The following is a 46740-nucleotide window of genomic DNA, read 5'->3' as shown; positions in this document are numbered from 1 at the left end:
GGGCGGTCGGCCGGCGGGGCGTGGGCGGGGGTGATCGGGCCCCGGGGTGGGGTGGTGGCGAGGTCGCCGGGGCGGTGGGTGGGTTGGCGGCGGGCCGGCAGGGCGGCGGGGCGGTCGGCCGGCGGGGCGTGGGCGGGGGTGATCGGGCCCCGGGGTGGGGTGGTGGCGAGGTCGCCGGGGCGGTGGGTGGGTTGGCGGCGGGCTTGTCGATCCGGTTGACTGTTCGGGTGCTGAGGGTGGGGTTGACCGGCGGGATCGGGTCAGGGAAGAGCGCGGTGGCCGCGCGGCTCGTCCAGCGGGGCGCGGTGCTGATTGACGCGGACCGGGTGGCCCGGGAGGTGGTGGCGCCGGGTACGGACGGGCTGGCCGAGATCGTCGCCGCCTTCTCCGACGCGGTGGTGGACGCCGACGGCGCACTGGATCGTGCCGCGCTGGGAGCGGTGGTGTTCGCCGACGAGACCGCCCGTCGTCGGCTGGAGGCGATCACTCACCCCCGGGTCCGGGCCCGCACCGCGGAACTGGCCGCCGCGGCGGCACCCGACGCGATCGTCGTCAACGACGTACCGCTGCTGGTCGAGGTGGGTCTCGCGCCGACGTACCACCTGGTGGTCGTGGTGCAGACGGCCGTGGCGACCCGACTGCGGCGGTTGGAACGCGACCGGGGGATGGGTCGCGCGGAGGCCGAGCGGAGGATCGCCGCCCAGGCCGACGACGCCCGCCGCCGGGCGGCGGCGGACGTGGTGCTGACCAACGACGGGAGCCTGACGGCGCTGCACGACGCCGTCGACCTGCTCTGGAAGCGGCGGTTGGTGCCGTACGAGGACAATCTGCGCCAGCGGCGGGTGGTCCCGCCCGACGAGGCCGAGTTGGCCTGGGCCGACGCGAGTTGGCCGGAGCAGTACGAGCGGCTGGCCGCCCGGATCCAGCACGCGCTCGGTGCGAGTGCCCTCCGGATCGATCACATCGGTTCGACGGCGGTGCCCGGCCTGGCCACGCAGAACGTCATCGACGTGCAGGTGGCGGTCGCCAGCCTCGCCGAGGCCGACGGGCCGTTGGTCGATCGGCTCGCGGGCGCGGGGTTCCCGCGGGTGCCGGGGCAGTGGTGGGACGATCCGCGCCCGGCCGGCCGGGGCCGCTGGGAGAAGCGGTTGCACGGTAGCGCGGACCCGGCCCGCCCCGTCCGTCTGCACGTGCGGGTGGCGGATTCGCCGGGTTGGCGGTACGCGCTGTTGATGCGCGACCACCTGCGTGCCGACCCGGATCAGCGGGCCACGTATCTGCTGCTCAAGCGGGACCTCATCGACGCGGCGCCGGTGGCGGGCGATTCCGGTACGGGCCGCAACCCGTGGTTCGACGAGGAGTATCTGCGGGCCGAGCAGTGGGCCGCGCAGACCGGCTGGCGTCCCTGAGGCGTCGGTCAGCGGGCACCGGGCCGAGGGGTCGGAGAGCGAGGGGCCGGGGGTCGAGGGTTGGCAGCCTGTCGGGGCACGACGGCGGGCTGGAGGTCCAGGTGTGCCCACGCGCCGGCGTCGGTCCGCAACTCGAGCCGGCGGAGCGACCCGTCCCGGTCGAGCCAGTAACGCAGCCGCGCGTCGGCCGGGCCCGACTCGATGACGTCCACTGTCCGTCCGGCGGTGACGTCCTCGCGTACCCGCACGGCCGCGCCGCGCTGCCCGACCGACCCGGCAGCTATCGCGGCGTCGACCAGCACACTCAGGTCGTCTCGGGCGGGTCGGGAGGCCCGCCATCCCCCGGCCGGGGGCGGTAGCGGCGGCCGGGCCGGCGCCTCCGCGGTGCCGCCCCCACCATCGGGCGCCGGCAGGTCCGCCCGGGCCAGGCCGCCGGCGTCGCGGCGCAGCAGGGTCCGGCGATCGGGTACGCCCAGGTCGGCGACCGAGAGGTAGGCGCTGCGCGCGGTCCAGCTCAACCAGCCTGCGCCTCGCAGGTTCGTGTCGGTGCCCGTGGCCGCGGTCAGCGTCACGGTGGCACCGCCGTGGGCGCGGAGCCGGGCCGGCAGTCGGTCGAGCCGACGTTGCTCGGCGTCGGTCAGCGCGCGGGGCAGACCGGGGCGACCGCCGAGTGCGTCCACCGGTCGGAGTGTCGGCCGGTCCACGCGATTGAAGATCATCGTGACCGGACCGGTGCCGGGCAGCACGGTCACCAGCTTGTGCAGTCGGGCGTCCTGATCGAGCCAGTAGCGGGTCTGTCCGTCCGGGGCGGGCGTCGCGGCGCTGGGGGTGCCGGTGCTGGCGGCTGACGCCCCGGTGGGCAGGGGTGCCTGTATGACGTCCAGCGGGCCGGCCGGAACGGCCTCGCGGGCGAGCCAGCGCGCCTCGTCGGACGGTGCCGTCCGGGTCGTGGTGTCGGGGCGGTCGGCGGCGAGATCGAGGAGCAGGTCGAGCACCGGTGCCAGGTGTGACCCCGGTGCCGGTCGGTGCAACCGCCACCGGTCCACCGGGGGCATCAGTGGTGGGGCGGCGGGAGTGGGCACCGCCGCCGGGTCGGGCCGGATCACCAGCACCGGCCCGCTCCTCTGCAACAGTCCCCGTTCGGCACCCGCTCCCGGCCCGCCCACGTCCAGGTAGAGCAGTGACCGGGACCAGTCCACCCAGCCCACCAGTTCGGTGCGGGCGGCACCGGTACCAGCCGTGACCCGTACGCCGGCGCGCAGGTCCCGCAGGTTGGTGACCCGCACGGCGGCCAGCCGTTCACCCTCCGCCAGGGTCAGCGGCCGGGCCGGCTCGGGTGGGTCGGGTGCCCAGCTCAACAGCCCGAGCACCAGCGCGGTCGCGGACGTCACCGCCGTCAGACCGAGCAACAGCAGCACCGTACGCCGACGACGGCCGGTCGGGGGCGGCCCGGCGGTGTCGGCGGCCCCGGTGGTGTCAGTGGTGTCCGGCGTGTCGCCACTGCGGGTGATCTCGCGGTTCTCCGCGAGGTTTCGCTCGGCGGCGGTCCGCCGCGGGTCCTTGGTCCTGCGGCCGGCGGTGGCTCGGCGCGCGCCACCGGCGGACCGGCCGGCTGTGGGCCCGCTCCCGGTGCCGGGGCCTCTGCCGCCGGTCGGGCTCTTGCCGCTGGCCGTGCCCTTGCCGCCGGTCGGGCTCTTGCCGCTGGCCGTGCCCTTGCCGGTGCCTGGTGCTGCCGGGGAGGGCGTGGCGGTGCGGGCGGTGTCGGGCGCCGGGGTCGCAGAGGTGTCCACGGAGATGAAACGGGCGGGGAGGCACCGGGGTGACGAGCAGGGGCGCTCGCGGCGGCCGGTCTGCGCCTCGAGCGCGACCACACGGGTGCGCACGCCGGACGAGCCGGGTGCTGCGACCGCAGTGCCGGGGGTGACCGGCCGTGATGTTGGCCTGGGCCACCGGCCCGGTCGGCCGCCGCGAGCGGCCTACATGAAGAGGGTAGTCCCGGTGACATGGGCCACACAATGGGAATATTGAAGCTGATCACGTACCTGGCGTGACGGCCGTTCCTGTCGGACCTCCGGCGTACCGTTGATGGCATGGCGCTCGACATTCCCCGGCTGGACAGCCGCTTCCAGGTCGTCAGTGACTTCCAGCCGGCCGGCGACCAACCGGCAGCCATCGATGAGCTTGAGCGTCGAGTTCGGCGCGGCGACCGCAGCACGGTGCTGCTCGGCGCGACCGGCACCGGCAAGAGCGCCACCACGGCGTGGCTGATCGAGCGGCTGCAACGCCCCACCCTGGTGCTCGCCCCGAACAAGACGCTCTGCGCGCAGCTGGCCAAGGAGTTCAGCGAGCTGCTGCCGCACAACGCGGTCGAATACTTCGTCTCGTACTACGACTACTACCAGCCCGAGGCGTACATCCCGCAGACCGACACCTACATCGAGAAGGACTCCTCGATCAACGAGGAGGTGGAGCGGCTGCGGCACTCGGCGACGATGTCGTTGCTCACCCGCCGCGACGTTGTCGTGGTGGCGACCGTCTCGGCGATCTACGGCCTGGGCACCCCGGAGGAATACCTCAACCGGGCGGTGAAGGCGCAGGTCGGGCAGGAGCTCGACCGCGACCAGTTGCTGCGCCGGCTGGTCGACATCCAGTACACCCGCAACGACATGGCCTTCCAGCGGGGCACCTTCCGGGTTCGCGGCGACACGCTGGAGATCATCCCGGCGTACGAGGAGCTGGCGATCCGGATCGAGTTGTTCGGCGACGAGGTGGAGAAGCTCTACTACCTCAACCCGTTGACCGGTGACGTGGTCCGCGAGGTCGACCAGCTGGTGATCTTCCCGGCCACCCACTACGCGGCCGGCCCGGAGCGGATGGAACGGGCGATCCGTGACATCGAGGTCGAGCTGGCCGAGCGCCTCGCCGAGCTGGAGCGGCAGGGCAAGCTGCTGGAGGCGCAGCGGCTGCGGATGCGCACCACCTACGACATCGAGATGATGCGGCAGGTGGGCTTCTGCTCCGGCATCGAGAACTACTCGATGCACATGGACGGGCGGCTGCCCGGCAGCCCGCCGCACGCCCTGCTCGACTACTTCCCCGACGACTTCCTCACTGTGGTCGACGAGTCGCACGTGACCATCCCGCAGATCGGCGGCATGTACGAGGGCGACGCGTCCCGCAAGCGGATGCTCATCGACCACGGCTTCCGGCTGCCCAGCGCGGCCGACAACCGGCCGCTGCGTTTCGACGAGTTCCTGGAGCGGGTCGGCCAGATGGTCTATCTCTCCGCAACCCCCGGCACCTGGGAGATGGAGCAGGCTCAGGGTGAGTTCGTCGAGCAGGTGATCCGACCCACCGGTCTGATCGACCCGGAGGTCGTGATCAAGCCGACCAAGGGCCAGATCGACGACCTGATGCACGAGATCAAGCTGCGGACCGACCGGGACGAGCGGGTGCTGGTCACCACGCTGACCAAGAAGATGGCCGAGGACCTGTCCGACTACCTCCTGGAGAACGGCATCCGGGTGCGCTACCTGCACTCGGAGGTCGACACGTTGCGCCGGGTGGAGCTGCTGCGCGAGCTGCGCAAGGGCGACTACGACGTGCTCGTCGGCATCAACCTGCTCCGCGAAGGTCTGGACCTGCCCGAGGTGTCGCTGGTGGCGATCCTCGACGCCGACAAGGAAGGCTTCCTGCGCAGCGGCCGATCGCTGATCCAGACCATCGGGCGGGCCGCCCGTAACGTCTCCGGCCAGGTGCACATGTACGCCGACAAGATCACCCCCTCGATGGCAGCGGCGATCGACGAGACCGATCGGCGTCGGGCCAAGCAGATCGCGCACAACGAGGCGCACGGCATCAGCCCGGAGCCACTGCGTAAGAAGATCCACGACATCCTGGACGACATCTACCGCGAGGCGGAGGACACCGAGAACTCCCGGGTCGGCGGCGCGGTGCGTCAGCTTTCCCGAGGCAAGGCGCCGGTCAAGGAGACCCGCAGTCGGAGCCGGTCCGCCGCGGGCGCCACCTCCCGGGAGGGAATGGCCCGCGCCGACCTCGCCCAGCTCATCCAGGAGCTCAACGACCAGATGCTGGCCGCCGCCCGCGAGCTCCAGTTCGAGTTGGCGGCCCGGATCCGCGACGAGGTCTCCGACCTGAAGAAGGAGCTGCGCGGCATGGACGCCGCCGGCGTGAAGTGACGGCCGGCCGGTCGGCCCCGCCCAGCGCCCCGCTCGGGCCGGGCCGGGCGGGGCACGCGAAGGGCGGGCACTGGTGACGGCGGTGGCGCCGATCGGCGAGATGGTCTTCGGGCTGCCCGGGGCCAGCCTGCGTCCGTTCGTCGACAGGTACGTCGGCTACCGGGAACGGGCGGACGTGCCACTGGTCCGTCGGGAGTCGGCGGGCGTCTTCGTGGTGCTGATACTGGGTTGGGGTGCGCCGCTGGACGTGACCGACCCGCGTTGCGCGCAGCGTGGCGTCACCGCTGTCGACTCGTTCGTGGCCGGCACCTTCGACAGTTGGTGCACCACGCGCACGGTGGGCGTGGGGGAGGGCGTCGAGCTGCTGCTCGCCCCCCTGGCCGCCCGCCGGCTTCTCGGGTTGCCCCTGGGTGAGCTGACCAATCGGGCCGTCGGCGTCGGGCAGCTCCCGGGCCGTTGGCTGGATCGGCTGCGCGGCCGGCTCGCCGAGGCCACCGGCTGGTCGGAGCGGTTCGACCTCCTCGACGCGGTGCTCGCCGCCCGGCTGGCGGCGTCCCCGCCGGTGGACCCGCGGCTCGACCGGGCGTGGCGGTGGCTGGCCGCCAGCGGTGGGCGGGGGAGCGTCGGTGCGCTCGCCGACGAGTTGGGCTGGAGCCGCCGGCACCTCGCGTCCCGGTTCCGGCAGGAGGTCGGGCTGCCGCCCAAGATGGCCGCCCGGCTGCTGCGTTTCCAGCGGGCTCGGGCCGCATCCACCCAGGCCGGCGGGGCCGGGCGGGGCGTCGACTGGGCCGCCGTGGCGGCGGGTTGCGGCTACTACGACCAGTCCCACCTGATTCGGGACTTCCACGAGTTCGCGGGGGCCACGCCGGCCGCGCTGCTCTCCGGCCGCTGACGGTCGCCGGGCCGCTGACGGTCGCCGGGCCGCCGACAGCCGCCGCGCCGCTGACGGTTGCCGGCCGCGCTGCTTCCCGGCCGCTGACGGTCGCCGGGCGACCGGAGCCGGTTCGGCGACCCGCCGAGGTCACATTCGTCCAATCCGGAGCCGCGTCAACGGCCACAGAATCGGGTCATGCGAACCATCTATCCGATCTTCCGTTATCCCGATCCCCGCACCGCGATCGACTGGCTCGGTGCCGCCTTCGGTTTCCGGGTGCACACCGTGCACGAGGCGCCGGACGGTGCGGTCGCGCACGCCGAACTGGTCCTCGACACCGGCATGATCATGCTGGGTGGTCGGGCCGACGCCCCGCCGCGACCGGCCGACGACGACTGGTCGGTCTACGTGGCCGTGCCGGACGTCGACGCCCACTGCGCCCAGGCCCGCGCGGCCGGCGCCGAGATCATTCGCGAGCCGTTCGACACCGACTACGGCTCCCGTGACTACGCGGCCCGCGATCTGGCCGGCAACGTCTGGTCCTTCGGCACCTACCGGCCCTGAGTCCAGCTACCGCCGATCGGGGATGGACGGCCCGTCTTCGCGACCTGAAAACGCACTGACCTGCGGAAACGATGTGCTCCGGCGGGCCGGTCCGGCCAGCGGCGTCGAATGCCCTGATTGCGGTGCGCGAGCACGCTATTGCACTGGGTGATCGTCCTGCGTAGTCTCCCTCGGTGGGGAGGCCGGGATGCCGCTGCCAACAAGTCCAGTCATTCGACGTGCACGTCTCGGCGCAGAGCTGCGCCAACTCCGTCGGCGCGAGTCGCTGACCCTGGAGCAGGTCTGCGACCGGCTGGGCTGGGCCTCGACGTCGAAGCTGTCCCGCATCGAGCTGGGTCAAAGTCGCCCCGACCTTGCCGACGTGCTCGACCTGCTGGACGTCTACAAGGTGCCCACGCCCGCCCGGGAGGCGCTGATCGTCATCGCCCGGGACGCGGCGACCAGTCGAGGCTGGTGGAAGACGCTCGGCGAGATGAGCGAACGGCAGCGCACCTACGCCGAGTTGGAGGCGGGTGCCGCCGACATCGTCGAGTACCAGCCGTCGGTGGTGCCGGGGCTGCTCCAGACGCCCGCGTACGCCCGGGTGTTGGTCAGCGCCGGCGCCCAGCTCTCGCCGGACGTCGATGTGGAGGCCGAGGTGCGCGCACGGGCACTGCGGCAGGAGGTGCTCCGGCGGGCCTACCCGCCGCGCTACACGGCGGTGCTCGCCGAGGCCGTCTGCGACCCGGGTGACCTGCCGGTGGCGGTCTGGCGCGAACAGCTGCGTCACCTGGTCGCCGTGACCGGCCTGTCCCACGTGACGGTGCGGCTGTTGCCCCGCGGAGCGGCCGGTGGCGGGCTGCACCCGCTCACACCGTATTCCTGCTACGCCTTTCCCGACCCGGCCGACCCGCGCACGGTCATGCTCGAGGCGTTGACCACCGACGTCCGGTTGGCCACCGTGCTCGACGTCGACCGCTACGAGCGGATGACCGCGGCGCTGCTGGCCGCGGCGCTGTCACCGGAGGAGACGGTCACCGTGCTGGCCCGCCGCGTCGGCGAGTGAGTGTTGACCGTTGCCGACGGTGACGCGCCGCGCGGCCACCGGGCCCGGCGCCCCCGAGCCCGTCGGGACCGGCGGCCGGCGCGTGCGCCCGGCAGGATAACCGCGGGGTACGACAGCTCGGCTCAGGCCGGCACGTCGAGGAAGTGCTCGACAATGGGCGGTCCCGCGAAGTGCGGCCCGATCAGCGCCCGCCACGTGTCGAACCGTTCGGTGGCCCGGAAGTTGTTCTCGTGCGCCTCGACCGAGTCCCATTCGACGAGCAGCACGAAGCGGGTCGGTGACTCGATTCCTCGGGTCATCCGCACGGACCGGCAGCCGGTCGCTCCGGCGAGCACCGGGTGACCTTCGGCGTACGCGGCGGCGAACGCGTCCTCGTGTCCGGGTAGTACGTCGATCAACGCGACCTCAAGCACCATGTCGGACAGCCTCCCACGGCGATCGGGGCGGTCGGTGTCGCGGGTCCGTGCCGGACCACTGCCTGGACTCCGCCTCGGCTCGACCGAGGGCGTTGACACGGACCCTAGGGTGGCCTCGTGATCATCGACTGGCTCACCGGCACCGCGTTTCGGGTGGCCGGCACGGGCACCACCTGGGCGGAGCTGCTGGGGTTCGCGACCGGTGTGCTCAACGTGTGGTTGGTAGCCCGGCAGAAGATCGCCAACTGGCCGATCGGCATCGCCAACGTGCTGCTGCTCATGGTGCTGTTCTGGACCGCCGGGCTGTACGCCGACGCGGGGCTCCAGGTCGTCTACGTGGCGCTCGGCTGCTACGGCTGGTGGCACTGGCTGTTCGGGGGCGAGCGGCGTACCCGGCTCACGGTCAGCCGGACGGGGCGGCGGGAGTGGCTGGGGCTGGCCGCCGCCGGGCTCCTGCTCACCGGCGCGCTCTGGGCCCTGCTGGACCGGGCCACCGACTCGACGGTGCCGCTGCCGGACGCGTTGACCACGGCGCTGTCCCTGCTGGCCACGTACGGGCAGACCCGCAAGCGGGTGGAGAGCTGGTGGCTCTGGATCGCCGCCGACCTGATCTACATCCCGCTGTACGCGTACAAGGGACTGCACCTGACGGCCATGCTCTACCTGGTCTTCCTCGTCCTGTGCGTGCTCGGGTTGCGGGCCTGGCGCGCCGATCTGCGTCGGGCCGACCGGCCGAGCACGGTCCCGCCCGGCCCGGCCCCGGTCACCGCGTGAACCCCGCGACATCTGGCGGGCCGCCGGTGCCGCGCGGGCCGGCGCGTCGCTCCGCCGCCGAGTTCGGGCACGGGATGGTGGTGGGCAAGTTCTACCCGCCGCACGCCGGGCACCATGCGGTGATCCGGGCCGCCGCCGCCCGGTGCGCCGAGGTGACCGTCGTCGTGGCGCCCTCGCGTCGGGAGTCCATTCCGCTTGCGCTGCGCCTCGACTGGCTGCGGGAGGTGCACGCGGACACGCCGTGGGTCCGTGTCGTCGGCCGGTACGACGACCACCCGGTGGACTACGCCGATCCGGCGGTCTGGGACGCGCACTGCGCGGTGTTCCGCGAGGCGGTGGGGCCGGGGTCGGTGGACGCGGTCTTCTCCTCCGAGGCGTACGGCGTCGAGTTGGCGCGCCGCTTCGACGCCGTACCCGTGTCGGTGGATCCGGACCGGCGGACCGTGCCGGTGTCAGGGACGGCCGTGCGCGCGGACCCGGCGGGTCACTGGCGGTGGCTGAGCCCGCCGGTGCGGGCGTGGTTCGTCCGGCGGGTGGTGGTGGTCGGGGCCGAGTCGACCGGGACCACGACGATGGCGGCGGCGCTGGCCGGGCATTACGGCACGTCCTGGGTGCCGGAGTACGGCCGGGAGTTGACCGCTCACAAGCTGGCCCGATTGCGGGAACGAGCGCCGGAGGCGACCGTCTTCGACGTCGCCTGGGACTCCGACGACTTCCGCGCGGTGGTGCGCGAGCAGCAGGCGGCCGAGGACGCGGCGGCCCGGACGAGCGGGCCGTTGCTGGTCTGCGACACCGACGCGCGGGCGACGGCGGTGTGGGAGGAGCGCTACCTGGGCTGCGCGTCCGAGGAGGTACGGGCGGCGGCCCGTCGGCCGGCGCTGTATCTGCTGACGGATCACCGGGGGGTGCCGTTCACCGATGACGGGCTGCGCGACGGTGAGCACCTGCGGGCCTGGATGACCGAGCGTTTCCGGGCCGAGTTGGCCGGGTGCGGGGTGCCGGTCGTGGAGTTGACCGGGTCGCACGCCGAGCGGTTGGCGGTGGCGGTGCGAGCCTGCGACGACCTGCTGGCCGCCGGCTGGTCGCTGGCCGACCCGATCGCCGCACCCGACGTGCACTAGCCTCCTAGGAAGCCCTGGCGGGTGTGCGGCCGGACGCGTCGAGCCGTGTCCGGCGCCACCGGAAGCCCGGGGTGTGATCACGGCGCGTGGTGGGCAACAATGGTCATCGAGGAGGGGAGTATTCCCCCGCGACGGAGTCGTCAGCACGGTCGATCGCCGGAACCACGGCGCCCGACCCGGCCCCGTAGGTCGTCGCCCCCAGGGGCGGCGGCGGAAGAGACCTCCGACAGTCACCAGAGTGAGCGACAGCGGCACGCCGGCTCCCGCAGGGGCGTACGGTGTGCCCGACGCCGCGTGTCTGCCGGAGGAATGAACGTTGGACGTGTCCGGATTGGTGTGGGCGGGGACGCTTGTCGCACTGAGTGCGGTCCTGCTCGTCGACCTGTTGATCATTGGTCGGCGCCCACACGAGCCGAGTGTGCGGGAGTCGAGCCTCTGGGTCGGTTTCTACGTCGGTCTCGCCCTGCTCTTCGGTGCGGGTGTCTGGCTGACCTCCGGGGCCAGCGCGGCCGGCCAGTTCTACACCGGCTGGCTCACCGAGTACAGCCTCTCGGTGGACAACCTCTTCGTCTTCGTGATCATCATGGCGCGCTTCGGGGTGCCCCGGCAGTACCAGCAGAAGGTGCTGCTCGTCGGCATCGTGCTGGCGCTGGTGATGCGCGGCGGATTCATCGCCGCGGGTGCGGCGCTGATCACGCAGTTCTCCTGGGTCTTCTACATCTTCGGCGCGTTCCTGATCTACACCGCGGTGAACCTGGCCCGGCAGGGTGAGCCGGACGAGGACGAGTTCTCCGAGAACGTGCTGATCCGGTGGAGCCGCAAGGCCCTGCCGATCTCGAAGGAGTACGACGGCGCGAAGCTGACCACCCACGTGGCCGGCAAGCGGCTGTTCACCCCGATGCTGATCGTGATGATCGCGATCGGCACCACCGATCTGATCTTCGCGTTGGACTCGATCCCAGCGATCTTCGGCATCACCCAGGAGCCGTACCTGGTCTTCACCGCGAACGTCTTCGCGCTGATGGGCCTCCGGCAGCTCTACTTCCTGCTCGGTGGCCTGCTGGACCGGCTGATCTACCTGAGCTACGGCCTGGCCGTCGTGCTCGGGTTCATCGGGGTCAAGCTGGTGCTGGAGGCGCTGGCCGACAACAACCTGCCGTTCATCAACGGTGGCGAGCACGTCGGCTGGGCGCCACACATCCCGATCTGGTTGTCGCTGCTGGTCATCATCGGCACCCTGGGTGTCGCCACTGTCGCCAGCCTGGTGAAGTCCTCCCGGGACCGGCGTCGCGAGTTGGCCGACGCCCGACGCTGACCTGACCGGTCACCGGCCGGGTGCGAACAGGCGCCCAGCCGGTGACGGACGTGCTGGCCGGCCCGTGCCGCCCCCGCTGCCTGGACTCCGACTGAGGGTCGACCGAAACTGGCCTCAGACCCGGTGTGCGCCCACCAGTGTGGCGGTCCGGTCCGCCGGCAGTGCCTCTTCGATGACCCGCCGCCGCCGGTAGCAGGCGTGCAGCATCCGGCGCTGGCCGCCGTCGCCCGGGGCGGCGGTGACGATGCCGATGTGGTGGATCTTGCGGCCCGGTCGGGCGAAGAAGTAGAGATCGCCGGGGCGTTCCGCGCCCAACGGCAGTGGGGTGGTGGCCACGGCCTGATCGTCGGCGTCGCGGGGCAGCAGCACCCCGAACCGCCGCCAGGCCAGATGCACCAGCCCCGAGCAGTCGATGCCGTGCGCGGAGAGGCCACCCCAGATGTAGACCACGTCCAGCAGGCGCTGTGCCACAGCGAGCGCGTGCGCGGCGGTCGGCGACGCGTCCGCCGACGACACCAGGTGGCCCTCGGGCAGCCAGAGCGGGGTGGCCCGACCGGGAACGTGCACCGGCCGCCAGTCGTCGAGCGCGGGGCCGGCCGGGAGGAGCCGGGTGCCGACGACGACGCCGGGCAGCACCACCGGCCCGTTCGGGGCGGCGTGCAGCCCGGTGACCGTGGCGTCGACCACCAGCGGTTGGTCGGTGGCGGTGCGGGTCGGGGCGAGAACGGCCAACTGCTCGGCGGGTAGCCAGCCCGGGTAGCCGCGCGGATCCAGCTTGGCGGCTGGTTGTTCGACGGCGACGACCCGGGCCCAGCCGTCGGGGCGTAGCTCGCTGACGAGGACCCGTTCGCCGAGCAGGAGTTGACTCAGCACGCAGTCGCCGACCTGCTGGTCGGTGTCCATCCCGGAGACCCAGGTCGGGATGTCGGCGCCGGCGGTCAGCGCCGGACGGTCGACCGGGCGGACGGCCTCGGGGGAGCTCCACAGCGTCGCCACCGCGACCCGGACGACGGCCTCGCGGCCCGGTTGCAGCTCCACGTCAACCCCCAGATCGTGTGCGGCTGTCCAGGGGAACCCTATGAAAGAAACCGACAGGCATCAACCACGGGACTGCACTTTTGCTTCAGTGAGGCCGGAGATGCCCAGGCCAGGGGCGTCCGGCAGCACCACCGTCGCCCCGTCGTAGCGAATGCCGCCCTGCACCGGTGACCAGGCCAGCCACCAGGCGGCGTCCAGGTCGGCCACCGCTGTGGTGCCGTACGCGGCGACCAGGCTCGCGGCCGCCCCGATGCCGACCTGGCTCTCCATCATCGAACCGACCACGGTGCCGAGCCCGTGCGCGCGGGCCAGGTCGAGGAGGGTGCGGGCCGGGTGCAGTCCACCGCACTTGGCCAGTTTGACGTTGACCAGGTCGGCGGCCCGGCGGCGGATCACCTCCACCAGGTCACGCACCCCGAAGACCGCCTCGTCGGCCAGGATCGGCACGGACACCCGGTCGCTGACCCAGGCCAGCCCGTCCAGGTCCCAGCGGGCCACCGGCTGCTCGACCAGTTCCACGTCGAGCCCGGCGTCCTCGATGCCGCGGATCACCCGGACCGCCTCCCGGGGCGTCCAACCCTGGTTGGCGTCCAGCCGGATCCGGGTGCCGGGGCCGACGGCCGCCCGTACCGCGCGCACCCGGTCCAGGTCACCGGCCGCGTCGGTGCCGACCTTCAACTTGAGCACGCCGAAACCGTCGGCCTGCCGCTGCCGTGCCGCGGTCGCCAGGTCCACCGCGTCGCCCGCCGCCAGCGTGACGTCCGTCGGGACCCGCAGCGTGGTGCCCCCGAGCAACCGCACCAGGGGTACGCCGAGTCGCCGCGCGGCGAGGTCGTGCAGGGCGACGTCCACCGCCGCCTTCGCGGCCTCGTTGCCGACCACGGCGCGCTGCACCTCGGCGCACCGGGTCACCAGGTCGTCCGGGTCACGGCCGATCAGCTGTGGGCCGAGCAGCTCGCGGACGCACGCCTGCGCGCCGCCGACCGACGCGCCGGTGACCTGCCAGACCTGTGGCGCCTCACCGAAGCCGGACCGGCCGTCGCTGTCGACGAGTTCGACGACCAGGGTGTCCACTGTGGTGGTGCGGCGTAGCGCGGTGACGAACGGGGTGTGTAAGGGGGCGGAAACCCGGTGGGTGCGTACCGCCGAGATCGTCATGTCAGGCACCCTATACGGAGGTTCACCTTCGGAGGGGAGACCGGATGACCGGGCAGGGCTGGGAGCTGGTGGGTGCGCCGAACGCGCGTGACCTGGGCGGGCTCGTCGGCGCGGACGGGCGGCGGGTCCGGGTCGGCCAGTTGATCCGCACGCCGGCGCTGGGTCGGCTGACCGACGAGGACCTACCGGTGCTGGCGAAGTTGGGGCCGGCGTGCGTGGTGGATCTGCGCGACGCCTCGGAGATCGCGGTCGCTCCGGAGGACCGGTTCGCCGGTGAGCCACGGGTGGTGCGCCTGCCGGTGCACGACGCGGAGCACCCGGTCTTCACGTACGTCTCGGCGGTGCTGCTCGGACACGACCTGAACGCGTACGCCGAGCTGGCCCGGCAGGGCACGGCGGGGGCGATGGCGGCGATCTACCGCTGGTTCGTCACCGGTGAGTCGGCGCGGGTCGGTTTCGCCGAGGCGGTGCGGCTGGCGTCCCGCCCGGAGAATCTGCCGCTGCTCTACCACTGCTCCGCCGGCAAGGACCGCACCGGTTGGCTGACCGTCATCCTGTTGACGGCGCTCGGGGTGGACGAGGCGGCCGTCCGCGCCGACTACCTGCGCAACAACGAGCTGACCGAGAGCCTGCGGGCGGTGATCGTCGAGGCGATGCGTCGGCGGAATCCCGAGTTGGACGTCGACGCGGTGGTGCCGGTGCTGGAGGTCCGCGCCGAGTATCTCGACGCCGGTTACGCCGAGGTGCGTCGGGTGCACGGCTCGTTCGACGCGTACCTGCGCGACGGGCTGGGGCTCACCGACGCCGACCTCACCGCGTTGCGGGCGCAGTTGCTGGAGTGACCGGCGCGTCGGTGGGTGTGCCGGCGCGGGCGGCGCAGCCGGTGACGATCAGTGCCTGGCCGGCGGCGTAGGTCGCCATGACCAGCACCGGCGCGCCGGGTGGTTGGGCCACCTCGGCCACCCCGGCGGCGATCAGCAGGTCGGAGCCGAGGAAGAGCGCGGCGCCGACACCGACCCGCCAGCCCTGGGTGGCGGCGGTGCTGGCCATGGCGGCCAGCGCGATCGCGTAGCCGGCCACCGGTACGGCCAGCCCGGCATCGGAGAGCCCCGCCCACATCCAGGTCAGCGCGGTGACGGTCAGCGCCGCGTACCCCAGGGGGACGGCGGCCAGCGGCGTGCGGCGCAGCGCGGTCGCGGCGCCGCGTCGGGTGAAGGCCGCGAGGTAGCAGAGGTGGGTGCCGAGGAAGCAGGCCATCCCGGCGAGGAACCAGCCGGTGCCGTCGATCATGAGGGCGATGTCGCCGCCGGTGGCGAAGGCCAGCGCGGCGAGCAGCAGCCGGTCCGGTCGGGCCGCGCGCTCGGCGCTGACCCGCCAGAGGTACGCGGCCAGCAGCGGCATCAGCAGCGGCTTGGTGAGCAGGAAGGCCAGGCCGCCACCGGTGGCGTTGGCCAGCAGGTTCGCGGCCGTCACGACGAGGAAGGCGATCAGCACGGTGCGACTGCGGGGCATCGGCGGCTCCGGGGTGGGGGTGCGAGCAGCGTAGCCGCAGTCGGCGGCGTTGGCCTCGCCGCCGCGGCGCTCGGGTCAGAGGTGGTGGCGGGCGGCCCAGACCTGCGCCGAGATGTGCGCGAGCAGCAGGCAGGCGTCGTCCTCCACCTGGTCGTCGCCGTCGGCCAGGTCGGTGGTGGTGCAGACGGCGATCAGGTACGGCGGGGCGTCGTCGGGCAGCACCACGCCGGCGCCGTGGCGGACGCCGCGTACCCAACCGTTCTTGTGGGCGATGCGGGTGCCCGTGGGTAGGCCGGCGGCGAGGTCCTCGCGGTGTTCCTGGGCGAGCAGGACGTCCAGCATGGTGGTGCAGGCCGCCGGTGAGGCGAGTGTGCCGGGGGTGTCGGCCCCGGTGGCCAGTGCGCCGAGCAGGGCGGCCAGGTCGGCGGCGGTGACCGTGTTGGTGATGCCGGCCTCGCGGGCGGCGAAGTCCTCGATGCCGCGGCCGGTGACGCTGTTGCGGGCACCGGCGAGCGCCCAGACCTCGGCGACCGCGGGCAGCCCGACGTGGCCGAGGACGAGGTTGGTGGCGAGGTTGCTGGAGCGCACGATCATGCGGTCGGCCAGCCACCGCAGCGTCGCGGTGCCGCCGATGCGGTCCCAGACCGCGTCGTCGTTGTCGTAGGGCTGGGCGTTGGTGAAGCGGGGTGCGCCGGGCTGGGCGGAGGCGAAGTCGTTGACGACCGGGACCGGGGCGTCCAGGTCCAGGGTGCCGGCCTCGGCGGCGCGGTGCAGCGCGGCGAGCACCGCCACCTTCATGGTGCTCGCGGCGTAGTGGCCGGCGTCGGCGTGGCGGGTCCAGGTCGGCGACGCGTCGAGGCGCCCCACGTACGCGGAGACGGTGCCGGGCACCCGGTCCAGGTGGGCGTCGAGATCATCCCAGGTCATGCCGGTGACCGTAGCGGATCAGGGGTGGCCGGGCTCGCGTACCCGGCGGGATGGAAAACGACCGGGCGCGCCGACCGCAAGCGGTCGACGCGCCCGGTGCCGGGTGCGGGGTGGGTCAGCCGGCGTGCTTGCGGCGGGCGGCGGCGCGGCCCCGCTGCTGCTGGTCGAGCACCACCTTGCGGATGCGGACGGCGGTCGGGGTGACCTCGACGCACTCGTCCTCGCGGCAGAACTCCAGGGCCTGCTCCAGGGAGAGCTTGCGCGGCGGGATCAGCTTCTCCGTCTCGTCGGAGGTCGACGCCCGCATGTTGGTGAGCTTCTTCTCCTTGGTGATGTTGACGTCCATGTCGTCGGAGCGGGAGTTCTCCCCGACGATCATGCCCTCGTACACCTCGGTGGTCGGCTCGACGAAGAGCTGGCCGCGCTCCTGAAGGTTGATCATCGCGAAGGCGGTGACCGCGCCGGACCGGTCGGCGACGAGCGAACCGTTGTTGCGGGTCCGCAGCTCACCGAACCACGGCTCGTAGGACTCGAAGACGTGGTGCAGGATGCCGGTGCCCCGGGTGTCGGTGAGGAACTCGGTGCGGAAGCCGATCAGGCCGCGCGCCGGCACCAGCCACTCCATCCGGATCCAGCCGGTGCCGTGGTTGACCAGCTGCTCCATCCGGCCCTTGCGGGTGGCGAGGAGTTGGGTGATCGCGCCCAGGTATTCCTCCGGGGCGTCGATGGTCAATCGCTCGACCGGCTCGCAGGTCTTGCCGTCGATCTCCCGGGTGACCACCTGCGGCTTGCCGACGGTCAGCTCGTAGCTCTCCCGGCGCATCTGCTCGACCAGGATGGCCAGCGCCAGCTCGCCACGGCCCTGCACCTCCCAGGCGTCCGGCCGCTCGGTCGGCAGGACCCGCAGGGACACGTTGCCGATCAGCTCCTTGTCGAGCCGGTCCTTGACCATCCGGGCGGTGACCTTGGAGCCCTTGACCCGCCCGACCAGCGGCGAGGTGTTGGTGCCGATGGTCATCGAGATGGCCGGCTCGTCGACGGTGATCAGCGGCAGCGCCACCGGGTCGTCGACGTCGGCGAGGGTCTCACCGATCATGATCTCGGGGATGCCGGCGACGGCGATGATGTCGCCGGGGCCGGCGGTCTCGGCCGGCTTACGCTCCAGGCCCTCGGTCATCAGCATCTCGGAGATGCGGACCCGCTGGGTGCTGCCGTCGGTGCGGCACCAGGCGACCGTCTGACCCTTGTTGATCGTGCCCTGGCGGACCCGGCACAGCGCCAGCCGGCCGAGGAACGGCGAGGCGTCCAGGTTGGTGACGTGCGCCTGCAACGGCGCGCCGTCCTCGAAGGCGGGTGCCGGGATGGTGTCCAGCAGGGTGCGGAACAGCGGCTCCAGGGAGGTGCTGTCGTCGGGCACCGAGCCGTCGGCGGGCTGGGTCAGCGAGGCGATGCCGTCGCGGGCGCAGGCGTAGACGATCGGGAAGTCGATCTGCTCCTCGTCGGCGTCCAGGTCGAGGAAGAGCTCGTAGGTGTCGTCCACGACCTCCTTGATCCGGGCGTCCGGACGGTCCACCTTGTTGATCACCAGGATGATCGGCATCCGGGCCCGCAGCGCCTTGCGCAGCACGAAGCGGGTCTGCGGCAGCGGGCCCTCACTGGCGTCGACGAGCAGCACCACACCGTCGACCATGGTCAGGCCGCGCTCCACCTCGCCACCGAAGTCGGCGTGGCCGGGGGTGTCGATGATGTTGATGGTGACCGGGTCGGAGCCGTCCGCCGGCAGGTACCGCACACCGGTGTTCTTGGCCAGGATCGTGATGCCCTTTTCCCGCTCCAGGTCACCGGAGTCCATCACCCGCTCGGTGTTCTCGCCGCGTGCGCCGTACGCGCCGGCCTGCCGCAACATGGCGTCGACCAGGGTGGTCTTGCCGTGGTCGACGTGAGCGATGATGGCGACGTTGCGGAGGTCGGTGCGAAGCTGCATACCCTCTATCCTTCCGCCTGCGCTCGCGCAGGCTGCGTCGGGGTCACCCCCAGGTGCCCCTGATCTATGGTGAAACCGCTGTGCCGGTGGTTCCCCGGGCTGGCATGCTGGCTCCCGTGTCCTGGGGGCCTGAGTGCACGACCTGCTGACCTGGGTGCAGGGTCTGCCCACCCTGTGGATCTACCTGGTCGCCGCGCTGATCGTGGCGGGCGAGACCGCGGTGATCTTCGGCCTGCTCGTGCCGGGTGAGGCTACCCTGCTGCTCGTCGGCTTCCTCACCTACAACGGTACCTTGCGGCTCGGGCCGGCGTTGCTCGCGATGATCGTCGCGGCGGTTCTCGGCGATGGGCTGGCCTTTCGGGCCGGACGGCGGTACGGCTCCCGGCTGCGCGCCGGGCTGGGTCACCGGGTCGGGCCGCAGCGGTGGGCCCGCGCCGACGCCATGCTCGCCCGCCTCGGCGGGCGGGGGGTGTTCGCCGCCCGATGGGTGGCTTTCGCCCGGACCCTGGTGCCCCGGCTCGCTGGCGCGGCCGGTATGCCGTACCGGCGGTTCGCCCTCTGGAACCTGGCCGGGGTGGTGACCTGGGTGGGCGGCTCGGTGCTGCTCGGTCACCTCGCCGGTGAGTCGTACGACACGGTGTCCCGGCTTCTGGGCCGGGCCACCGGGGTGGCGTTCCTGCTGCTGGCCGGCCTGGTGGGTGTGGTGCTCGTGGGTCGGTGGCTGGGCCGTAACCCCGACCCGGTGCGCGCGCTGCTGTCCCGGGCCGGCGCACTGCCCCCGGTGCGGTGGCTGACCGCCCGCTACGGGGTGCTGTTCTTCCTGGTGGCCATGCGGATCGGCCCGGCCTGGACGCTGCTGCTCAATCTGGCCGCCGGGTTGCTGCTGCTGTTCGCCGCCGGGCTCGCCATCGCCGGTCTGCTGGCGGTGGCGGTCCGCAACAGTGGGCTGGCCGCGCTGGACGGTGCCATCGCGGCGTGGTTCGCGGCTCGGCGTACCCCGGACGCCGCCGACGCCACACTGGTCGTGGTGTCGGTGGTACGTGGGTCGGTGCTGATCCTGTTGGTGGCGCTGGTGGCGGCGGTGCTGGCGTGGCGCAACCGACCCTGGCGGACGGATCTGCTCAGCGTGGTCGGCACGGCGGGCGCGTTCGTGCCACTGGTGGTGCTGGCCGTGGTGGCCGAACTGACCGGCCCGCACGGAACCGCCCCGGGCGGCGGCGAGGTGGCGGCGCTCTCCACCCAGAGCGCCGTGGTCGCGGCGAGCTTCTGCACCCTGGCGTGGCTGGTGTCGCGCAGCGCCCGCTGGCCGGTGGCGGTGGCTGCCTGGACCGCCGCCGCGGCGGGGCTGCTCGGGATCGGCGGCGCGCGGCTCTATCTCGGACTGGAAACGGCCAGCGGGACGGCCGCGGCGGTGCTGCTCGGGGTGCTCTGGACCGTGGTGTTCATGGTCGCCTGGGCAACGCGGGACCGGGCGGTGGGCAACGGTCAGCCCCCGGTGGACCAGGCCCCCCGGCGCCCCTCGCAGGGGCAACGCCGCCCGGTCGAACCTTGTTAAGGTGCGGCGACAATCACACGGGGGAGGCAACGGCATGGTTCGACGCACCGATCGGCTGGGCGCCGCAGTGCTCGCCGGGCTTCTGTTGGCGAGCGCGCTCGTGGGCTGCGCCGCCGAGGGGGAGAGCCCGCCGGGCCTGGCCGCGCCGGTCGCCATCACCGACGGGCCGACCGATACCCCGTCCGACGAGGTCGACGGGGAGCCGAGCCCGTCGCTGAGCGCCGTGGAATCGATGGGTTCCGCGCCGAGTCGCAGCGCCACCCCGAAGCCGAAGACGCCGACGAAGAAGCCGACCCGGGCGGCGCCGAAGCCGCGCCCGGTGCCGAAGCCGCCCACCGAGACCGAGGTTCCACCGGCGCCGCCGAAGCCGGCGCCGAGTTCCTGCAAGCCCACCTACAAGGGCAGTCAGGCGTCGCGTTCCGCGGTGAAGGCGGCGCTGACGAACGCGGCCAACCGCACCTACTGGCCGGTCTCGGCACCGGACATCACGATCCCGCTCGACCTGCTCAAGGCCACCGCGTGGCAGGAGAGCGGCTGGCAGTCCAACATCTACGCCTGCGACGGCGGGGTCGGGCTGTTGCAGGTGATGCCGGACACCGCGACGTGGATGAACCAGCGGTTCGAGAAGAGCTACAAGATCGACGCGTACCAGGACAACGCCTACCTCGGCGCCACCTACCTGGCCTGGGCGACGAAGTACATCGGCGACATGTACTTCGAGTCCGACTTCCGGCTCGACCCGGCACTGTGCACCAGCGAGCTGAATTCCTGCCTGCTCAACGCCGTCATCGCCGCGTACAACTTCGGGCATGGCGCGGTGGCTCAGGAGGGCGAGCCGCTGACCATTCCCAACCCGTCGTACGTGCGCAACGTGCGGGCACTGATGAACGAGTGCGTCTGCCTGGCGTACTGACCCTCGTCGGGGCCGGGGCGGGTTCGCCGCGGCCCCGACGGGCCGGTCAGTCGTGTGCGGCGACCGGCTCGGGCGAGCGCGCGGCGGCGGCCGGGTCGCGCGTGATGCGACCGGGCCACCAGAAGCGGTCGCCGAGCAGGAACGCCAGCGCCGGCACCAGGACCGTACGGACCAGCAGGGTGTCGAGCAGCACACCGATGCAGACGATGATCCCGATCTGGGTCAGGGTGATCAGCGGCAGCACACCGAGCACGGCGAAGACCGCGGCCAGCAGCACGCCGGCGCTGGTGATCACACCGCCGGTGACCCGCAGGGCGGAGAGCATCCCGGCGCGGGTGCCGGCGCTGCGGGCGTCCTCCCTGGCCCGGGTGACCAGGAAGATGTTGTAGTCCACCCCGAGCGCCACCAGGAACACGAAGGCGAGCAGCAGCACACCGCTGTCCAGCGCCGGGAAGCCCAGCACGTGGTCGAAGAGCAGCCAGGCCGCGCCGAGGCTGGCGAAGTACGAGGCGATCACGGTGAGCACCAGCAGCAGCGGCGAGAGCAGACCGCGCAGCAGCAGCACGAGCACGGCGCCGACCAGCAGCAGGATGATCGGCAGGATGAGCCGCAGGTCCCGGTCGTTGGCCTCGTCGGAGTCGTAGGTGGCGGCCACGGAGCCACCGACGATCGCCCCGGACGGGGCGTCGGCGCCGGCGGCGGCCGGCGGCGCGGAGTCGGGGACGGCGGCGACCGCTACGCGCAGCGCCTCGATCGCGCGGTCCGAGGCGGTGGTGCCGGGTTCGGCGTCGAGGACCACGTCGACCTGGGCGACGGCCGCGCCGGCGTCGCCGGGGCGCGCCGAGGCGACACCGGGTACCGCGCTGGCGGCGTCGGTGACCGCCCGCACCGCCGTCGGGGTGGTGATCACGGCGACGGGCTGGGTGCTGCCGGCGGGGAAGGCCCTGGCCAGGGTCTGCGCGCCGGTCACCGCCTCGGGTTGGGCCCGGAACTGTTCGGTCTCGGACAGGCCGGTGCGGATGCCGAGACCACCCAGCGCCAGGCCGCCGAGCAGCACCGTGGCCAGCGTGGCGACCACCACCGGGCGGCGTTGCACGGCGGCGCCGAGTCGACCCCAGAGCCGACCCTCGCGTGCCGGGCCGCCGACCCGGGGCACGAACGGCCAGAACAGGCCGCGACCGAAGAGCACCAGCACGGCGGGGAGCACGAACAGGGCCGAGAGCATGGCGAAGACCACACCGGTGGCGCAGGCCACGGCCAGCGCCCGGTTGGTCTCCTGTTCACTGAGCAGCAGGGTGAGCACGCCGAGCACGACGGTGCCGCCGCTGGCGAGGATCGGCTCCGCGGTGCGGCGCAACGCGGCGCGCATCGCCGCGAACCGGTCCTCCTCGCGGCGCAGCTCCTCCCGGTAGCGGGCGATGAGCAGCAGCGCGTAGTCGGTGGCGGCGCCGAAGACCAGCACGCTGGCGATGCCGGTGACCTGACCCTGCTGGAGGTTGATGCCGACACCCGGCACGATGACGTCCACGGCGCGCAGGGTGAGCTGCTCGGTGGCGGCGACCACGACCAGCGGCACGATCCACAGGAACGGGCTGCGGTAGGTGATCAGCAGCAGCAGCGCGACCACGGCGGCGGTCACCACCAGCAGGGTGACGTCGGCGCCGTCGAACACCGAGGAGAGGTCGGCGGTGAACGCCGGGGCGCCGGTCACCTCGGCGGTCAGCCCGTCGGGCAGGTCCGCGAGGGTGGCGCGCAGCTGGCTCACCGCGTCGGTGACGACCTCCTGCCCACCGGCGGTGTCCAGCGGCACGGCGACCAGGGCCACCGCGCCGTCCGGGGAGACCTGGGCGGGGCTGACCTGCCCACCCACCGCGAAGCGGCGCAGACCATCGGCGCGAGCGCCGATGGTCGCCCGGTCGGTTTCGCCCAGCGCGCCGCCGTCACCGCGACTGATCACCACGATGGCCGGCTGCACGTCGCTGGAGGGCAGTTGGTCCTGCAGACGTTGCACCTGGGTCGACTGCCACTGCGCGGACAGGCCGGTGGCGGAGACCGGCGCGGGGTTGTCCGGCTGAGGTGTCCCGAAGACGGCCGCGCCCACGACGATCGCGGCGGCCACGGTGAGCCAGGCGGCCAGCCGGCCACGAGCGACTCTGGTGAACACAGACATCAGGTGACCTCAAGGTCTTTCGAAAGCCGAGTATCTTGATGGCCGAGATTATCCGGGGCTGTTCTATGCTGCAACCCGGGGGATCGACGACGGGAAGAGCGGCGCGAGGTGGCGACTCACGGCATGTACCGACGGCGCGACACGCGCCGCGAGCAGCTGGTCGCGGAGATCACCAACAACCTCCGGCGGTACGCGGTGGACGCCCAGCAGGTCGGCCACGCCTTCGCCAACCTGCACGGCCTCAACCCGACCGACCTGCAGGCGTTGATCGCGGTGATGGACGCCGAGCTGCTCGGTGACCCGATCACCCCCGGTCGTCTCGGCGACCAGCTCAACCTCTCCTCCGGCTCGGTCACGGCCCTGATCGACCGGCTGGAACGGGCCGGGCACATCCGCCGCGACCGGGACACCGTCGACCGGCGCAAGGTGCTGCTGCACTACGCCGACCAGGGCGCCGCGCTGGCCATGGAGTTCTTCCGGCCGCTGGGCGCCCGTACCGACACGGTGATGGACCGCTTCAGCGAGGACGAGCTGGAGGTGGTGCACCGGTTCATGGAGGAGATGAGCGAGTCGCTGCGCGGGCACCGCGACGCGGTGCGCGCCACCCGTCCGGAGTCACCCCGCCGCCCGACGGGCTGACCGGTGCCGCACCTCGTCGCCCGCCTCGCCAGCGCCGCGCTGCGCCTACCCCCGACCCGCCCCGGCCCGGTGCGGGTCAGCCGGGACCTCGCGGTACGGGCCCGCGACGGCGTGGTGCTGCGCACCGACCACTACGCCCCGGCCGTCCACGGTGCGCCGACCGTGTTGATCCGCACCCCCTACGGGCGGGGTGGGCCGCTGCGGCTGCTCGGTCGGCTGCTCGCCGCCCGAGGTCGACACGCGGTCATCCAGTCGTGCCGGGGCACCGGCGGCTCCGGTGGAACGTTCGCCCCGCTGGTGCACGAGCGCGACGACGGCGCGGACACGCTGGACTGGCTGCGTCGCCAGCCCTGGTGGTCCGGGCAACTGGGCATGTTCGGGGTCAGCTACCAGGGCTTCGCCCAGTGGGCCCTGGCCGCCGACGCCGACGAGGAACTGCGCGCCATGGTCGCGGTGGTGACCGCCTCGGCCACCCGCGACTCGACGTACGCGGGGGAGTCCTTCGCCCTGGACACCGTGCTCACCTGGGCGGAGCTGCTGCACGCGCAGACCGTGCCGTGGCTGGCCCGGCAGTGGGAACTCAAGCGCGGGCAACCCCGCCTGGCCGCCGCGCTGGAGCACCTCCCCCTGGCCGAGGCCGACCGGGTGGCCACCGGCGTGACCATTCCGTTCTTCCAAGAGTGGCTACGCCACCACACACCGCAGGCCGCGTACTGGCGGACCCGGGTCTTCGCCGACCAGGTCGCGAAGGTGCGGGCACCGGTGGTCATGGTCACCGGCTGGCACGACATCTTCCTGCCCGCCCAGCTCGACGACCACGCCGTGCTGCGCGCCGCCGGCACACCGCCGCGCCTGGTCATCGGCCCCTGGACGCACGGCAGCCCCGGACTGTTCGTGGGCGCGCTGCGCGAGGGGTTGGCCTGGCTCGACGAGCATCTGCCGGCCGTGCCCCGATCGGGCGTACCGGCGGGAGCGGCCCGGCCGCCCGTGCGCATCCACGTCGGCGGCGCCGGTGGCGGTTGGCGGGACCTGCCGGACTGGCCACCCCCGGCGGTCGAGACCGCCTGGCACCTGCAACCCGGTGGCGACGTGGCGGCGCGCCCACCTGTCGTGTCGACTCCGGACGCGCTCCACTACGACCCCGCCGACCCCACCCCGTCACTCGGCGGTCCACTGCTCGTCGCCCAACGGGCCGGCCCGGTCGACAACCGGGGTGTGGAGGCCCGCCCCGACGTGCTGACCTACACCAGCGCCCCGCTGACCGCGCCGGTCGAGGTGATCGGCCCGGTCCGCGCCGAGATCCACCTGCGCAGCGAGCTGCCCTATCTGGACGTCTTCGTTCGTCTGTGCGACGTGGACCGGCGGGGTCGCTCGTGGAACGTGTGCGACGGTCTGGTGCGGGTCACGCCCGAGCACTTCCCGGCCGACCCTTCCGGGGCGCTGCGGATTCCGGTGCCGCTCTGGCCGACCGCGTACCGCTTCGCCGTCGGGCACCGACTGCGGGTGCAGGTCTCCGGCGGCGCCCATCCCCGGTGGGCGCGCAACCCCGGCACCGGAGAACCGCTCGGCTCGGCGGTGACGCTGCGTGCCGGTTGGCGGCAGGTTCTGCACGACCCGGAGCATCCCTCGGCGCTGCTGCTGCCGATCGTCCACTCTGCGCCGCACCAACCTCCAATCTGAACAGACCCCTCCTGAGCTGGGCGTTTACCGAAAACGCGGGCTATGGTGGAGTCAACGCCCGGCGCCGTGCACCAGTAGGCCGGGCTCGCCCGAAGCCCAGCACCGCGTACGCGGTGTGACGTCGTGCCCGGTCCCCGCCTCTCGGAAAGGGGGACCCCATGACCCGGGCCCCGGCTAACCTTCTGGCCGTCCGAAGTCTGCTCCTCACTCACCTCGACAACGCTCCCGGGCCCGACGACCTGGAACCGGGCGAGGTCGGCATCGTCGGCGACTCGGCCCACCGGGGCGGCTACCACTGCGGATCGGACCGGGTGGTCCCCAACGACTACTCGGTGGTCGAGTCGCCCCGGGACCGGGCCGGGCTGACCCTCGACGCGTCGGCGCTGGACGTCGGCCAGTTCGATGTCCGTTCCGGTGGCCGATCGAACACCCTGCCCAGCTTCTCGGTCTGGTGCGTCGCGCAGTGCGTCGCGAACGCGGCCGACACCCGGGACATCCGGGAGATCATCTACAGCCCCGACGGCAGCACGGTGAAGCGGTGGGATCGCCTCGGCAAGCGCACCACCGGCGACAGCTCACACCGCTGGCACACCCACTTCAGCTTCTTCCGTGACGCCATCAGGGCGGGCCGCGACCAGCGACCCCTGTTCCGCCGCTACCTCAGTTCCATCGGACTCCTGGAGGACGACGACATGACCCCCGAAGAGCACAATTGGCTGGCCACCGTCCACAAGAACCTCACCGTCCTGGACGGCCGCAACCCGATCGGGCAGATCTACACCCGGATGGCGATGGGTGAGGACGCCACCGTGCCGAACTTCCGGCCGGCCCACCCGACCCTGAAGTCGCTCGGCTTGCAGGTCACCGCCCTGCAGGCCGCGCTGACGGAGTTGTCCAACCGGGACTTCACCGACGAGGAGGCGATCATCCAGGGCGTGCTGGCCGGGCTGACGCCGGAGGAGATCGCCGCCGCGATCCCGCCCACGATCGCCAAGCAGGTCGCCGACGAGTTGGCCCGCCGGCTCGTCGCCTGAGCGAGGGGCGGCTCGTAGCCGCCGGGCCGCCCCTCTTGACGCAATCCGCAACGACTGTTGGGCAACAAACATTGCGCAACAGTCGTTGTGGATGTCAGGCTGTCGGAATGAACAGCCCCGACGTACGCCAGATCACCGACTCCCGGGTGCTGGCCGCCATGTCCCACCCGCTGCGCCGCCGGCTGATGGACGTGTTCAAGGTCCACGGGCCCTCCACCGTCGGCTTGCTCGCCGAGCGCACCGACCAGGCCCCCGCGAACGTCAGCCACCACCTCAAGGTCCTCGCCGCCGCCGACCTGGTCGCCGAGGCGCCCGAGCTGGCCCGGGACCGGCGCGAGCGGTGGTGGCGCCTGGTGACCCGCAGGCTGAGCTGGTCCAATGCCGACTTCGACGCCGACCCGGCCTCCCGCGCCGTCGCCGACGCCGCCACCTCGCTCAACCTGGACCGGCACGTCGCCCTGGCCCGGGCCTGGCACGCCGCCGACGAGGGCACCCAGGCCACCTGGAACGACGCGCCGTTCTCCACCGACCACTGGCTGAGCCTCACGCCGCAGGAGTTGGCCGAGCTGAGTCGCGAGGTTGTCGAGGTCCTCGGCCGCTGGGCCGACCGGGAGCCACCCGACGACGACGCCGACCGCAGGCCGGTCTTCGTGTTCGTCCACGGCGTACCGGCCCGACCGTGACCGTCACCACCCACCGCGACGACACCGACGTCCGGCCGACCGGAGGGCTGCTGCGGCACCGCGACTTCCGGCTGCTCTGGGCCGGCCAGGCGGTCAGCAGCGTCGGCAGCAACGTCACCACCGTCGCGCTGCCCCTGGTCGCGGTGGCCGTTCTCGATGCCGGCACCTTCCAGGTGGCGGTGCTCACCGCGGCGGCCTGGCTGCCCTGGTTGCTGATCGGCCTGCCGGCCGGCGCGTGGGTCGACCGGCTGCCCCGCCGACCGGTGATGGTGATCTGCGACCTGCTCTGCGCGGTGGCCTTCCTCAGCGTGCCGCTGGCTGCCGTGCTGGACCGGCTCACCGTCGCGCACCTGCTGGCGGTGGCCCTCAGCGCGGGCGCCGCGCGGGTCTTCTTCGAAACCGCCGACCAGGTCTACCTGCCGGTGCTGCTGCGACCCGGGCAACTGCCGGAGGGCAACGCCAAGCTCCAGGCGACCCAGACCGTGAGCTACGTCGTCGGACCCGGCCTCGCCGGTCTGATCGCCCAACTCGTCGGCGCCGTCGCCGCGCTGCTGCTGGACGCGCTCACCTTCCTGCTCTCCGCGATGTTCCTGTTGCGCATCCGCACCCACGAACCACGCCCACGACCCTCGCAGCGGTCCCGGTCGCTGCGCCGGGACATCACCGAGGGGCTGCGCTTCGTCATCAGGGACCCGTACCTGCGGGTGCTGACGCTCTTCGGCGCGGCCAGCAACATCGGGCTGACCGGCTACCAGGCCGTCCTGGTGGTTTTCCTGGTCCGCGAACTGCGTCTCGAACCGGGCCTGGTGGGTGGGCTCGTCGGGGTGATGAGCGCCGGCGGGATCATCGGCGCGCTGCTCGCCACCACGGTGGCCCGGCGCTGCGGCACCGCACGGGCGGTGCTGATCGCGGCGGCGCTCACCGGACCGCCCGCGCTGCTCATCCCGCTCGCCGCGCCCGGCGTCGGGCTGGCCTGGCCGGCCCTCGGTGGCCTGCTGATCGGTCTCGGGGTGGCCATCGGCAACGTGGTCAAGGGCGCCTTCCGGCAGACCTACACGCCGCACCACCTGCTGGGCCGGGTGACGGTGAGCATGCATCTGCTCAACTACGGCACGATCCCGCTGGCGGCCGTGCTGGCCGGTGCCATCGGCGCACGATACGGCGTCGAGACGGCAATTGTCGTGATGACCGCCTGGCTGGCGCTCACCCCGTTGATTCTGCTTGTCGGACCAATCCGAAGGCGGCGGGACCTGCCCGCCGCCCCGGTGGCGTCTTGAGTGCGCTGCGACGGCGGCCGGAAGACCGGCCGCCGTCACCGGCACGGAGCTACATCGGGCGGACGTTGTCCGCCTGCGGACCCTTCTGCCCCTGGGTCACCTCGAACTCGACCTTCTGGCCCTCGTTGAGCTCCCGGTAGCCGCTCGAAGCGATGGCGGAGTAGTGGACGAACACGTCCGGCCCTCCACCGTCCTGCTCGATGAAGCCGAAGCCCTTTTCCGAGTTGAACCACTTAACCGTGCCGGTTGCCATGCATCTCTCCCTGTTCAAAGCGGCTGACCCTCGGCCTCTGGCCGATGATCGCCCGTACCTGTCCGACAGTAACGGGCAAAACCCCGATCCGCTGGCCGAAGTGCCGTAGGTATTTGACCGAACTCGGGTGAACTCTGCGCGGCGGCATGCGAAACCCGCCCCGACCCACCGCCGCTGCGGCATGCTTGCGCCGATGAGGGATGCCGCAGCCGACGCGATGACCGAGCTGGAACGCGAGATCCACGCGCCCGGTGCTGGTCTGGACCGGCTCCGGTTGGTGCCCGCCCCGTTCGTCCCCGAGGTGCGGCTGCACCTGGCCGAGGACGCGATCGTCTGGTGGGCCCGGATGGAGGCCGCCGCCGGACGCGCGCTGCCGGCGCCGTACTGGGCGTCGGCATGGGCCGGGGGACAGGCCCTGGCCCGCCACCTCCTGGACCACCCGGAGCTGGCCGCCGGCCGCCGGGTGCTCGACCTCGCCGCCGGGTCCGGGCTGGTAGCCATCGCCGCCGCGCTCGCCGGCGCCGCGGAGGTGACCGCCAACGACATCGACCCGTACGCCGTCGCCGCCGTCACCCTCAACGCGCGGGCCAACCACGTCGCCGTCGACGCCACCGGGGACGACCTGCTCGACAGCACCGAAGCGAAGGTCGACCTGGTCGTCGCCGGAGACGTCTTCTACGACCGCGCGATGGCCGACCGGATACTGCCCTTCCTGCAGCGGGTCGCCGCGGCGGGCGCCGACGTGCTGGTCGGCGACCCCGGCCGCGGACACCTGCCGACAGACCGCCTGACCGTGCTGGCCGACTACCCGGTACCCACCACCTCCACCGAACCGTCGGTCGACTCGTCGCTACGCCACGTGCAGGTGCTGCGCCCCGCCTGAGGCGCACCCCCGACTCAGGGGCGACCCCGAGGTGGATACCAGGGGTCAGTGGGGGCTACGACCGGATGTCCGAAGTGGCACCACGGCCATAGCGTCGACGCATGACGCAATGGCTGGCCCAGATCGGAGAACTACCGATTGTGCTGCTGATGGGTGCGCTCGGGCTCGTCATGCTCTTCGACGCCGTACCCCTGCTGGGTGTCCTCGTTCCCGGCGACGTCGCGATCCTCGCCGCCGTCGGCGTCGGCCGCCCGAGCACCGGGCTGGCCACCTTCACCGCGGTGCTGATCGGTTGCCTGGCCGGCTGGTCACTGAGCTTCCTGATCGGCCGTCGCTACTCCGACCGCCTGCGCGACAGCCGCATCGGTGGCTGGATCGGCGAGGCGCGCTGGACAGCGGCCGAAGGAATCCTGCGTCGAGGCGGCGGCCGCATGATGGTGGTCGCGCCGTTCCTGCCGGTCTTCAACGCGCTACTGCCACTGGCCGCCGGCGGGCTGCGGATGTCGTACCGCCGATTTCTCGGCTGCGCGACGATCGGCGCGGCCGCCTGGGCCGGTCTCTACCTCGCCCTGGGCACCGCGTCGCGGTCGGTGGCCGCGCTGCTGCCGGGCGACCCCAGCCCACTGCTGGTGACGATGGGGGTCGGGCTGGTGCTGGCGTCGGTCGCGTTGCTGGGGGCGCGGCGGCGGTTGTTCGCCGTCGTCGGCTGAGGGGTCGTTCGTTGCTGGGGGGCGCGGGCTGGGGGGCGCGGGCCGGGGGCGGGGCGGGGGGGGTTAGTGGTGGGTTGGTGTGGGGTCTGGTGCTGGTGCGCCTTCGTAGAGCGCAACGTAGAGCCGGCGCAGCTCGTCGCCCTCGGCGCCGAGGGCGGCGAGGTTGAGGGTGTTGTGTTCGACGCCCAACGTCTCCGGCAGGGTGCACACCCGCAGCGGTGACGCGTTCGCGTCGGCGATCCGGCGCGGCACGTCGACCGCCGCCCTGAGGTCCACCACACCGTCGAGCGGGCTGATCACGACCGCCGCGCTCCGCAGACCGGTCCGCCGCGGCGGCTTCGGCAGAGTACGCGCGATCGTCAGGTACTGGGTGACGGCGGCGAGGGAGTATCCCCGCGACGTGACGCGATCCCGCAGAACGCGACGCCCGTACAGCGTGATGAGCGGTTTCACCGCGTAGGCCGGTGCCTGTCGCGGATTCGGAGCAAAGAACGGCGACAGCAACAGCAGATGCCGTACGACGTTTCCGGGCACCTGGGCCAGCCAGGCGGCCAGCACGGCGCCCCCGGAGATCCCCACGACGCCGACCTCGTCTCCCAGCGCCGCCGCGACAGCCCACCCCTGCGCGGCGTACCTCGTCAGCTCATCGGCCTCGACCCGGTGGTGGGCCCGCCGGTCGACGGTCCCGTGCTGGGGCGCCCGAGGAACCCAGACGTTGTACCCACTGTCGAAGAACTCCTCGGCCAGCCGTTCGTACTGCTCGGGCGCGAGGGTGTACCCGTGCAACAGCAGCACGGCCCGGCCGGTACGGGAACCGTGGCTCAGCAGGCGACTGCGCGACTCCGGTCGCACCTCCGGATCGGCCGTCTCGGCGGCGATGATGGCCGCGGCGGCACGGGTGGCCGTGTCGAAGTCGAGCGGTCGGGCCGGCGCGATCCGTAACCCACGGCGGCCCACCGGCCAGAGGTAGAGCCCGGCGACCGCCGCCACGACGAGCACCAACCCGCCGACGAGGAGCGCGATGATCTCCGGCATGGTCAGATGCTGACAGGGGCCGCGCTCGACGCCGGCTGAGGGGGTGCGCCCGGGTGACCGGGCGCACCCGGTCAGCTATTCGGTGGTGTTCGGCGGCGCGAAGACGACCCGGGTGCGCAGCTGCCGAAAGCCGGTCCGCTCCAACTCCGCCAGCACCGCCACCCGATGGGCGTCAACGTCGGCGATGACCTCGCGGGCACCGCCGGCGGCCAGGACCCGGACCGCCTCGGCCAGCAGTTCGGGCCGGGCGGCCTCGTCGAGCAGGCCGAGGTAGGCGAGCAGGGGGTAGCAGGCGTCTCCGGCCGTTCCGGCCAGGCCCACCGGCTCACCGGCGTCCACCGCGACGCGCCACTCCTCGGTCTTGTCGCCCAGCCAGGCCAGCGGGTCGGTGGCCAGGTCGACGCCGCCGACCGCTAGTGCGTTCTCGACGCCGGTCAGCACGTCCGGCTCGGCGATCCGGGCGACCAGGGCGTTGATCTCCGCCACGTCGACGGGCGGACGGAAGTCGTACCGATTGGAGGATGCCGGCAGGGGGGTGCCCGTCCAGGAGCAGCGGAGCCGCTCCCCCCGCTCGACCAGCCCGGCCAGGCGGGCGGCCGCCATGGGCGCCCGCACCACGGCCAGCACCTCGGGCCGACGCCGCCAGTGCGCCGGCAGCGCGGCGTAGTACAGACCGGGACCGCCCAGCGCCTCGTGGGCGGCGCGCAGCAGCTCGGCGCCCACCTCCGGCTCGGCGTCCAGGTCGAACCGTTCCAGCCACGGGGCACCGATGGCACCCGGTGGGAGGACCCAGGCGGCCCGACCGACCACCCGGCCGGCACGCAGCGCGACCCAGGTGGTCTCGGGACGGTATCCGCCACCGGCGATCCCGTCGGCGTACGCGACCTGGCGCAGGTGGGGCAGCGGGTCGGGCATGGAGTCGAACAGGTTTTCCTCGCCCGCGACGAGCGGGCGGATGACCAGATCAGTCATGGGTTGGTCCTCCGGGAAGCGCGCGCCCCGGGTCAGATCCGCGCGGACGCCGGAGCGCGGAGGGGGCGCAGAACATCGGACATCGTTCTGACCTCCTTCCCACTCGACGGCGTGCCCGACGACCATACGCGGGGTGGCCGCCGACCCGCAATGACATGTCACAGCGTCGGGTTGGTCTCCGACCCACGCTTGTGGGCCCGCTGGTCGAACACGGTGATGCCGGCCAGGATGACCGCCGCGGATGCCGCCACCGCGACCGGCGGGAGGAACACCATCACCGGGGCAGCCACGACAAGTGCCGCCGCACCCAGGAACAGCGCCCGACAGCGCGGCGCGATCCGGCTGTCCTGCTCCAGGAAACTCCGCCCGATCAGGAACAGCACCGGGCCGCCGAAGACGATGGCCACCAGCGCCCAGTCGATCGGCGGGTGCGGATCCTCGATGATCTGTCCGAAGCCCACGGCGGTGCAGATGATGCCACCGACGATCAACAGCAGGCTGTAGCTCGCCCAGCGCGACAGTTGGATCCCCTCCCCACTCGGGGTCGCGGCGTGACCGGACCTGACGTGGTAGAAGTAGATCCGCCAGAACGAGACCACCGCCACGAACGAGGCGACGAGGGTGATCGTTCCCTCGGTGGAGAAGCCCGGGAAGCTGACCGCGGCACCGGCTTCGAGCACCACCTCGGCGAGAGCGATCATGAAGAACTGGTTGTACCGCTCGGCGAGGTGCGCCTGCGAGACGGTGACCCCCAGGGAGGTGAGCTGCGGCCCGCCCATCCGGGGCAAGGGGTACGTGGTGGCGGCGCCGATCATCTCGATGGCGAGAGCGATGGTCCAGAAGATGCCCCGACCGAGACCGCCACTGATGCCGCCACTGATCCAGAGCACGCCGGACGCCACGTGCCAGGTCAGCACCCGGAGCGAGAACGTGTGCACCACGTGGCCCCGCAAGGCGAACGCCAGGAAGAGCGGTCGGCCGACCTGGATGACCACGTAGGTGCAGGCGAAGATCACGCCACGTTGGCCGAACGCCTGCGGCAAGGTGACCGCCAGCACGAGGGTGCCGAACATCGTCGCCAGCAGGACGGCTTGCAGGTCGGGGCGTCGGGGGTCGTAGGTGCTCGCCAGCAGGGCGTTGAGCGACCAGATCATCCACATCGCTGTGAAGAACAGGACGGTCTGGCCCGCCTCGGACAGCAGCGTCTGCCGGACGATGGTCAGGTCGTCGGCGACCCGCCCGGCGAGGCGGGCCAGCGCGAAGACGTAGACGATGTCGAAGAGCAGTTCCAGGACGGTCGCCGAGTTCGGGCTCCTGCTGTCCCCGAGACCACGGAAGAACTCGGCGCGCCTCAGCACGGACGTCGGGACAGCTCAGCCGGCCAGGGCCGCCGGCACGGGCACCCCATGCTGGTGACCCTGCTGGCCTGCCATCGTCCCCGAGCCTCCCTCGTCTACCGGTCCGCTATCTGCGTACTTTATCCATCTTTAACAGACCTTCGCCGCCGATGGCGGATACCGGGTCGGCGGTACGCCGGATCATCTGCGCCGTCACCCTGCGGTACGAGCCGGGGTCGACGGGGAACAACCACTGCCGCGCCCGGGTCAGCGGGCCCACGTTGAGCCCCAACTCGTCGAGCACCTCGTCGACGTTGTGCATCGAGAACGGGATGATGTTCGTGCCCCGGGCGTGCCGTCCGTTGGTGCGCTTCGTCATCCAGAACAGTCGGGCGCGCACCTCGTCGCGCATCTGAACCTCGGTCGGCAGTGTGATGCCACCCCGCAGGTACGCGGCCGTCCAGACCGCCGCCACCTCCGCGCTGAGCGGGCTGAAGAACGACGAGTTGTAGCCGGCGAACGTCAGCCGAGGCACGCCGATCGGAAGGATCTGTCGGTAGAGCATGAAGTTGCCGGCGTCGTCCTGAAGCCGGGCGTGCAACGCGTCGTCGAAGAACGGCACGTGCTGGCGGAAGCCCGTACCGCAGATCACCAGGTCGGCGGGGAGCACCGTGCCGTCGGCCAGGCGCGCGGCGGGCCGGCCCCCGTCGACCAGCAACTCGGTGATCACCTGTTCCCGGTGTACGGCGATGCGGCCGTCGGCGATCCGCTCGAAGAAGCCCTCGGTGGCGAGGCTGACCGTGCTGCGGGCGATGTCCTCGAAGCTCCCGTTGGGTACGAGACCCAGCTCGCGCAGCTTGAACTGCCGCGTCGCGACCGAGCCGACGCTGTCGACCATCCGTTGGCGCAGCCCGTTCCCCGGGCCGTGCAGGAACCGCTCGAAGCCCTTCAGGTGCAGGTAACGGAAGAGCGCCTCACCCATCCGGGTGAGCAGCAGGTACTTGTAGTTGAGCGCTCCACCGAGCTTGCGGGGCATCTTCCAGAGCAGTTCGCGCGCCACCACGTGGGTCTGGGCGGCGACCTCGCTCACCGGGACCGCCACGTCGCAGGACGACTTGCCGTACCCGACCACGAGGACGTTCCTGCCCCGGGCCGCCTCGATGTCGTGGAACTCCCCCGTCGCCAGGACGCGCCCTCCGGCAGCCGCGAAGCTCGCCTGCCCGTCGAAGGACGGAACGAACGGATCCGAGAAGATGCCGTTGGCGACGATCAGGTGGTCGTACCGTTCCACGGTCAGCGGGTCCGGGGCGCCCGCCGGCCGCGAGGTCACCAGCCACCCGGTCTCGTCGTTGACCAGCTCGGCCGAGGCGACCTCCGTGGACAGGCGCAGCGCGTTGGCCAGCCCGAACTTCTCCACGTAGCTCTCCAGGTACCGCTGGACCTGCTCACCCGAGGGCCACTGCGGGTAGTCGGCGGGCATCGGCAGGTCGGAGAGGTGGTAGGTGCCCTTGTCGTTCTGGGTGTGCAGGCCGGGGTATCGCCGGGTACGACTCCACACCCCGCCGACGTCGGGCGCGCGCTCGAACACTGTGACGTCGAATCCGCTCTGCCGCAGCACCTTGGCTGCGCTGACACCGGCGAATCCGGCGCCGACGACGGCAATCCTCATGATCTCCTCCACCGGGTGAACCGCCGCCGAACACCACGCCAGCGGTGGTCGCACGCTAACGAGCGATCCCGGAAGGTCGCTATCCGCGCCGCGCAGCCGATATCCGCCGTACGCTGTCGCGCCCGTTCTGCTGTCGGGTCGACGGCACTCCGGTCCGTGTCGGCCCGGTCACGCCTTAGGGTCGGCGCATCGGGACGCCCGGAGGTGTCGGATGGACGCGGTGACGGTCCGCACGGACGACGTCGACCGGGCTCGCGCCGAGGTGGGCCGGGTCTTCTGTCCGCACCGGCTCACCCCGGAGGCGGGCGTACGCAACGTCCACCTGCGGATGGCGGCCCGCCGGGCGGGTGCGGTCGGCATCATCGACCTCGACTACGGGCAGGCGGTGCGCATCCAACCGCCCGCGCTGGAGACGTTCTACCTCGTCCAGATCCCCGCCGCCGGGAGCACGCTGGTCCGGCACGCCGGTCAGACCGTGACCTCGACCCCCGACGTCGCCTCGGTGCTGTCCCCGTACGACTCCTCGGACATGCGCTGGTCCGAGGGGTCACCACACCGGATCTTCTACGCCGACCGGCGAGCCGTCGACCGGGAACTCGCCCGCCTGCTGGGCCGCCCGGTGGACGAACCGATCCGCCTCGACGCCGGCATGGTGATGACCACGCCAACCGCGCAGGCGTGGGCGCGCGGGGTGACGTTCCTCGCCGACGAGCTGTCGCGGCCGGCGGACGCGTCCCTGTTCGACAATCCGCAGGTCGCCGACCGTTTCGCGGAAGGGCTGATCGGAAAACTGCTGCTCGCCCACCGGCACAGCCACTCCGACCTGCTGACGGAGCCGGCCCACCACCCCAACCCGGGGCGGCTCGTCCGGCGCGCCTGCGCCCTGATCGCCGATCACCACAGCGAGGCGCTGACCGTCGGTGACATCGCGGAGGCGCTGCGGGTGAGCGTCCGCAGCTTGCAGGACTGCTTCCGCCGCGAGCTGCGGACCACCCCGACCGCGTACCTGCGGGCCTGCCGCCTCGACGCGGCCCACCGCACGCTCCGCTCGGCCGCGCCGGGCACATCCGTGACCACGGTCGCGCTCCAGCACGGCTTCCTCCACCTCGGCCGGTTCGCGACCGAGTATCGGAGTCGGTTCGGTGAGCCGCCGTCCGCGACCCTTCGGCGCTGACCAGGCCGTCGCGCGTCGTGCCGTCCCGGGCGTGGGACCACTGTCGGCGGGTCCTGTGCTATTACCGACGCACCTGCCTTGCGACACCCCCGTGTGAGCGTCAACGCTGACCGGACACCGAACAACCCGCGAAGGATACGACGATGCCGGCAAGCCTCAGCCCGACCGACTCGGAGTTCCTCGGCCGGGCGATCGAGATCTCGCGATACGCACTCGAAGACGAAGGAAAGACCCCATTCGGCGCCATCGTCGTCATCGGCACGACGGTCATCGCCGAAGGCACCAGCAGCGTGGTCGAATCACGGGACCCGACCGCGCACGCCGAGGTCATGGCCCTCCGTGCGGCCGGCAGGAAGCTTCAGCGCCACCTCATGCCCGACGCCACCATGTACGCCAGCAGTGAGCCGTGCCCGATGTGCCTGGTCGCCTGCTACTGGGCGCAGATTCCACGGCTCGTCTGCGGCGCTTCGAGTCACGATGTCGGCACCTACGGATTCGAGGACCTTCAGCTCTACCGCGAACTGACCGTCGAATCCACCCAGCGCACCCTGCGCGTCGAGACCGCAGAGGGCCCGCTCCACGACCAGGCCGCCGCAGTGCTGAAGTCATGGGCGGCCCAGTTTCCGCAACCGGTCGTCCCGAAGTTGTGACCACTGCTGGTCACGTCATGATGCCCACCCATAGCGGGTTGCGGTCGCTGTACGGCCCGACGACGTTCACCTCGTGCGGGTCGAGCACGATCAAGCCGTCGGCGGCCCACGCTTCGAGCACCTGGTCCGGTGGTGCAGAGTCGATCCAGATCCCGTCCGGTGGGGTAACGGTCGCCTGTCGTCCCGCCCTCGGAAGGATGACAAGCCGGATCAGGTAGTCACAGTCCGGTGGGTCGTTGCGGTTCATGCTTCCAGCCGCGCCGACGTAGGCCAGTTGCCGCCGCACCCTGGCTACCCAGTCCTCATGCTCGAGCTTGGCCCGTTCGTACCCGACTTCGCCGCCAAGGTCGCTCGGCGGGTCGTAGTGCAGGAGCCGGCGGATCGCGATGCCCCGTGGGGCTCTCAGCAGCCGCCGGAACAGTGCCAGGTCCAAGGCGTCCCGGACACCGGCGGTCGCCGGGTCGACGAGCCAACGCTCCGCCAGTTGGACGATCCAGACCGTCTCGGCCGCCTCGACCGCGTTCGTGGCTTCCACCCACTGCGTATCCCTGTCGTCAGTCACGGGCCAGCACCTCGATGACGATGCTCATCAGCTCCCTCTCCTGCTCCGGTCGCGAGGGCAGCAGCCGCCGAGCGCTCGCCGTCCAGATGGAGGCCACGGGCTCCGCCGGGGTGGACGCACGGAGGCTGAACCGGGCCTGCTGCAGCGCCCCACCCAACAGGGGCGGCGGCAGCCGACGCAGAAACGCCTCGGCCTGCGGCGGTCGGTGCAGTGCCAGCCGGATCAGCGCGGCCAGGACGACCGCTCCAGGGCGTTCACCCAGGGACCGGATGGGAATCCGGCTCGGTTCAGCGTGCTGGACGTACGCGTCCTGGACGACATTCTCCACGCACCGTCTCGTCGGCGCGCTGAGCAGCGCGTCGGCGACCCAGTCGAGCGCGGCGTCCTCATCGGCGAGGCAGTCGTAGGTGGCGAACATCGTCAACTGGCTGCGCAGATACCGCTTGTCGGTCGAGTAGTTCGCATCGGATTCCCAGCCCGCGGGCGGGACGAAGTTGCGGTTGCGAAGCCCCGCGATCACGGTGGCGGCCAGGTCGAGGCTGACGGTACCCAGGCCGCCACACCCGGCGACGAGGGCGCTGGCCTTGGCCGAATGCTCCCCGAACGGACCGACCCGCCGCTCGATCTCGCTGAACACGCAGGCGTCGTCCCAGTAGTTGCCAAAGAACTTCTCGCCCGTCAGCACCTCGCAGAGGATGTACAGCCCAACCCCGGCCTGGCTGCCGCCGAACTCGCACAGGGTCGACAACCACAGCATGGCGGCGCGAGGATCACTGAACCCGTACGGCCAGGGGTCGTTCGGTGCCCGGAACAGGCCAGGCGGGTCCGGGTCGACGAATTGCACGATCCGCTGCCGACCTTGGCTCAGCGCAATTCCGATCTGGCGGCTCCCCGGGTCGCCCGGGTCGGTCTGCAGACGCTCCTGAGCGCACTGCTGCAGCCACGCGATCACGCGGCACACCTGCCCAAGGGCCACCGCGGCAGCCACCTCGTCCCGCTCGGTGGCTGTCCGATTCGGGAACGTCAGCTCGCTGAGCCGCCAGCTGGTCTGCAGCACACCGCGCACCAACGGCGGCACCGCCGCGCGAGCCGCGTCACCGGTAAGCGACTCGAACAGCACCGACCGACCCAGCCGCTCCAGCAGGTGGGTGAGCAGAGCCAGCCGGTAGCGTGCCTGATCGGCGGTCCGATCGTCCGGGCATCCGTCCACGATCTCGGTGACCCGCGCTGCGATCTCGGCCACGTCACCGCGATCGATCGAGTATTCGATCTCGTCGTTCAGGTCGGTCAACTCGTGGTGCTCCATCGTCGGCGTGCCGTCAGCCGCCGCCCGATGCAACCGCCGGGTGGCCAGCCTGATCAGAATCCTCCGGCGTCCCGCCGCCGACCGGAACCGCATCAGGACCCACAGCGAGTCAAGCCCGAAGCCGAGCTGCACGACCGTGAGCACCGCCCCGACTGCCGCGAGACCCGAGTGGGACCAGATGTCGCCCGCCGCCGCACACGTGATCCCGACGGTGGCCGTCGCCAGCCAGGACGTTGCGGCCATCGCCCGCATCAGGTCGCTGAAGGACGGCCACCGGGTCTGCGGCGTGATCGTGACCGCGAACACGATGGTCACCGCCGTCAGCATGGCCGAGAACAAACCCAGGTCGACCTGCCACACCACGTCAGCCTTGTCAGCCGGTGGTCCCACGTTGCGCAGCACGTACACCGCACCCATGCCCCCGGCGACCGCGATGATCGCAGCCCTGACCACATGCCGCCGACTGGCCAGGAACATCGATCGAGCGGGCGGCATGCGATCTCCGTTGCAGACACTGACCAAGGGGGCCCAGAACCTACCAGCGTTGTTCGATCTCCGGGTACCGTCGGTCCATTGAGCCAGCGGTTGCGGTCGGACGGCCCGGACCACGTGCATTCGGTGCCGCGCCGGCGACGAAACTGTTATCCGGGTACGGCTGGCGAGTCTCCTGAGGTGAGGAGTTGGCGGGTTCCCCCGCCAGCGCGGCATGGAACAGTGCTGCGACCACACACGAGGGAGTCGAGACGATGCGCGCAACCGGCCAGGGTGCAGCGGACGCCGCAAGGGGAAATCGGGGCGTCCACGCGGAGCCCCCACGCGGGGTGCTCGGCCGCCTCCCGATCGGCGCGCGGCGGCTGCTGTGGCCGCTCCTGGCGGCCGCCGCGGTCGCCGTACTGGTGACGGGTGTGCTCGTCGTGGTGCAGCCGACCGGGCCGACGCCCGCCCCGGCGGCGACGCAGGCGCTCGACGCGCCACCGTCCGCCAGCCCGCTGCCGGGCACCCCCGCCGCGACCACGCCCGCCGCCACGGCGAGCCCGACGGGGACGGCTCCCCCGTCGACGCCGGCGGCGAAGCCGACGACCCGGCGTCCGGTCGCCCCGGCGGCCACCGCGGTGACCTCCAAGCGCAAAGGCGTCGGCGTGTGGACCTTCGACGGCGTCAACCAGGCGTTGGCCAGCTCCGGGGCGAGTTGGTACTACACCTGGGACGTGAAGCACCAGGGCGTCACCAGCCCGCAGGGCACCGAGTTCGTCCCGATGATCTGGGGAGCGAAGAGCGTCACCGCGAGCAATCTGCAACAGGCCAAGCAGAACGGCCGTTACCTGCTCGGCTTCAACGAGCCGGACCTGAAGGGCCAGGCCGAGATGACCGTCGAGCAGGCGCTTGAGCTGTGGCCGCAGTTGCAGGCCACCGGCCTGCCGCTGGGCAGCCCGGCGGTGGCCTGGGGCGGCGACCGGCCGGGCGAGTGGCTCGACCGGTTCATGGCCGGGGCCAAGCAGCGCGGCTACCGGGTCGACTTCATCGCCCTGCACTGGTACGGCGGGGACTTCACCACGGCCAACGCGGTCAACCAGCTCAAGTCGTACCTCCAGGCCGTGCACGACAGGTACGACCTGCCGGTCTGGCTCACCGAGTTCGCCCTGATCGACTTCTCCAACGGCGTCCGTTTCCCCACCCAGGCACAGCAGGCGGCGTTCCTCACCGCGGCGACGAAGATGCTGGGTGGGCTGTCCTGGCTGCAGCGGTACGCGTGGTTCGGCCTGCCCGCCACCGACAAGGACCAGACCGGCCTGTTCCGCACCGGCAGCACCGCCACCGCCGTCGGTCGCGCCTACCAGGCGGCGCGCTGAGACATCGGCACCGCTGGCGCGAGGGCTGCGACGTGACCATACTCAGCCGACATGGAGAAGGCCCGTAGCGAGCTGGGCAGGGACCTGGCGCACGCGCTGCGTACCGGTCCGTTCTCGGCGGCCCTCCACCTCGCCATCGAGGACCGCGGCATGCGGCTGGAGGAGATCCAGGAGAAGCTGTCGACGGCCGGGGTCAGCGTCAGTCTCACCACGTTGAGCTACTGGCGACGCGGTCGCAGCCGGCCGGAGCGCCCGGAGTCGATCAAAGCGGTCCGGCTCCTCGAGGCGATCCTGTCGCTGCCGGCCGAGTCGCTGATCGTGCAACTCGGCCCGCGCCGGCCTCGTGGCCGCTGGCTGAGCCAACCACCGGGAACGATTGAGATCGACCGCCTCTTCAGCGACGGCACCAGCGTCGCCAAGATGGTCGCCGAGGTCGACCGGTGGTTGTACCACGAGCTGACCCGGCTCAGCCTGCACGACCTCTACGTGGTCGGCGACCGACGCCAGGAGATCAGCTTGACCTGCCGGCAGGTGCTGCGGGCCAACACCGACCGGGTCTCGCGGACGGTGGGCATCTTCCGCTCCGACGACCTGACGGCCTCGACCCGGATCAACGCGGTCCGCAACTGTCGGGTCGGCCGGGTCCGTGGAGACCACAGCTCGGGCCTGCTCGTCGCGGAGATCATCTTCGACCGAATGCTGGCCCAGGGCGACACCGTGGTCATCGAATACGACTTTCTCAGCACCTCGCAGGAGCCGACGGACAACTACTACCGGGGATTCTCCACCCCGGTCAGTGAGTACGTCCTGCAGGTGCAGTTCGACCACGACGCCGTACCGGCCCGCTGTCACCGCTTCGAACGACGGGGCCTGCACGCGCCCGACCAGGGTGTCTGGGAGGCGTGGATCGGGTCCACCCACGGGGCCCACCTGATCGCATCCGACGTCCCGCCGGGGATCGTGGGCATGCGCTGGGAATGGGAGTGAGTGACCTTCGGCCACTCACTCCCATTCCGGCGCCGTCGGTCAGCTCACGCTGATCGTCGCGTCGTCGATCACGAAGCTGGTCTGGTACGACCAGTCCTCCACCCCGTTGAACGTCAGCGTGGCGGTCTGCCCGCCGAACTGGCCGACGTTGATCGCCTTCTCGACGTAGCCGGTGGTCCTGTCCAGGTTCGAGTAGCTGGCCACCGTGGTGCCACCGAGGGTGACCGTCAACCGGTCGTAGGCCAGGTTCTCGTACTCGGCGGTGGTGATCCGGATCCAGAACCGCAGCGTCGCGGTGGCACATCCGGCCGGGATCGTCAGCGACTGCGACACGGTGTCGGTCTGCACCCGGCCGCCGCCGTTCAGCCAGGCGTTACGGGTGCCGGAGCGCGCCGGGTACTGCGACCAGGTGCCGATCACGTTCGCCGTCGCGGTCCACGGCGAGGTGCCGCTCTCGAAGCCCGGGTTACCGACGAGCTGCGCCGGCGTGCAGCCACCGCCACCACTGGTCACCGTCCAGGTGAAGGTGGCCTGCGCGGTCCGGCCCGCCGCGTCGGTGAGGGTCACCGTCACGTTCGAGGTGCCCGCCGTGGTGGCGCTGCCGGTGATCCGCCCGGTGGACGTGCTGATGGTGAGGCCGGCCGGCAACCCCGAGGCGCTCCAGGTGTACGGGGTGGTTCCCCCACTGCCCTGCACCTGCACGTCGACCGCTTGGCCGACAGCCGAGGTGCGGTTACCCGGGTTGGTCACCGACGGGCTGCCCGGACCGGGATCGGTGCCACCGATGAACCCGGTGTAGAGCAGGACGTTCGGCGAGCCGCTGCCCGGGCTGGTGATCTTGCTGGTGGTGCCGTTGTCCACCAGCGCCGCCCGAACCTGGGCGGGAGTCGCAGTGGGGTTCGCTCCGAGATACAACGCCGCCGCACCGGCCGTGTGCGGTGACGCCATCGAGGTGCCCGTCATCGTGGCGCTGCCGTTGTTGCTGGAGTAGGACGCCGAGACGATGCTGGTGCCAGGAGCGAAGATGTCCAGGCAGGAGCCGTAGTTGCTGCTGCTGTTGCGTGCGTCGGAGCTGGTGCTGTTGCCGACCGTGATGGCCGCGGTGACCGCCTGGGGGCTGTAGTAGCAGGCATCGTCCGAGGAGTTGCCGGCTGCCTGCACGAACTGCACACCCGAGCCGATCAGGCTGGTGACGGCACTGTCCATCGCCTGGCTGGTGCACCGGCTGCCGCAGCCGATGCTGTAGTTGACCACCGCTGGCTTCTGCGCGTTGGCGCGTACCCAGTTGATTCCCGCGATCAGGTCGTCGTTCGTTCCGCTGCCCTGGCAGTTCAACACCCGCACGGCGACCACGCCGGCCTTCTTCGCGATTCCGTATGTGGTGCCCACGGCGGTGCCGGCGACGTGCGTGCCGTGTCCGTGGCAGTCCTGTGGGGTGCTGTCGTTGTCCACCATGTCGGTGCCCTGCCGCACCCGGCCGGTGAACTCGGTGTGGTTGGCGTTGATGCCGGTGTCGAGGACGTAGACGGTGACCCCCTGGCCCGGGTTGGCCGGGTAGGTGAAGGTCTGGTTCAGCGGCAGGTTGCGCTGGTCGATCCGGTCGTCTCCCCAGTTCGGCGGGTTCGTCTGGGTGTCGAGTACGCCGATGCGCTGGACCTGCTCGACGGACGCGACGGACGGATCGGCGGCCAGTCGTTGCGCCTGCTTCGCGGCCATGGTCACCGAGAAGCCGGGCAGGGCCGACGCATAGACGTGTCGGGTCTGGCCACCGAAGCGGCCGGTCAGCTCGCGGGCTTTGGTGTCGACGGCAGAGGCCACCAACGCCGTGGACTTCAGCGTCACGATGTAGCGGTCGGCCACCGCGTTCGGGCCGTCCGCGTACCTGATGGTGCCGGTCGGCTCGGCCTGGGCCGGGCCACCGACGCCGATGGCCCCGGCCAGCGCCAGAACGAGCGCGAAGCCAGCGGCTGGGAGTCGTTGCAACACGGGTGATCTCCTCCAAGGTGCCGACTCCGCGATTCGCGTCCGGGTGACGTCGAATTCGGAGGGCTGCGCCGAAAGGTAGGAGGAGACGCGGCAGTGCGAACAGCCCGGTTAACAACGATCGATGTTTCGTAACGTCAAAACTGTTTATGAGCCTCCACCCGACACCTACAGCACGTCGACGTGGTCTCGCCATGAGTGCCGCGGCTCGTAGCCCAGCACCCGGCGGGCCTTGTCGATGCTGAGCAGGGTCTCGTGCTCACCCAGCTCCTTGCGGATCTCGACGCCCGGGTAGACCTCGGCCATCAGGCTGGCGCTGGACCGGCTCATGACGGTGTCGGCGTTGGCGATGACGAAGACGTCGGCACCGGGCTGGTCGTGCGCGAGCGCGCGCTCGACCGCCTGGGCCCCGTCGCGGGCGTCGATGTAGCCCCACAGGTTCCACCGGCGCAGCTGCGGGTCGGCGTCGAACGAGGGAAACGGCGCATAGTCCTCGACGTCCATCACGTTGGAGAAGCGCAGACCCACCATGACCAGCTCCGGGTCCCATCGGCAGAAGTGCCGGGCCATCTCCTCCTCAAGTGCCTTGTTCAACGAGTACGTCGACTCGGGGCGCGGCGCGTACTCCTCGTCGACCGGCGCGTACGGCGGCGGTGTGTCGAACGGCAGCCCGAGCACCGTCTCGCTGGACGCCCAGACGACCCGCTTGATCCCGGCCGCGCGGGCGGCGGCGAACACGTTGTACGTGGCGGCGGAGTTGTTCGCGAACGTCGTCGCGTTCGACATCAGACCGGGGGCCGGGACCGCCGCCAGGTGCACGACCGCGTCGACGCCGCCCGCGTGCTCGTCGGCGCCTCCGGTGAACGCCTCCACCACCTGCCCGTAGTCGGTCAGGTCGACCAGGAGGAACTCGCCGTCCACGTCGCGGGGGTCGCGACCGCCGGCGCGGTCCACCGCCAGCACGTCGACACCCGCGGCCCGGAGGTGGGCGACGACGGCGCGGCCGAGCTTTCCGGTGGCGCCGGTGACGACGACACGCCTGGGCAGTGCGGAGATGCTCATGACCCCATCTTCGCCGCCGTCGGTGGCAGCCGGGCGGCGGGGTGGGCCGGGCCCGCCGCGCCGCGATCGCGATCCGAGCGCGATCGGGCGGGCAGGTGCGTAACGTGCAGGGGTAAACGTTGTCGCGACGAGGAGACTTCATGTCCAAGCCACCGCTTCCCGAGGCCGCGATCGCCATGCTCCGGAAGCCGAACCCGGCAGTGATGACCACACTTCGCAATGGTGGTCAGCCGGTGTCCGCCGCCACCTGGTACCTGTGGGAGGACGGCCGGATCCTGGTGAACATGGACGAGAGCCGCCGCCGGTTGGAGCACGTCCGCAACGACCCCCGGGTGTCGCTGACCGTGCTCGACGAGGCTGGTTGGTACACCCACGTCAGCATCATCGGGCACGTCGTCGAACTGCGCGCCGACGAGGGCCTGGCGGACATCGACCGGTTGTCGAAGCACTACACGGGCAACGCCTACCCGCGTCGGGAACGCGCCCGGGTCAGCGCCCTGATCGAGATCGACCGCTGGCACGGGTGGGGCGAGCAGAAGGACAACAACCAGGTCGGCTGAGCGTTGCGGTCCGCCCTGTCGCCTCGACGGCTGCCGTCGGGGCGACAGGGTGCCGGCCCTCAGGGCGTCAGGGCGGGGGCGGACCGGGCGCCGGCGCGGTTCACCAGGTAACCGAAGGCCGCCGCGGTGAAGAACATGACGATGCCGTAGACGGCTCCGGGGATCGCCATCTGGGTGCTGTTGAGCAGCGCCGGGCTGAGCGCGATCGTGATGGCCAGGGTGCTGTTGTGGATGCCGATCTCGAAACCGGCGGCCGTCGCGGCGCTCCGGTCGACACCGGCGAGGCGCGGCACCCCGTACCCGATGGCGAGGCTGAGCAGGTTGAAGGCGAGCACGGCCAGGCCGACCGAGACGAAGTAGTCGGCGATGTTCTCCCGGTCGCCGAGCACCGCGCCGGCGATCACCGCGACGAGGACGACGACGGAGAAGATCCGGACCGGGCGGTTCAGCCGCTCGGCCACCTGTGGCACCCGCGCCCGGATGAGCATGCCGATCGCGACCGGGACGAGCACGATGGCGAAGACCTGGAGCACCTTGTCGAACTGCAGGCCGATGCTCCTGCCGTCGGGCAGGAAGTACGCCGCCGACAGGTTGACCAGGATCGGCAGGGTGAACACGGCGAGCACCGAGTTGATGGCGGTCAGGGTGATGTTCAGGGCCACGTGCCCGCCGAACAGGTGGCTGTAGAGGTTGGCGGTGGTGCCGCCCGGTGACGCGGCGAGCAGCATCATGCCGACGGCCAGTTCGGGTGCCAGGTCGAACGCGAGGACGAGGCAGAAGCAGATCGCTGGCAGCACGAGCACCTGGCAGACCAGGGCGATGACGGCGGCCCGCGGGTGCTGGGCCACCCGGCGGAAGTCCGCCATGGTGAGTCCGAGACCCAGACCGAGCATGATGATGCCGAGGGCGACGGGTAGTCCGATCAGTGTCAGGGCGGAGTCCATGGCACAACATCGTTACCACCGGGTAACGCGTTCACAATCCCCCGTGCGGACGGACGCCTCTTGACCGCAGACGGTGACCGGCTTAACTTCATCAATCAGATAAGTCTCTTAACTAATGCTGCTTGATGTCCTGTGGGAGTGTGCCGATGCGACCATTCCGTCACCGCCGTCTCGCCGCCGTCGTCGCTCTGACGACCCTGCTGATCACCGCCGCCCCACCGACCGCCGCGAACGCGGGCGGCAAACCGGAACGCGCCGGCTACCACCGGGTCGGCTACTTCACCCAGTGGGGCATCTACGGCCGGGCCTTCCCGGTCAAGAAGCTCGAAACCTCCGGGGCGGCGAGCCGCCTCACCCACCTCAACTACGCCTTTGGAAACGTCACTGAGGACGGTCGCTGCTACGTCGACGGTGGGCCGGGTGAGGGCGACGCCTGGGCCGACTACCAGCGCCCCGTCCCCGCCGAGGAGAGCGTCGACGGTGTCGCGGACGCCCCGGGCCAGGCGCTCAACGGCA

42 protein-coding genes (1 of these 42 running past the window's edge) are annotated in these 46740 nt (G+C 71.6%); 24 read left to right on the top strand and 18 right to left on the bottom strand.

All coding sequences use genetic code 11. The features are described from left to right. The first annotated feature begins 227 nt into the window (after positions 1–227). Positions 228–1409, top strand: a complete 1182-nt coding sequence (coaE, locus tag AB0877_RS16010; RefSeq protein ID WP_366609418.1) for a dephospho-CoA kinase — start codon at positions 228–230, stop codon at positions 1407–1409. Positions 1410–1417: 8 nt separating this feature from the next. On the opposite strand, the gene AB0877_RS16005 is transcribed toward coaE, so the two are convergent. Next, a complete protein-coding gene (locus AB0877_RS16005) occupies positions 1418–3199 on the bottom strand; it encodes a hypothetical protein (RefSeq protein WP_366609410.1) in 1782 nt (593 codons plus the stop codon). A 300-nt stretch (positions 3200–3499) separates the two neighbouring features. On the opposite strand from AB0877_RS16005, the gene uvrB reads away from it, so the two are divergent. From uvrB to AB0877_RS15985, 4 genes are all read left to right on the top strand, one after another. Then, positions 3500–5608 carry an excinuclease ABC subunit UvrB gene (gene uvrB, locus AB0877_RS16000; protein ID WP_366609409.1) on the top strand — a complete coding sequence of 703 codons (2109 nt, stop codon included), beginning with the start codon at positions 3500–3502 and terminating at the stop codon, positions 5606–5608. Positions 5609–5681: 73 nt separating this feature from the next. Continuing rightward, the gene (locus AB0877_RS15995) at positions 5682–6500 is read left to right on the top strand and encodes an AraC family transcriptional regulator (RefSeq protein WP_366609408.1); all 819 of its coding nucleotides are present in this window, start codon (positions 5682–5684) and stop codon (positions 6498–6500) included. Between the two features lie 177 nt (positions 6501–6677). Further along, entirely contained in the window at positions 6678–7046 is a 369-nt protein-coding gene (locus AB0877_RS15990) for a VOC family protein (RefSeq protein WP_366609407.1), read from the top strand. Between the two features lie 187 nt (positions 7047–7233). Next, entirely contained in the window at positions 7234–8091 is an 858-nt protein-coding gene (locus tag AB0877_RS15985) for a helix-turn-helix transcriptional regulator (protein ID WP_366609405.1), read from the top strand. A 122-nt stretch (positions 8092–8213) separates the two neighbouring features. Here AB0877_RS15985 and AB0877_RS15980 read toward each other — a convergent pair whose 3' ends face one another. Next, positions 8214–8507: an antibiotic biosynthesis monooxygenase family protein gene (locus AB0877_RS15980; RefSeq protein ID WP_366609404.1), complete on the bottom strand. Its 294-nt coding sequence runs from the start codon at positions 8505–8507 to the stop codon at positions 8214–8216. A gap of 117 nt (positions 8508–8624) precedes the next feature. On the opposite strand from AB0877_RS15980, the gene pnuC reads away from it, so the two are divergent. The 3 genes from pnuC to AB0877_RS15965 all read left to right on the top strand — a co-directional run bounded on the left by pnuC (position 8625) and on the right by AB0877_RS15965 (position 11717). After that, complete coding sequence (gene pnuC / locus AB0877_RS15975) at positions 8625–9281, top strand: nicotinamide riboside transporter PnuC (RefSeq protein ID WP_366609403.1); 657 nt, start codon at positions 8625–8627, stop codon at positions 9279–9281. Then, positions 9278–10402: an AAA family ATPase gene (locus AB0877_RS15970; RefSeq protein ID WP_366609402.1), complete on the top strand. Its 1125-nt coding sequence runs from the start codon at positions 9278–9280 to the stop codon at positions 10400–10402. Before pnuC ends, AB0877_RS15970 begins: the two co-directional genes overlap by 4 nt. Positions 10403–10718: 316 nt before the next feature. Further along, entirely contained in the window at positions 10719–11717 is a 999-nt protein-coding gene (locus AB0877_RS15965) for a TerC family protein (protein ID WP_366609400.1), read from the top strand. Positions 11718–11831: 114 nt separating this feature from the next. On the opposite strand, the gene AB0877_RS15960 is transcribed toward AB0877_RS15965, so the two are convergent. Next, positions 11832–12755: an NlpC/P60 family protein gene (locus AB0877_RS15960; RefSeq protein ID WP_366609399.1), complete on the bottom strand. Its 924-nt coding sequence runs from the start codon at positions 12753–12755 to the stop codon at positions 11832–11834. Positions 12756–12815: 60 nt separating this feature from the next. After that, positions 12816–13913: a dipeptide epimerase gene (locus AB0877_RS15955; protein WP_366609397.1), complete on the bottom strand. Its 1098-nt coding sequence runs from the start codon at positions 13911–13913 to the stop codon at positions 12816–12818. A gap of 44 nt (positions 13914–13957) precedes the next feature. Here AB0877_RS15955 and AB0877_RS15950 point away from each other — a divergent pair, with 44 nt between their 5' ends. Continuing rightward, the gene (locus AB0877_RS15950) at positions 13958–14755 is read left to right on the top strand and encodes a tyrosine-protein phosphatase (protein WP_366609395.1); all 798 of its coding nucleotides are present in this window, start codon (positions 13958–13960) and stop codon (positions 14753–14755) included. Here AB0877_RS15950 and AB0877_RS15945 read toward each other — a convergent pair. The 3 genes from AB0877_RS15945 to typA form a co-directional block, all read right to left on the bottom strand. After that, positions 14724–15425 (bottom strand): lysoplasmalogenase, encoded by a 702-nt coding sequence (locus tag AB0877_RS15945; RefSeq protein ID WP_366609394.1) that lies wholly within the window; start codon positions 15423–15425, stop codon positions 14724–14726. The two genes, AB0877_RS15950 and AB0877_RS15945, sit on opposite strands and share 32 nt — an antisense overlap. 75 nt (positions 15426–15500) lie before the next feature. Further along, on the bottom strand, positions 15501–16352 hold the full coding sequence (locus tag AB0877_RS15940; protein ID WP_366609393.1) for a serine hydrolase: 852 nt from the start codon (positions 16350–16352) through the stop codon (positions 15501–15503). 115 nt (positions 16353–16467) lie between these two features. Further along, entirely contained in the window at positions 16468–18336 is a 1869-nt protein-coding gene (gene typA / locus AB0877_RS15935; RefSeq protein ID WP_366609392.1) for a translational GTPase TypA, read from the bottom strand. Positions 18337–18469: 133 nt separating this feature from the next. Between typA and AB0877_RS15930 the strand changes: the two genes are divergently transcribed. After that, entirely contained in the window at positions 18470–19891 is a 1422-nt protein-coding gene (locus AB0877_RS15930) for a DedA family protein (protein ID WP_366609390.1), read from the top strand. 34 nt (positions 19892–19925) lie between these two features. Beyond that, complete coding sequence (locus AB0877_RS15925; RefSeq protein WP_366609388.1) at positions 19926–20804, top strand: lytic transglycosylase domain-containing protein; 879 nt, start codon at positions 19926–19928, stop codon at positions 20802–20804. Positions 20805–20850: 46 nt separating this feature from the next. On the opposite strand, the gene AB0877_RS15920 is transcribed toward AB0877_RS15925, so the two are convergent. After that, positions 20851–22974, bottom strand: a complete 2124-nt coding sequence (locus AB0877_RS15920) for an efflux RND transporter permease subunit (RefSeq protein WP_366609386.1) — start codon at positions 22972–22974, stop codon at positions 20851–20853. A 123-nt stretch (positions 22975–23097) separates the two neighbouring features. Between AB0877_RS15920 and AB0877_RS15915 the strand changes: the two genes are divergently transcribed. From AB0877_RS15915 to AB0877_RS15895, 5 genes are all read left to right on the top strand, one after another. Then, positions 23098–23613, top strand: coding sequence for a MarR family transcriptional regulator (locus AB0877_RS15915; RefSeq protein ID WP_366609384.1), 516 nt, complete (start codon positions 23098–23100; stop codon positions 23611–23613). A 3-nt stretch (positions 23614–23616) separates the two neighbouring features. Next, positions 23617–25293: a CocE/NonD family hydrolase gene (locus AB0877_RS15910; RefSeq protein WP_366609382.1), complete on the top strand. Its 1677-nt coding sequence runs from the start codon at positions 23617–23619 to the stop codon at positions 25291–25293. Positions 25294–25451: 158 nt separating this feature from the next. Continuing rightward, positions 25452–26327 (top strand): hypothetical protein, encoded by an 876-nt coding sequence (locus AB0877_RS15905; RefSeq protein WP_366609381.1) that lies wholly within the window; start codon positions 25452–25454, stop codon positions 26325–26327. Between the two features lie 107 nt (positions 26328–26434). Continuing rightward, positions 26435–27010: a helix-turn-helix domain-containing protein gene (locus AB0877_RS15900; RefSeq protein WP_366609379.1), complete on the top strand. Its 576-nt coding sequence runs from the start codon at positions 26435–26437 to the stop codon at positions 27008–27010. Continuing rightward, positions 27007–28287, top strand: coding sequence for an MFS transporter (locus tag AB0877_RS15895; RefSeq protein WP_366609377.1), 1281 nt, complete (start codon positions 27007–27009; stop codon positions 28285–28287). The genes AB0877_RS15900 and AB0877_RS15895 overlap by 4 nt, the downstream gene beginning before the upstream one ends. Positions 28288–28336: 49 nt before the next feature. Here AB0877_RS15895 and AB0877_RS15890 read toward each other — a convergent pair whose 3' ends face one another. Further along, complete coding sequence (locus tag AB0877_RS15890; protein ID WP_007462771.1) at positions 28337–28540, bottom strand: cold-shock protein; 204 nt, start codon at positions 28538–28540, stop codon at positions 28337–28339. Between the two features lie 193 nt (positions 28541–28733). Here AB0877_RS15890 and AB0877_RS15885 point away from each other — a divergent pair, with 193 nt between their 5' ends. Both AB0877_RS15885 and AB0877_RS15880 read left to right on the top strand, forming a co-directional pair. Beyond that, positions 28734–29423, top strand: coding sequence for a 50S ribosomal protein L11 methyltransferase (locus tag AB0877_RS15885; protein WP_366609375.1), 690 nt, complete (start codon positions 28734–28736; stop codon positions 29421–29423). 101 nt (positions 29424–29524) lie between these two features. Next, positions 29525–30133 (top strand): VTT domain-containing protein, encoded by a 609-nt coding sequence (locus AB0877_RS15880; protein WP_366609373.1) that lies wholly within the window; start codon positions 29525–29527, stop codon positions 30131–30133. 63 nt (positions 30134–30196) lie between these two features. On the opposite strand, the gene AB0877_RS15875 is transcribed toward AB0877_RS15880, so the two are convergent. The 4 genes from AB0877_RS15875 to AB0877_RS15860 form a co-directional block, all read right to left on the bottom strand. Next, the gene (locus AB0877_RS15875) at positions 30197–31168 is read right to left on the bottom strand and encodes an alpha/beta fold hydrolase (RefSeq protein WP_366609371.1); all 972 of its coding nucleotides are present in this window, start codon (positions 31166–31168) and stop codon (positions 30197–30199) included. Between the two features lie 75 nt (positions 31169–31243). Next, entirely contained in the window at positions 31244–32140 is an 897-nt protein-coding gene (locus AB0877_RS15870) for an acetyltransferase (protein WP_366609369.1), read from the bottom strand. Between the two features lie 158 nt (positions 32141–32298). Next, on the bottom strand, positions 32299–33498 hold the full coding sequence (locus tag AB0877_RS15865; protein ID WP_366609368.1) for a low temperature requirement protein A: 1200 nt from the start codon (positions 33496–33498) through the stop codon (positions 32299–32301). Positions 33499–33604: 106 nt separating this feature from the next. Continuing rightward, positions 33605–35146, bottom strand: a complete 1542-nt coding sequence (locus tag AB0877_RS15860) for an NAD(P)/FAD-dependent oxidoreductase (RefSeq protein WP_366609367.1) — start codon at positions 35144–35146, stop codon at positions 33605–33607. Positions 35147–35357: 211 nt separating this feature from the next. Here AB0877_RS15860 and AB0877_RS15855 point away from each other — a divergent pair, with 211 nt between their 5' ends. Both AB0877_RS15855 and AB0877_RS15850 read left to right on the top strand, forming a co-directional pair. Continuing rightward, positions 35358–36320 carry an AraC family transcriptional regulator gene (locus tag AB0877_RS15855; protein ID WP_366609366.1) on the top strand — a complete coding sequence of 321 codons (963 nt, stop codon included), beginning with the start codon at positions 35358–35360 and terminating at the stop codon, positions 36318–36320. A 143-nt stretch (positions 36321–36463) separates the two neighbouring features. Then, positions 36464–36970, top strand: coding sequence for a nucleoside deaminase (locus tag AB0877_RS15850; RefSeq protein ID WP_366609364.1), 507 nt, complete (start codon positions 36464–36466; stop codon positions 36968–36970). A gap of 10 nt (positions 36971–36980) precedes the next feature. Here AB0877_RS15850 and AB0877_RS15845 read toward each other — a convergent pair whose 3' ends face one another. Beyond that, positions 36981–37532 carry a hypothetical protein gene (locus tag AB0877_RS15845; protein WP_366609363.1) on the bottom strand — a complete coding sequence of 184 codons (552 nt, stop codon included), beginning with the start codon at positions 37530–37532 and terminating at the stop codon, positions 36981–36983. Then, positions 37525–39333, bottom strand: coding sequence for a hypothetical protein (locus AB0877_RS15840; protein ID WP_366609361.1), 1809 nt, complete (start codon positions 39331–39333; stop codon positions 37525–37527). The genes AB0877_RS15845 and AB0877_RS15840 overlap by 8 nt, the downstream gene beginning before the upstream one ends. Before the next feature lie 326 nt (positions 39334–39659). On the opposite strand from AB0877_RS15840, the gene AB0877_RS15835 reads away from it, so the two are divergent. Both AB0877_RS15835 and AB0877_RS15830 read left to right on the top strand, forming a co-directional pair. Then, positions 39660–40688, top strand: coding sequence for a glycoside hydrolase family protein (locus AB0877_RS15835; protein WP_366609359.1), 1029 nt, complete (start codon positions 39660–39662; stop codon positions 40686–40688). Positions 40689–40739: 51 nt separating this feature from the next. Further along, on the top strand, positions 40740–41675 hold the full coding sequence (locus AB0877_RS15830; protein ID WP_366609357.1) for a hypothetical protein: 936 nt from the start codon (positions 40740–40742) through the stop codon (positions 41673–41675). 39 nt (positions 41676–41714) lie between these two features. Here AB0877_RS15830 and AB0877_RS15825 read toward each other — a convergent pair whose 3' ends face one another. Both AB0877_RS15825 and AB0877_RS15820 read right to left on the bottom strand, forming a co-directional pair. Further along, on the bottom strand, positions 41715–43661 hold the full coding sequence (locus tag AB0877_RS15825) for a S8 family peptidase (protein ID WP_366609355.1): 1947 nt from the start codon (positions 43659–43661) through the stop codon (positions 41715–41717). 165 nt (positions 43662–43826) lie between these two features. After that, positions 43827–44720 (bottom strand): NAD(P)-dependent oxidoreductase, encoded by an 894-nt coding sequence (locus tag AB0877_RS15820; RefSeq protein ID WP_366609354.1) that lies wholly within the window; start codon positions 44718–44720, stop codon positions 43827–43829. A gap of 140 nt (positions 44721–44860) precedes the next feature. Between AB0877_RS15820 and AB0877_RS15815 the strand changes: the two genes are divergently transcribed. Further along, positions 44861–45280, top strand: coding sequence for a PPOX class F420-dependent oxidoreductase (locus tag AB0877_RS15815; RefSeq protein ID WP_366609352.1), 420 nt, complete (start codon positions 44861–44863; stop codon positions 45278–45280). Between the two features lie 59 nt (positions 45281–45339). On the opposite strand, the gene AB0877_RS15810 is transcribed toward AB0877_RS15815, so the two are convergent. Continuing rightward, positions 45340–46224: a bile acid:sodium symporter family protein gene (locus tag AB0877_RS15810; RefSeq protein ID WP_366609350.1), complete on the bottom strand. Its 885-nt coding sequence runs from the start codon at positions 46222–46224 to the stop codon at positions 45340–45342. Between the two features lie 146 nt (positions 46225–46370). Between AB0877_RS15810 and AB0877_RS15805 the strand changes: the two genes are divergently transcribed. Then, positions 46371–46740, top strand: the beginning of a protein-coding gene (locus tag AB0877_RS15805; RefSeq protein WP_366609349.1) for a glycoside hydrolase family 18 protein. 956 nt of this gene lie beyond the right edge of the window; only the first 370 of its 1326 coding nucleotides appear in the window; it begins with the start codon at positions 46371–46373; its stop codon lies beyond the right edge, outside the window.

The sequence above is a fragment of the Micromonospora sp. NPDC047644 genome (assembly GCF_040704315.1).
In the GTDB taxonomy this organism is placed as follows: domain Bacteria; phylum Actinomycetota; class Actinomycetes; order Mycobacteriales; family Micromonosporaceae; genus Micromonospora.
Note: the sequence above shows the minus strand (reverse complement) of the source record. Positions and strands in the feature narration are given on the sequence as shown.

Coding starts and splice junctions, on each gene's coding strand:
- AB0877_RS15880 (WP_366609373.1), top strand. CDS start 29,525: ATGACGCAATGGCTGGCCCAGATCGGAGAACTACCGATTGTGCTGCTG.
- AB0877_RS15920 (WP_366609386.1), bottom strand. CDS start 22,974: ATGTCTGTGTTCACCAGAGTCGCTCGTGGCCGGCTGGCCGCCTGGCTC.
- AB0877_RS15980 (WP_366609404.1), bottom strand. CDS start 8,507: ATGGTGCTTGAGGTCGCGTTGATCGACGTACTACCCGGACACGAGGAC.
- AB0877_RS15890 (WP_007462771.1), bottom strand. CDS start 28,540: ATGGCAACCGGCACGGTTAAGTGGTTCAACTCGGAAAAGGGCTTCGGC.
- AB0877_RS15985 (WP_366609405.1), top strand. CDS start 7,234: ATGCCGCTGCCAACAAGTCCAGTCATTCGACGTGCACGTCTCGGCGCA.
- AB0877_RS15840 (WP_366609361.1), bottom strand. CDS start 39,333: ATGCCGCCCGCTCGATCGATGTTCCTGGCCAGTCGGCGGCATGTGGTC.
- AB0877_RS15950 (WP_366609395.1), top strand. CDS start 13,958: ATGACCGGGCAGGGCTGGGAGCTGGTGGGTGCGCCGAACGCGCGTGAC.
- AB0877_RS15820 (WP_366609354.1), bottom strand. CDS start 44,720: ATGAGCATCTCCGCACTGCCCAGGCGTGTCGTCGTCACCGGCGCCACC.
- AB0877_RS15830 (WP_366609357.1), top strand. CDS start 40,740: ATGGAGAAGGCCCGTAGCGAGCTGGGCAGGGACCTGGCGCACGCGCTG.
- uvrB (WP_366609409.1), top strand. CDS start 3,500: ATGGCGCTCGACATTCCCCGGCTGGACAGCCGCTTCCAGGTCGTCAGT.
- AB0877_RS15885 (WP_366609375.1), top strand. CDS start 28,734: ATGAGGGATGCCGCAGCCGACGCGATGACCGAGCTGGAACGCGAGATC.
- AB0877_RS15850 (WP_366609364.1), top strand. CDS start 36,464: ATGCCGGCAAGCCTCAGCCCGACCGACTCGGAGTTCCTCGGCCGGGCG.
- AB0877_RS15925 (WP_366609388.1), top strand. CDS start 19,926: ATGGTTCGACGCACCGATCGGCTGGGCGCCGCAGTGCTCGCCGGGCTT.
- AB0877_RS15990 (WP_366609407.1), top strand. CDS start 6,678: ATGCGAACCATCTATCCGATCTTCCGTTATCCCGATCCCCGCACCGCG.
- AB0877_RS15940 (WP_366609393.1), bottom strand. CDS start 16,352: ATGACCTGGGATGATCTCGACGCCCACCTGGACCGGGTGCCCGGCACC.
- AB0877_RS15860 (WP_366609367.1), bottom strand. CDS start 35,146: ATGAGGATTGCCGTCGTCGGCGCCGGATTCGCCGGTGTCAGCGCAGCC.
- AB0877_RS15900 (WP_366609379.1), top strand. CDS start 26,435: ATGAACAGCCCCGACGTACGCCAGATCACCGACTCCCGGGTGCTGGCC.
- AB0877_RS15870 (WP_366609369.1), bottom strand. CDS start 32,140: ATGACTGATCTGGTCATCCGCCCGCTCGTCGCGGGCGAGGAAAACCTG.
- typA (WP_366609392.1), bottom strand. CDS start 18,336: ATGCAGCTTCGCACCGACCTCCGCAACGTCGCCATCATCGCTCACGTC.
- AB0877_RS15810 (WP_366609350.1), bottom strand. CDS start 46,224: ATGGACTCCGCCCTGACACTGATCGGACTACCCGTCGCCCTCGGCATC.
- AB0877_RS15815 (WP_366609352.1), top strand. CDS start 44,861: ATGTCCAAGCCACCGCTTCCCGAGGCCGCGATCGCCATGCTCCGGAAG.
- AB0877_RS15875 (WP_366609371.1), bottom strand. CDS start 31,168: ATGCCGGAGATCATCGCGCTCCTCGTCGGCGGGTTGGTGCTCGTCGTG.
- AB0877_RS15955 (WP_366609397.1), bottom strand. CDS start 13,913: ATGACGATCTCGGCGGTACGCACCCACCGGGTTTCCGCCCCCTTACAC.
- AB0877_RS15905 (WP_366609381.1), top strand. CDS start 25,452: ATGACCCGGGCCCCGGCTAACCTTCTGGCCGTCCGAAGTCTGCTCCTC.
- AB0877_RS15945 (WP_366609394.1), bottom strand. CDS start 15,425: ATGCCCCGCAGTCGCACCGTGCTGATCGCCTTCCTCGTCGTGACGGCC.
- AB0877_RS15855 (WP_366609366.1), top strand. CDS start 35,358: ATGGACGCGGTGACGGTCCGCACGGACGACGTCGACCGGGCTCGCGCC.
- AB0877_RS15915 (WP_366609384.1), top strand. CDS start 23,098: ATGTACCGACGGCGCGACACGCGCCGCGAGCAGCTGGTCGCGGAGATC.